This window comes from Paraburkholderia madseniana (assembly GCF_009690905.1).
Classification (GTDB): Bacteria; Pseudomonadota; Gammaproteobacteria; order Burkholderiales; family Burkholderiaceae; genus Paraburkholderia; species Paraburkholderia madseniana.
This window is the reverse complement of the sequence record NZ_VOSW01000032.1, coordinates 1-56,813: the sequence shown is the minus strand read 5'-3', so window position 1 is coordinate 56,813 and position 56,813 is coordinate 1. Positions and strand designations below refer to the sequence as shown.

At 60.9% G+C, this 56,813-nt stretch carries 52 protein-coding genes and 1 pseudogene; 20 read left to right on the top strand and 33 right to left on the bottom strand.

All coding sequences use genetic code 11. The annotated features are described in order from the left end of the window. Positions 1-36: 36 nt before the first annotated feature. Both FSO04_RS18380 and FSO04_RS18375 read right to left on the bottom strand, forming a co-directional pair. Positions 37-777 (bottom strand): response regulator, encoded by a 741-nt coding sequence (locus FSO04_RS18380; protein WP_154561142.1) that lies wholly within the window; start codon positions 775-777, stop codon positions 37-39. Positions 778-1,002: 225 nt separating this feature from the next. Beyond that, positions 1,003-1,785, bottom strand: coding sequence for a glucose 1-dehydrogenase (locus FSO04_RS18375; RefSeq protein WP_154561140.1), 783 nt, complete (start codon positions 1,783-1,785; stop codon positions 1,003-1,005). A gap of 55 nt (positions 1,786-1,840) precedes the next feature. Here FSO04_RS18375 and FSO04_RS18370 point away from each other — a divergent pair, with 55 nt between their 5' ends. After that, positions 1,841-2,806: a LysR family transcriptional regulator gene (locus FSO04_RS18370; RefSeq protein WP_233464893.1), complete on the top strand. Its 966-nt coding sequence runs from the start codon at positions 1,841-1,843 to the stop codon at positions 2,804-2,806. A 1-nt stretch (position 2,807) separates the two neighbouring features. Here FSO04_RS18370 and FSO04_RS18365 read toward each other — a convergent pair whose 3' ends face one another. Beyond that, the gene (locus FSO04_RS18365) at positions 2,808-3,767 is read right to left on the bottom strand and encodes a LysR family transcriptional regulator (protein WP_168435734.1); all 960 of its coding nucleotides are present in this window, start codon (positions 3,765-3,767) and stop codon (positions 2,808-2,810) included. Positions 3,768-3,897: 130 nt separating this feature from the next. Between FSO04_RS18365 and FSO04_RS18360 the strand changes: the two genes are divergently transcribed. Further along, on the top strand, positions 3,898-5,064 hold the full coding sequence (locus FSO04_RS18360; RefSeq protein WP_054033760.1) for a mandelate racemase/muconate lactonizing enzyme family protein: 1,167 nt from the start codon (positions 3,898-3,900) through the stop codon (positions 5,062-5,064). 4 nt (positions 5,065-5,068) lie between these two features. Here FSO04_RS18360 and FSO04_RS18355 read toward each other — a convergent pair whose 3' ends face one another. Then, positions 5,069-5,230 carry a hypothetical protein gene (locus tag FSO04_RS18355; RefSeq protein WP_154561138.1) on the bottom strand — a complete coding sequence of 54 codons (162 nt, stop codon included), beginning with the start codon at positions 5,228-5,230 and terminating at the stop codon, positions 5,069-5,071. Between FSO04_RS18355 and dctA the strand changes: the two genes are divergently transcribed. After that, positions 5,229-6,584 (top strand): C4-dicarboxylate transporter DctA, encoded by a 1,356-nt coding sequence (gene dctA, locus FSO04_RS18350; protein ID WP_154561136.1) that lies wholly within the window; start codon positions 5,229-5,231, stop codon positions 6,582-6,584. The two genes, FSO04_RS18355 and dctA, sit on opposite strands and share 2 nt — an antisense overlap. Before the next feature lie 472 nt (positions 6,585-7,056). Beyond that, positions 7,057-7,428, top strand: a complete 372-nt coding sequence (locus FSO04_RS18345) for a DUF6697 family protein (RefSeq protein WP_154561134.1) — start codon at positions 7,057-7,059, stop codon at positions 7,426-7,428. Between the two features lie 94 nt (positions 7,429-7,522). Here the strand turns inward: FSO04_RS18345 and FSO04_RS18340 are convergent, their stop codons facing one another. Together FSO04_RS18340 and FSO04_RS18335 are read right to left on the bottom strand one after the other, a co-directional pair. After that, positions 7,523-7,924 (bottom strand): hypothetical protein, encoded by a 402-nt coding sequence (locus tag FSO04_RS18340; protein WP_154561132.1) that lies wholly within the window; start codon positions 7,922-7,924, stop codon positions 7,523-7,525. A gap of 93 nt (positions 7,925-8,017) precedes the next feature. Then, complete coding sequence (locus FSO04_RS18335; protein ID WP_154561130.1) at positions 8,018-8,788, bottom strand: CerR family C-terminal domain-containing protein; 771 nt, start codon at positions 8,786-8,788, stop codon at positions 8,018-8,020. A 109-nt stretch (positions 8,789-8,897) separates the two neighbouring features. Here FSO04_RS18335 and FSO04_RS18330 point away from each other — a divergent pair, with 109 nt between their 5' ends. The 3 genes from FSO04_RS18330 to FSO04_RS18320 are packed head-to-tail and all read left to right on the top strand — an operon-like array spanning position 8,898 to position 13,130. Further along, positions 8,898-10,040 (top strand): HlyD family secretion protein, encoded by a 1,143-nt coding sequence (locus tag FSO04_RS18330; protein WP_233464892.1) that lies wholly within the window; start codon positions 8,898-8,900, stop codon positions 10,038-10,040. Continuing rightward, positions 9,976-11,643 carry an MDR family MFS transporter gene (locus FSO04_RS18325; RefSeq protein ID WP_154561128.1) on the top strand — a complete coding sequence of 556 codons (1,668 nt, stop codon included), beginning with the start codon at positions 9,976-9,978 and terminating at the stop codon, positions 11,641-11,643. Before FSO04_RS18330 ends, FSO04_RS18325 begins: the two co-directional genes overlap by 65 nt. A 17-nt stretch (positions 11,644-11,660) precedes the next feature. After that, complete coding sequence (locus tag FSO04_RS18320; protein ID WP_154561197.1) at positions 11,661-13,130, top strand: efflux transporter outer membrane subunit; 1,470 nt, start codon at positions 11,661-11,663, stop codon at positions 13,128-13,130. A gap of 36 nt (positions 13,131-13,166) precedes the next feature. Here the strand turns inward: FSO04_RS18320 and pdxR are convergent, their stop codons facing one another. After that, positions 13,167-14,690, bottom strand: coding sequence for a MocR-like pyridoxine biosynthesis transcription factor PdxR (gene pdxR, locus FSO04_RS18315; RefSeq protein WP_154561126.1), 1,524 nt, complete (start codon positions 14,688-14,690; stop codon positions 13,167-13,169). A 140-nt stretch (positions 14,691-14,830) separates the two neighbouring features. Here pdxR and FSO04_RS18310 point away from each other — a divergent pair, with 140 nt between their 5' ends. Beyond that, a complete protein-coding gene (locus FSO04_RS18310; RefSeq protein ID WP_154561124.1) occupies positions 14,831-15,493 on the top strand; it encodes an FMN-binding negative transcriptional regulator in 663 nt (220 codons plus the stop codon). An 82-nt stretch (positions 15,494-15,575) separates the two neighbouring features. On the opposite strand, the gene FSO04_RS18305 is transcribed toward FSO04_RS18310, so the two are convergent. Continuing rightward, entirely contained in the window at positions 15,576-16,214 is a 639-nt protein-coding gene (locus tag FSO04_RS18305; RefSeq protein WP_168435733.1) for a TetR/AcrR family transcriptional regulator, read from the bottom strand. A 228-nt stretch (positions 16,215-16,442) separates the two neighbouring features. Between FSO04_RS18305 and FSO04_RS18300 the strand changes: the two genes are divergently transcribed. Both FSO04_RS18300 and FSO04_RS18295 read left to right on the top strand, forming a co-directional pair. Beyond that, positions 16,443-16,844 carry a nuclear transport factor 2 family protein gene (locus tag FSO04_RS18300; protein ID WP_154561120.1) on the top strand — a complete coding sequence of 134 codons (402 nt, stop codon included), beginning with the start codon at positions 16,443-16,445 and terminating at the stop codon, positions 16,842-16,844. Between the two features lie 48 nt (positions 16,845-16,892). After that, positions 16,893-17,648 carry an SDR family oxidoreductase gene (locus FSO04_RS18295; RefSeq protein ID WP_154561118.1) on the top strand — a complete coding sequence of 252 codons (756 nt, stop codon included), beginning with the start codon at positions 16,893-16,895 and terminating at the stop codon, positions 17,646-17,648. Between the two features lie 118 nt (positions 17,649-17,766). On the opposite strand, the gene FSO04_RS18290 is transcribed toward FSO04_RS18295, so the two are convergent. Beyond that, positions 17,767-18,684 carry a LysR family transcriptional regulator gene (locus tag FSO04_RS18290; protein ID WP_154561116.1) on the bottom strand — a complete coding sequence of 306 codons (918 nt, stop codon included), beginning with the start codon at positions 18,682-18,684 and terminating at the stop codon, positions 17,767-17,769. A 139-nt stretch (positions 18,685-18,823) separates the two neighbouring features. Between FSO04_RS18290 and FSO04_RS18285 the strand changes: the two genes are divergently transcribed. Further along, a complete protein-coding gene (locus tag FSO04_RS18285; RefSeq protein ID WP_154561114.1) occupies positions 18,824-19,588 on the top strand; it encodes an SDR family oxidoreductase in 765 nt (254 codons plus the stop codon). A gap of 70 nt (positions 19,589-19,658) precedes the next feature. Here FSO04_RS18285 and FSO04_RS48510 read toward each other — a convergent pair whose 3' ends face one another. Next, positions 19,659-20,696: a methyl-accepting chemotaxis protein gene (locus FSO04_RS48510; protein ID WP_154561112.1), complete on the bottom strand. Its 1,038-nt coding sequence runs from the start codon at positions 20,694-20,696 to the stop codon at positions 19,659-19,661. A 218-nt stretch (positions 20,697-20,914) separates the two neighbouring features. Then, a complete protein-coding gene (locus tag FSO04_RS18275) occupies positions 20,915-21,832 on the bottom strand; it encodes an AraC family transcriptional regulator (protein WP_154561110.1) in 918 nt (305 codons plus the stop codon). Positions 21,833-21,932: 100 nt separating this feature from the next. Between FSO04_RS18275 and FSO04_RS18270 the strand changes: the two genes are divergently transcribed. From FSO04_RS18270 to FSO04_RS18260, 3 genes are all read left to right on the top strand, one after another. Next, positions 21,933-22,676 (top strand): SDR family oxidoreductase, encoded by a 744-nt coding sequence (locus tag FSO04_RS18270; RefSeq protein WP_154561108.1) that lies wholly within the window; start codon positions 21,933-21,935, stop codon positions 22,674-22,676. A 118-nt stretch (positions 22,677-22,794) separates the two neighbouring features. Next, positions 22,795-23,127: a hypothetical protein gene (locus FSO04_RS18265; protein ID WP_233464891.1), complete on the top strand. Its 333-nt coding sequence runs from the start codon at positions 22,795-22,797 to the stop codon at positions 23,125-23,127. Between the two features lie 64 nt (positions 23,128-23,191). Continuing rightward, positions 23,192-23,395, top strand: coding sequence for a hypothetical protein (locus FSO04_RS18260; RefSeq protein ID WP_154561106.1), 204 nt, complete (start codon positions 23,192-23,194; stop codon positions 23,393-23,395). Positions 23,396-23,474: 79 nt separating this feature from the next. On the opposite strand, the gene FSO04_RS18255 is transcribed toward FSO04_RS18260, so the two are convergent. Next, on the bottom strand, positions 23,475-25,142 hold the full coding sequence (locus FSO04_RS18255) for an alkaline phosphatase family protein (RefSeq protein ID WP_154561104.1): 1,668 nt from the start codon (positions 25,140-25,142) through the stop codon (positions 23,475-23,477). Between the two features lie 292 nt (positions 25,143-25,434). Here FSO04_RS18255 and FSO04_RS18250 point away from each other — a divergent pair, with 292 nt between their 5' ends. Further along, a complete protein-coding gene (locus FSO04_RS18250; RefSeq protein ID WP_154561102.1) occupies positions 25,435-25,857 on the top strand; it encodes a hypothetical protein in 423 nt (140 codons plus the stop codon). A gap of 28 nt (positions 25,858-25,885) precedes the next feature. On the opposite strand, the gene FSO04_RS18245 is transcribed toward FSO04_RS18250, so the two are convergent. Then, complete coding sequence (locus FSO04_RS18245; RefSeq protein WP_154561100.1) at positions 25,886-26,323, bottom strand: MerR family transcriptional regulator; 438 nt, start codon at positions 26,321-26,323, stop codon at positions 25,886-25,888. A 70-nt stretch (positions 26,324-26,393) separates the two neighbouring features. On the opposite strand from FSO04_RS18245, the gene FSO04_RS18240 reads away from it, so the two are divergent. Further along, entirely contained in the window at positions 26,394-27,629 is a 1,236-nt protein-coding gene (locus FSO04_RS18240) for an NADH:flavin oxidoreductase/NADH oxidase family protein (protein WP_174825296.1), read from the top strand. A gap of 61 nt (positions 27,630-27,690) precedes the next feature. Here the strand turns inward: FSO04_RS18240 and FSO04_RS18235 are convergent, their stop codons facing one another. From FSO04_RS18235 to FSO04_RS18220, 4 genes are all read right to left on the bottom strand, one after another. Next, the gene (locus FSO04_RS18235) at positions 27,691-28,761 is read right to left on the bottom strand and encodes a rhodanese-like domain-containing protein (RefSeq protein WP_154561191.1); all 1,071 of its coding nucleotides are present in this window, start codon (positions 28,759-28,761) and stop codon (positions 27,691-27,693) included. Between the two features lie 193 nt (positions 28,762-28,954). Further along, entirely contained in the window at positions 28,955-29,611 is a 657-nt protein-coding gene (locus tag FSO04_RS18230; protein WP_154561098.1) for a peroxiredoxin, read from the bottom strand. A gap of 369 nt (positions 29,612-29,980) precedes the next feature. Beyond that, complete coding sequence (locus tag FSO04_RS18225) at positions 29,981-31,474, bottom strand: sensor histidine kinase (RefSeq protein WP_168435732.1); 1,494 nt, start codon at positions 31,472-31,474, stop codon at positions 29,981-29,983. Continuing rightward, positions 31,471-32,226, bottom strand: a complete 756-nt coding sequence (locus FSO04_RS18220; protein WP_154561096.1) for a response regulator transcription factor — start codon at positions 32,224-32,226, stop codon at positions 31,471-31,473. Before FSO04_RS18220 ends, FSO04_RS18225 begins: the two co-directional genes overlap by 4 nt. A 265-nt stretch (positions 32,227-32,491) precedes the next feature. Between FSO04_RS18220 and FSO04_RS18215 the strand changes: the two genes are divergently transcribed. Further along, positions 32,492-34,354 (top strand): cytochrome c biogenesis protein DipZ, encoded by a 1,863-nt coding sequence (locus FSO04_RS18215; protein WP_154561094.1) that lies wholly within the window; start codon positions 32,492-32,494, stop codon positions 34,352-34,354. A 48-nt stretch (positions 34,355-34,402) separates the two neighbouring features. Next, positions 34,403-35,143: a peptide-methionine (S)-S-oxide reductase MsrA gene (msrA, locus tag FSO04_RS18210; RefSeq protein ID WP_154561092.1), complete on the top strand. Its 741-nt coding sequence runs from the start codon at positions 34,403-34,405 to the stop codon at positions 35,141-35,143. Between the two features lie 29 nt (positions 35,144-35,172). Here msrA and FSO04_RS18205 read toward each other — a convergent pair whose 3' ends face one another. The 16 genes and pseudogenes from FSO04_RS18205 to FSO04_RS47565 form a co-directional block, all read right to left on the bottom strand. Beyond that, positions 35,173-36,006 (bottom strand): AraC family transcriptional regulator, encoded by an 834-nt coding sequence (locus FSO04_RS18205; protein WP_154561090.1) that lies wholly within the window; start codon positions 36,004-36,006, stop codon positions 35,173-35,175. Positions 36,007-36,129: 123 nt separating this feature from the next. After that, positions 36,130-37,632 (bottom strand): DHA2 family efflux MFS transporter permease subunit, encoded by a 1,503-nt coding sequence (locus FSO04_RS18200; RefSeq protein ID WP_154561088.1) that lies wholly within the window; start codon positions 37,630-37,632, stop codon positions 36,130-36,132. Positions 37,633-37,841: 209 nt separating this feature from the next. Next, entirely contained in the window at positions 37,842-38,519 is a 678-nt protein-coding gene (locus tag FSO04_RS18195) for a glutathione S-transferase (protein WP_154561086.1), read from the bottom strand. Positions 38,520-38,684: 165 nt separating this feature from the next. After that, positions 38,685-40,325, bottom strand: coding sequence for an AMP-binding protein (locus FSO04_RS18190; protein ID WP_154561084.1), 1,641 nt, complete (start codon positions 40,323-40,325; stop codon positions 38,685-38,687). Positions 40,326-40,401: 76 nt separating this feature from the next. After that, positions 40,402-40,797 (bottom strand): RidA family protein, encoded by a 396-nt coding sequence (locus tag FSO04_RS18185; protein WP_054033712.1) that lies wholly within the window; start codon positions 40,795-40,797, stop codon positions 40,402-40,404. Then, complete coding sequence (locus FSO04_RS18180; RefSeq protein WP_154561082.1) at positions 40,794-41,237, bottom strand: acyl-CoA thioesterase; 444 nt, start codon at positions 41,235-41,237, stop codon at positions 40,794-40,796. The genes FSO04_RS18185 and FSO04_RS18180 overlap by 4 nt, the downstream gene beginning before the upstream one ends. After that, positions 41,234-42,442: an acyl-CoA dehydrogenase family protein gene (locus FSO04_RS18175; protein ID WP_154561080.1), complete on the bottom strand. Its 1,209-nt coding sequence runs from the start codon at positions 42,440-42,442 to the stop codon at positions 41,234-41,236. Before FSO04_RS18175 ends, FSO04_RS18180 begins: the two co-directional genes overlap by 4 nt. A gap of 1 nt (position 42,443) precedes the next feature. After that, positions 42,444-43,295: an enoyl-CoA hydratase family protein gene (locus FSO04_RS18170; RefSeq protein WP_154561078.1), complete on the bottom strand. Its 852-nt coding sequence runs from the start codon at positions 43,293-43,295 to the stop codon at positions 42,444-42,446. Between the two features lie 23 nt (positions 43,296-43,318). After that, positions 43,319-43,876, bottom strand: a complete 558-nt coding sequence (locus FSO04_RS18165; protein WP_168435731.1) for a MarR family winged helix-turn-helix transcriptional regulator — start codon at positions 43,874-43,876, stop codon at positions 43,319-43,321. Next, complete coding sequence (locus FSO04_RS18160) at positions 43,873-44,646, bottom strand: SDR family NAD(P)-dependent oxidoreductase (RefSeq protein ID WP_168435730.1); 774 nt, start codon at positions 44,644-44,646, stop codon at positions 43,873-43,875. The genes FSO04_RS18165 and FSO04_RS18160 overlap by 4 nt, the downstream gene beginning before the upstream one ends. Beyond that, positions 44,643-47,015: a bifunctional salicylyl-CoA 5-hydroxylase/oxidoreductase gene (locus tag FSO04_RS18155; RefSeq protein ID WP_154561076.1), complete on the bottom strand. Its 2,373-nt coding sequence runs from the start codon at positions 47,013-47,015 to the stop codon at positions 44,643-44,645. The genes FSO04_RS18160 and FSO04_RS18155 overlap by 4 nt, the downstream gene beginning before the upstream one ends. Before the next feature lie 174 nt (positions 47,016-47,189). Continuing rightward, positions 47,190-50,546 (bottom strand): EAL domain-containing protein, encoded by a 3,357-nt coding sequence (locus FSO04_RS18150; protein ID WP_166618202.1) that lies wholly within the window; start codon positions 50,544-50,546, stop codon positions 47,190-47,192. Between the two features lie 410 nt (positions 50,547-50,956). After that, positions 50,957-51,700, bottom strand: a complete 744-nt coding sequence (phbB, locus tag FSO04_RS18145) for an acetoacetyl-CoA reductase (protein WP_154561072.1) — start codon at positions 51,698-51,700, stop codon at positions 50,957-50,959. Between the two features lie 140 nt (positions 51,701-51,840). Next, the gene (gene phaP / locus FSO04_RS18140) at positions 51,841-52,407 is read right to left on the bottom strand and encodes a TIGR01841 family phasin (protein WP_154561070.1); all 567 of its coding nucleotides are present in this window, start codon (positions 52,405-52,407) and stop codon (positions 51,841-51,843) included. Between the two features lie 284 nt (positions 52,408-52,691). Then, positions 52,692-52,895: pseudogene (locus FSO04_RS47075) on the bottom strand (hypothetical protein); the annotation flags it as partial. Positions 52,896-53,695: 800 nt separating this feature from the next. Then, positions 53,696-53,845 carry a hypothetical protein gene (locus tag FSO04_RS47565; RefSeq protein ID WP_233464890.1) on the bottom strand — a complete coding sequence of 50 codons (150 nt, stop codon included), beginning with the start codon at positions 53,843-53,845 and terminating at the stop codon, positions 53,696-53,698. Between FSO04_RS47565 and FSO04_RS18135 the strand changes: the two genes are divergently transcribed. Together FSO04_RS18135 and FSO04_RS46395 are read left to right on the top strand one after the other, a co-directional pair. Further along, positions 53,846-55,777 (top strand): S53 family peptidase, encoded by a 1,932-nt coding sequence (locus tag FSO04_RS18135; protein WP_233464888.1) that lies wholly within the window; start codon positions 53,846-53,848, stop codon positions 55,775-55,777. Between the two features lie 234 nt (positions 55,778-56,011). Continuing rightward, positions 56,012-56,170 (top strand): hypothetical protein, encoded by a 159-nt coding sequence (locus tag FSO04_RS46395; RefSeq protein WP_166618200.1) that lies wholly within the window; start codon positions 56,012-56,014, stop codon positions 56,168-56,170. Positions 56,171-56,813 lie beyond the last annotated feature (643 nt).

Genomic DNA, 56,813 nt, shown 5'->3' with positions numbered 1-56,813 from the left:
GCGCAAAGCCCAGCAGTTGTGGCGGCAGGACGGCGCTTATGAGGCCGCTGCGCTCAGTTTGTCGACGCTCGCTGCGAAGATGTAGCCGGCGCCGCGTTCGGTCTTGATGTAGGCAGGATGCGATGGATCCTCTTCAATCTTGCGGCGCAGCCGGAGAATCTGGACATCGATCGACCGGTCGTACACGTCGTCGTAAAGCCGGCTCGCTTCGAGTAGCTGCTCGCGCGTGAGAATCCGGCCCGGAGAAGCGAGAAACGCGTTGAGCAGGCAGAACTCGCCATTGGTCAGCTCGACGCGCTTGCCGTCCGGCGATGTCAGCCGGCGCGTGCCGATATTCAGTTCCCATCCGGCGAAGCGGTACGCGCGCGCGTCGACCTGACGTCCTGTCAGCGACTGCGTGGCCGCTGTGCGCCGCAACACCGTGCGGATGCGAGCCAGCAGTTCGCGCGGGCTAAATGGTTTGGTCAGGTAGTCGTCGGCGCCGAGTTCGAGTGCCATGACGCGGTCGGCCTCGTCGAGGCGGCCTGATACAACGATGATGGGCAGCGATGACTGCTCGCGTAGCCGACGCGCGATTTTCATCCCATCCTCGCCCGGCATCCGCAGATCGAGTACGACCAGGTCGATCGCGTATTCCGCCAACGCGGCGGTCATTTCCTGGCCGTCGGCTGCGACGGTCACCTTTAAGTCGTTGTCCGTCAGATACTCGCAAATGAGATTGCGAATGGCTGGATCGTCGTCCACTGCAAGCACATGTGGAAGATTAGACTCGCTCATCACCGGAAGCCTCGTTGCAAAGCGGGAACGCGGCGCTGTCGTGCTGCCACGTGCGGTGGACTAGCGATCGCCCGCCGGATGGCACATTATAGCGACGGATTGACGCGAGCACAGAACCCGTCGCGGACCGGGCCGAGCGATGGTCCGCCGGCATCACGAACCCGTGCGTTAAAAATGGGTGCTACCTGCTAATGTCGAGCGGCCATCGATCCGGCGCTGAAAAAATCAGACTTGCACGCGTCCACCATCAACGAACAGTTCTATCCCGGTGATATAGCTGGCATCGTCGGAGGCGAGAAAGGAAACCGCCTTGGCGATTTCATCGGTGCTGCCGACACGGCCGAGCGGTGTCGTCTCGGCAACCTCCTTGCAATAGGCTTCGATCTGTTCGTCGCTCAGCTTGAGTTCGGTCTTGTAGGCAGGCGTGACGACGACACCAGGCGCGACCACATTGACGCGGATGTCTCGGCCTTTGAGATCCGATGCCCAGGTGCGTGCGAAGGAGCGCAATGCAGCCTTGGTGGCGGCGTAGACACCGAACGCCGGTACACCTTGTACCGATGTGATCGATCCTGTAATCACGATGGCGCTGCCGGCCCGCATGAGCGGCAATGCGCTCTGCACGGTTAGCAAGGTGCCTTTCACGTTGATGTCGAAGTACTTGTCGAATTGTGCTTCGGTGATCTGTCCAAGCGGGGAGAACTCGCCGCCGCCCGCATTGGCGAAGAGAATGTCTATCCGTTGATGTTCCGCAGACACCGCGTCGACGACTCTCTTAAGGTCTGCGGCCGACGAAATGTCGCCACGAATCGCGCGTGCCCCGTGCCCGATTTCAGATACCGCCGTGTCCAATTCCGCCTGGCGTCTACCGGTGATAAACACCGTTGCACCTTCGCGAGCGAGGCGCTTGGCGGTAGCGAGGCCGATTCCGGTGCTGCCGCCGGTTACGAGCGCCACCTTTCCCGCATGCTTGGTCGAATGGATGTTGTCGTAGAGGGACGTTGTCATTTCAGGACTCCTGGTTCATCTGTGGATTAATGAGCCCAGCTTAGTTTAAACACCCATGCAGATAAATATGTATATTGTGGTTTATCTATTCACTGGGATGGATAATCGACGAGGTAGATCCATGGACCATCTGCAGGCCATCCGTATTTTTGTTCGCGTTGTCGAGACAGGAGGCTTCGGGCGGGCAGCCCTTTCTCTGAATATGCCCAATGCCACGGCGAGCAAATGGGTCCAGTCACTGGAAGCGCATCTTGGCGTAAAACTGCTGGAGCGAAATACGCGGCGCGTCAGCGTGACGACCTATGGCGCTGCTTACTATGAGCGCACTCGGCAACTCCTCAGCGAACTCGACGACATCGAGGCGACGCTGGGCCGGCAGGAGGCGAGCCCGCGTGGTGCGCTGAGAGTCGACGCTGGCGGATCGACTGCAAGCGGCATTCTCATTCCCGCATTGCCGACCTTTCTCGAGCGTTATCCGGACATACAGGTTCAACTAAGCGTCACTGACCGTACCGCGGATCTTGTCGCGGAAAACATAGACTGTGCAATTCGAAGTACAGCCGACGATCCGGATCTCGTGACGCATCCGATCGGGAAGCTTGCGTGGACCACATGTGCGAGTCCCGCGTATCTCGCGAAGTACGGCACACCGAAACATCCTCAGGAAATCGTGGATAACAACCTGCCTGTTGCGGGATATTTTTCCGCCAGTACGGGCGTGACACAGCCCCTTATGTTTTGCAGGGACGAGGAGACGATCACGCTGGGCCGCGTACGCAATGACGTTCTTGTCAGCGAGAGCAATTCACACATTGCAACTGCACTGGCCGGTTTGGGGATCGTCCACACGTTGGACTTCATGGCTCGCCCGTTCATCAAGCAGAAGAAACTTGTACCCATTCTCACACGATGGCGGCCGGATCCGCTTGAGGTCTATATCGCGTATCCGCCTAGCCGACGATATAGCACCAAGGTGAGGGTGTTTGCGGATTGGGCCGCTGCATTGTTCGCGTCTGCGTGACTTATGACTTGCGGCCCGTTTTCTTTTTTTGATCATAGATCGAAGCACCGGTTTCGACAGGTATAAACGGTGCTTGAAAGCGATCGATCAGAAAGTCGATGAATGCGCGGGCGCGGGCCGTCTGGTTTCGCTGGCTCGGATAGTAGACGAAGAGGTCGGCTGAGGGCAGCACCGTTTCCGGCAAGACCAGTTTGAGCCGCCCACTTTGGACGTATTTCGCCAGATCCCATTCGGAACGAATCAATATCCCATGCCCGTCGAGTGCCCACCGCAGCACGATATCGCCATCGTTGCTCGATAGCGCGCCTTTGACTTTCAACGCTTCGGTGTGGTCCCCCTGCATATACCGCCACACGCCGTAGGCATCATCGTTTTGCCGATGAATGATGCAACGGTGCCGAACGAGATCCTCTACGCACTCCGGTGTCCCGAAACGCTCGAGGTATTTCGGGGAGGCGCAAAGAAAGCGACGATTGCTCATGATGCGCCGGGCGCTAAGCCGGCTGTCAGGGAGTTCGCCAAAACGAATCGCCATATCGAAGGCCTCCTCCACCAGATCGATGGGCCGGTCGGTCACCTCAAACTGGATCTCCACGTTGGGAAAACGCTTCGCGAATTCGGACACAAGCGGCGCGATGGTCGTGCGCCCGAAGCCGAGCGTCGCATTGACGCGTAGCAGTCCGTGGGGATCGGATCGAGCCCCCGATATCTCGTCCTCCATCTGCCGGACTTGCCCGACGATCTGTGTCGCGTAGCGCAGGTAGGTCTCGCCCTCGGGCGTCAGGCTGACACTCCGCGTTGTCCGGTTGACTAACCGCGCCCCCAGTCTTTGTTCCATCAGCCCCAGGCGTTTGGTCGCGGCCGGCGGGGTGAGATCGAGCGCCCGCGCCGCTCCCGACAGGCTTTTGAGTCTGGCGAGGAGGATGAAAAACTCGAAGTCGGATGCTGAGTCAGTCGTCACTTCAGTTGTTCACCAAAAGTAAAAAATGAAATGAATCCAAGTTAATTCTAATCCCTCCTTTCGCGGATAAGCTAGTTTCCATTGCAGCCGGACGCATGCAAAACGTGCCCAAAACTCAGGAGACCCCGTCATGAGAATCGTTGAAATCCGCGAAAAAACTGTTCCGATCAGCTCCCCGATCCGGAATGCCTACATTGACTTCAGCAAGATGACGCTGAGTCTCGTCGCCGTGGTGACGGATGTCATCCGGGACGGAAAACCGGTCGTGGGTTATGGCTTCAATTCCAACGGCCGCTACGGCCAGGGCAAGCTGATGCGCGAGCGCTTCATTCCGCGCATTCTTGAAGCCGATCCCGCCACGCTCGTCAACGATGCCGGCGACAACCTCGATCCGCACAAGATCTGGGCGACCATGTTCACGAACGAAAAGCCGGGCGGTCACGGCGAGCGCTCGGTCGCCATCGGCACGATCGACATGGCGATCTGGGATGCGGTGGCGAAGATCGAAGGCAAGCCGCTGTTCCAGTTACTGGCCGACCGTTACGGCAATGGCCAACCCGATCGCAAGATCTTCGTGTACGCGGCGGGTGGTTACTACTACCCGGGCCAGGATCACGAGAAGCTGAAAGACGAAATGCGCAGCTACATCGACCGAGGCTATACGGTTGTGAAGAAGAAGATCGGCGGCGCTTCGCTCGATGAAGATCTGCGCCGCATCGACTCGATCCTGAGCGTACTCGGCGACGGTCAGAAACTCGCCGTCGATGCCAATGGCCGCTTCGACCTTGACACCGCGATCCAGTACGCGAAGGCACTCTCGCAATACGACCTGTTCTGGTACGAAGAACCGGGCGACCCGCTCGACTACGAATTGCAGGCGACGCTGCGCAACTACTACGACAAGCCGATGGCAACTGGCGAAGACCTGTTCTCGATGCAAGACGCACGCAACCTGATCCGTTACGGCGGCATGCGTCCGGATCGCGACTGGTTGCAGTTCGACTGCGCGCTGAGCTATGGCCTGGTGGAGTATCTGCGCACGCTCGACATGCTGCGTCAACACGGCTGGTCGCCGAGCCGCTGTATTCCGCACGGCGGGCACCAGATGTCGTTGAACATTGCGGCCGGACTCGGTCTGGGTGGCAATGAATCTTATCCGGACCTGTTCCAGCCTTATGGCGGCTTTCCCGACGGCGTGAAGGTGGAGAACGGCTTCATCACCATGCCGGATCTGCCTGGCATCGGCTTCGAAGGAAAAGCGGATCTTTTCGCCGAAATGCAAAAGCTGTCCGCATAAGCCTTCAAACGGCAAAACGCGCCGACAAAAGCGTCGGCGTAGCGTTCATAAGAATAGACAAAAGGAACGCACGCGAAATCAGTCCGTGCTCGCCGCAGCGGTAGATCCCGCTGCGGCGGCTGGTGCTGAATTTCATTAAAAGATGCCACGCATAGGAGACAGTCATGCGGGTTTCAAAGATCGGAAAATCTCTTTCCAAGCTCTACGTACAGGTTCTGATTGGCATTGTTGCCGGCGTCCTCGTCGGCCATTTCTATCCTGACATCGGTTCTCAGCTCAAACCTCTCGGAGATCTGTTCATCAAGCTGATCCGGATGCTGCTTGCGCCGATCATTTTCGCGTCTGTTGTCGTCGGCATTGCCCGCATGAAGGACCTTCATGCGGCCGGTCGCGTTGGCGTCAAGGCGGTTGTTTACTTTGAAATTGCATCGACGATTGCGCTTGCTGTTGGCCTGGTAATCGTGAACGTCATCAAGCCGGGCAGTGGTATGAACATTGACCCCGCGCATATCGACAGTTCGGCCATTTCCAGCTACACCCATGCGGCACAGCAGCACGGCATGCTTGAGTTCTTCATGAGCATTGTTCCGAACAGCATTGTCGGAGCGTTCGCAAATGGAGATATCCTGCCCATCATCTTCTTTTCGCTTCTGCTCGCCATCTCTCTCGCCAGGCTTGGTCCCCGCACTGCGCCGTTCGTCGACATGCTCGACATGTTCCTTCAGGGCGTGTTCGGCGTCGTGCGAATCGTGATGTATGTCGCGCCCATCGGTGCCTTTGGCGGCATGGCATTTACCATCGCGAAGTACGGAATTGGCACGCTCGCATCGTTCGGCCAACTGATGCTGTGCCTCTACCTGACCTCGATCTTCTTCGTGGTCGTTGTGCTTGGTTTTGTCATGCGGATGAGCGGACTGTCGCTGTGGAAGTTTCTCCGCTACATCAAGGACGAGATCTTCATTACTCTCGGTACCGCTTCGACTGAAGCGGTGCTCCCGCAGATGCTCATCAAAATGGAGAAGCTGGGGTGTTCACGCCCCGTGGTCGGGATGGTGCTGCCTACGGGCTATACCTTTAACGCCGATGGCACGGCGATCTACCTGACCATGGCCTCAATGTTCGTTGCGCAAGCGATGAATATCCACTTGACGATCGGCGATCAGTTGCTGCTCCTCGGTGTGTTGCTGCTGACATCCAAAGGGTCTGCGGGTGTGGCCGGAGCCGGATTCGTCGCGCTGGCTGCCACGCTGGCCTCGATGCACAAAATCCCGGTGTCTGGACTGGTGCTGCTGCTAGGCGTCGATCGCTTCCTCAACGAAGCTCGTGCCGTCACAAACCTGATCGGCAACGGGGTAGCGACGATTGTCGTCGCTCGATGGGAGGGGGCGCTCGATATGAACAAGGCCCGCGCGATGCTCACCCGTACCGACATGAGCATCGATCCGTTGGAGTCCGCCGACGAGACGCCGGCGGATCGGACGCCTCCGAAAGACGCTGTTATTCGGCCCCACACGCATTGAATCGTCGAGGCAACTTGATGCTGAGCAGATTCCTTCGCCGCGAGTAGCGCAACGCTGTCGCAAGCACTCGTAGAAACACATCCTTGGCGTATGGCCGATCCATGCACGTCGTGCGGTTTTCGCCCCCAAAACACCTCGGCATGTTCCTACAAGCGCTTGCGGCAACCGTCTACGAAAAAACGCGAACGGTAAGACTGCGGAGACAGAGAGGGTGATCCCGGCCGAAGCATGTAGACCCGCGCTCTGTGACCTCGAGATTCTGTCATCAACCGTATAACGAATTTATAAAACCGAGGGGTGTGTACCGTAAATTCAGCATATCTAAGCGCATGTCTCGCCATTCCACTCGACCCACATACCTTCTTTATCAAGAAGCCCGCGCTTTATACAACGGCTTTAGATACAGCTCGATATCATCGCTCCGCTTGACGCCGCTGCTTCACAGCCAGGCGTCATTCTTCGGAGAAAAATCATGTTTGAAATTGGAAAAGAGTATTCCCGGGAAGACATTCACAGGGTGACGGGAGGATGCAAGCAGGCATTCTTGCCTACGAAGGGCGGCAAGGTCGTCGCTGCGCGATTGCGTCAGGACCTCAACCCCTATGCCCCAGATGTGATCGTCTGCGATAGCAGCGCCGCTGCACGTGCGGCCGGCCGGACGCTCGCGCGACAGACCGACCCGCTTCCTGTTTTTGTCCGAACAGCAACTGACCGATTCCGTTACATGGGCGAGTACGTCACCGATGAATCGTTCACTGCTCCGCTCGACTACGCCAAATACGTGCAGAACACCGGATTTACGCTTGGTCAGATTTCACGCGTGATCAAGATGAAACGCCGTTGATCACAACGGCGTCTTCGAGTCGTAATCGTCCCTTCGCCGGCGGGGTTGTTGCTCGCACCCAACCGGCGATCATCAATGACGCGCTAGACAGCACTCACTCCTCGCACTTCACATCCTGCCGTCGCACAACGATGATCACGGGGTAGGTCCCGTGCTCGAGTTCCACGCGCGCAACCACGGCTATCGTCGCGTTGTCGACGTCGTCATACACGCTGACTTTTTCATTCCGAAGGTATGTCACGCCGGTACAGGCCGACGCGCGACCTTCGTCGGAGACCTTGCATTGAATCGGGTTGTCAGCAACGTAGCGATATTTGTCCCGGTCGGGGGTCGCAAGGTATTCACGAAAGCTCTGCGCCGATCCACCGACGCCGGTGAGATACCCGATGGCACACTGCAGTTTGGGCGCGTCGCTGCCACCGGATGTCTGGGCGGTCGCGATCGTGCTTGCGGTTGCAATGACCGCGGCGAGTGTCAATGCAAGGGGATATCTCATGGCGCAAATTACCGTTGTCGGTTCGAAGTGCTGGATTGTAATGGCATCTTGCCCAACAGGTCCGAAAGCGTTGATGCGTGCGCCGGCGTGAGATCACTGCTGCTTGCGCGGCTTTCCTTTACCCGTGGTTTGCGTGGTTTGCGCGGGGGGTGTGAGCCCCTCGTCACGTTCCCGGCTCCAATGCTCGAGCAGCGTGCGAGTCTGATCGCGGACGGTCGACGTGAGCAGTGCCGCCTTCTCTGCGTCGATGCTCTTCCAGCCGAGCATCGACAGCTTGGACGGATGCGCGAGGTGAAAAATCACCAGTTGCCCATGCAGGCTGAAGGTGCGGATCAACGTGACCGGATCGTCGGCTGCACGCCCGGAAATTCGCGCCACTAGCGCCACGCTGACATCGTTGAGCGGCTGGCGAATCCGGCAGCCGAAAATCTGCATGGCACTCTGAGGTTCGTGTCCCGCCTGTTCGCGCGCAAAGAACATCCGCCGGCCGGGCTTGCTTGCCTTGACGAAAGCGCCGTGCGCGATCGCTGTCTGAATGCCTATGAAGGCGTCGATCAACGCCGGCGTGTCGGCGTTTTCACGCAGCGCTTCCTGCGCGTGTTCGATGGCCGGGCCGAATGTCTCCCATGCGTCGTCGGCGAGCATCTCGACACATGCGCGATACACCCCTTCCTTATTCTCGAAGTAGTACTGCAGCGCGGGCGCGTTGACGCCGGCGCGGGCCGCGATGTCGCGTGTCGATGCGCCCTCGAAACCATGTTCGCCGAACTGTTCGATCGCCGCCTCGATGATCCGGTGCCGCGTTTCGTCGCCGCGTGCATAGCCGCCCTCCGGCGAGCGGCGCAGCTTCTTTGCGGTGCTCATGCCTCTTTCTCCATTACGCGTATTGCGGGAATTCGTAAGAAATATATCACTTGACACAATTTGATCAACTGGAATAATTGTGCCACGTGGAAACAATTGGACCGATACGATGTCAGCGACCGCAGGCTCTCCCTCCCGCCCGATACCCGCCAATGATTCGCCCGCAGCAGGCGCGAGGCGTCCCAGCCGGCGCACGGTGCTGATCGCGCTCGGCGTCGTCGCGCTGATCGTCGGCGCCGTCTGGCTCGCCCGCTGGTGGACCGTGGGCCGCTTCATCGAAAGCACCGACGACGCCTATCTGCAGGCCGACAGCGTCACCGTGGCGCCCAAGATCGCCGGTTACGTTACGGAAGTTTACGTCGCGGACAACCAGGTCGTGAAGCCTGGCGATCCGCTTGTTCATCTCGACGCCCGCCAGTATCAGGTCGCGCTCGACCAGGCGCGGGCCACGATCGACGCGCGTAAGGCCGACATCGAACGCGCGCAGGCCGACATCAAACAGCAGCAGTCCAACATTGCGCAGGCCCAGGCGCAGCAGCAGGTGGCGCGCGTTAGCGCGCAACATGCGAGCGACGAAGTGCGGCGCTACGCGCCGCTCGTTGCTACCGGTGCTGAAAGCAGCGAACGGTTGGCGGAATTGACCAGTAGCCGCGATCAGGCGAATGCCACGCTCGCCGCGAATGCGGCGGCGGTCGAGGCCGCACGCTCGCAGATCGGTTCGGCCACCGCGCAGCTCGCGCAGGCGCGTGCGCAACTCGAAGCGGCCCAGGCCAGCGCACAGCAATCGCAACTCGATCTCGACAACACCGTGGTGCGCAGTGTCCTCGGCGGCAAGGTCGGCGATCGCACAGTGCGTGTGGGTCAGTACGTGCAACCCGGCACGCGGATGCTCACGGTCGTGCCGGTCCAAAGTACCTATTTGCTGGCGAACTTCAAGGAAACGCAGGTGGGCGGGATGCGCATCGGTCAGCCGGTGGAAATGCACGTCGACGCGTTGCCCGGTCATACGCTGCACGGCGTGATCGACAGTTTCTCACCCGGCACGGGCTCGCAATTCGCGCTGCTGCCGCCGGAAAATGCCACCGGCAACTTCACCAAGATCGTGCAGCGGGTGCCCGTGCGGATTCGGATCGACACGGGCACGGAGACGCGCAGCGTGCTCTTGCCGGGGCTGTCGGTGACCGTGGATGTCGACACGTGTTCAGCGCGTGATCGTGACGCACGCATCGATAGCGAGAATCATCGTGGCTGAATCGGGAACCGCAACTCCCGCCTCCGCGGCGCCAGCCGCACCGCGTGGGGAAGAGCGTGCCAGCGTCGGCGACTGGATCGCCGTCGCCGCAGGCGCGCTCGGTGCCCTGATGGCGACGCTCGACATCTCGATCACGAACTCCGCGCTGCCGCAGATCCAGGGCGAAATCGGCGCCACCGGTACGGAAGGCACCTGGATTTCGACCGGCTATCTGATGTCGGAAATCGTGATGATTCCGCTGGCGGCATGGCTTACGCGCGTGTTCGGCCTGCGCAATTTCCTGCTGACGAATTCGGCACTTTTCATTGCGTTCTCGATGATGTGCGGCTGGTCACACACCTTACCCATGATGATCGCCGGCCGCATCGGCCAGGGCTTCACGGGTGGCGCGCTGATTCCGACGGCGCAGACCATCATCCGCACGCGCCTGCCGCTATCGCAGATGCCAGTCGGCATGACCATGTTCGGCTTGATCGTATTGCTCGGGCCGCTGCTTGGACCGGTTGTCGGTGGCTGGCTCGCGGAGAACATTAGCTGGAGCTGGTGCTTCTTCATGAATCTGCCGATCTGCCTTGCGCTGATGACCCTGTTGATCGTCGGTCTGCCGTCAGACCGGCCGCACTGGGAAGCGTTTTTCAAGGCGGACTGGCTCGGCATCGTGGGTCTCGCGATCGGCCTCAGTTCGCTCACGGTGGTGCTCGAAGAAGGCCAGCGCGAGCGCTGGTTCGAATCGTCGATGATCGTGATGCTCACCTGCGTGTCGGTCTTCGGCATGATCCTGATCGCCGCCTCGCAAATGACCGCGAAGAAGCCGATCGTGCGCCTGAGTCTGATGCGCAACCCGAATTACGCCAGCGTGATCGTGATCGTGTCCGCGGTCGGCGCAGCGCTCTATGGCGTGTCGTATCTGCTGCCGCAGTTTCTCGGGGTGGTCGCGGGCTACAACGCCGAACAGTCCGGCGCGATCATGCTGCTTTCCGGGCTGCCCGCCTTCATGATCATGCCGATCCTGCCGCGGCTGCTTGGCAAAGTCGACTTCCGCGTGCTGGTGATCACCGGGTTGGTGTTGTACGCGATCAGTTGCATGATCGACATTGAGTTGACGGCACAGAGCGTCGGGCACGATTTCATCTGGTCGCAACTGATACGCGGCACCGCACAGATGCTCGCGATGATGCCGCTCAATCAGGCGTCGATGGCGGCCGTATCGCGCGAAGATTCCGGTGACGCCGCCGGTCTCTACAACATGGCGCGCAACCTCGGCGGGTCGATCGGCCTTGCGATCATCGGTACCGTAATCGACCGGCGCACGACCTTTCATACCGCGATGATCCGCGAGTCTGTCAGTGCAAATTCGCTGATCGGCCAGGAGAGCCTGGCGGCGAACGCGGCGAACTGGTTCGCCCACACGGGCGACATGGCGTACTCGCAGATGCGCGCGCTTGGGCAACTCGGGGCGCAGATCCAGCAGCAGGCCGTCGTGATGACCTATTCGGAAACCTTCTATCTGCTCGGCATCGCGCTGATCGCCTGCATTCCGCTTGCGCTGCTTCTGAAAACACCCAGTCGGAACGCACCGCCGCCTTCTTCCGCGGGACACTAATGCATTTTCATCACACCATGATGTTCAACCGTCCCTCGTCTATTGCACTGGCCGCCGCCGTGCTTCTGTCCGCCTTGGCAGGTTGCACGGTCGGCCCGGATTATCACGGCGCACCGTCGGTTGCGCAGGACGCCCGCAGCAGCGCGACCTTCGTGCGTGCGCCGGCTTCCGGTACGACTGCGACGCCGGCGCCGAACCAGTGGTGGCTCGCATTCAACGATCAGCAGCTGAACGACCTCATCGCCGCCGCCTTTGCACATAGTCCCGACGTGCATATTGCGCAGGCCCGGTTACGGGAATCGCGTTCGCAACTGCAGAAGCAACGTGCGAACGAATTGCCGAAAATCTCTGGCGATGCTGCCGCGCTGCGCTTGCGCTCGCCTGATCTGAGTTCGCTCAGCTCCGGAAGCTCGTCAGGCAGCAGTACAGCGTCGTCGGGGCGCGGCCCGTTGCAGCTCTATACGGCAGGCTTCGATGCCACGTGGGAAATCGATCTGTTTGGCGGCACGCGGCGCGCTATCGAAGCGGCGTCCGCGGATGCGGAAGCCGTCGATGCCGATCTCGCGGACACCCAGGTGTCGCTCGCGGCAGAAGTTGCGCAGGCCTACATCGAACTGCGCGACCAGCAGACGCGGCTTGAACTCGCGCAGCGTCAGGCTCAGACCGAACAGAAGATGTTGACGCTCACACAGCAGCGCCGGGAGCGCGGCACGGCAGCAGACATCGATGTGGAACGCCTGACCACGCAGGTTGAAAACACGCGCGCGACGCTGATTCCGCTCGACGCGCAACTGACCGATTCACTCGACCGCCTCGCCGTGCTGACCGGCCGTGAGCCCGGTGCGCTGGACCAACAACTCGCGGGCACGCGGCCGCTGCCGGCGTTGCCCGCGACGGTGGCGATCGGCGATCCGTCGGTGATGTTGCAGCAGCGTCCCGACATTCGCGCGGCGGAGCGGCGGCTTGCGTCGAGCAATGCGCAGATCGGCGAACACATCGCGGATTTTTTCCCGAAGGTGACGTTGCTCGGTGATATCGGCTTCAGCGCGGGCGATCCGGGTCACCTCGTGCGCAAGAACAATTTCAGTTGGATCGGCGCGCCGTATCTGCAATGGAACGCGTTCGATTTTGGTCGCACACTGGGCAGCGTGCACGCTGCCGAGGCATCGCGTGACGAAGCCGAGGCGCGTTATACGAAGGCCGTGCTCGGCGCGCTGCAGGACGCGAACTCGTCGCTCTCGCGCTATGGGCATCAGCGCGAGCATGTCGTCACGTTACAAAAGGTGGAAGCATCCGCAAGCCACTCGGCCACGCTGATGCGGCAGCGCTATTCCGCCGGCGTTGCCACGCTGATCGATCTGCTTGACACGCAGCGCGAAGAATTCACCTCGCAGCAGAGTGTCGTCGCGGGACAGGCCGAGTTGCTCAAGGACTTTGTGTCGCTGCAGAAAAGTCTCGGTATCGGCTGGCAAGCGCAGCAAGGCTAGCGGGCGGACGCGACCATTCCCTGGTAGATCATTCAGTTACGCTTTAGCGGCAGCGGCGCCCTGCGGATTCGCACGGCGTGCCGCTTTGGCCGCAGCTTCAATACTCGTGGCGAGACGTTGAGTGGCAATTTCAATTTCGGCGTCGCTGAAACCGCCGAGACCCAGTATCAAACCCATCGGGCCTTTTTCATCGGAATACATGGGTGATACCGCTCGTACTGCAACGCCACTTTCAGCCGCTAACGACGCCACTAACCTGTCGTCGACGCCCCCTCCAAGCCAGAGCACGAGGTGCATGCCCTGATCGCTCGGCTGCAACCAGGCGACCTCTTTCGGCAGCAGTCGCTCGAGCGTCTCGATGATGCACGCGCGGCGGTCCGCATAGACGCCACGAATACGCCGGATGTGACGATCCAGATGGCCTTCCGCGATGAAGGCCGCCAGTACATGCTGATCTGCGTTTGGGGGATTGCGGTCCATTAGCACGCGCGCGCCGCAGAAGGCCTCTACGAGGTTCTCCGGGACAACGGCGTAGCCGAGCCGCAATGACGGAAACAGGATCTTGCTAAAGGTGCCGAGATAGACCACCCGGTTAGGGTCCAGCCCCTGGAGCGACGGAAACGGATGTCCCGCATACCGCAGTTCGCTGTCGTAGTCGTCTTCGACCACCCAGGCGTTGTTCGCGCGGGCCCACGCCAACAGCGCGTTGCGTCTCGCCATGCTCAATGGCATTCCCAGCGGATACTGGTGCGACGATGTGACGAACGCCACCCGCGCGTGCGGGCCCAGCTTGATACCCTCATCGACGTTGAGGCCCTCCGCGTCGACAGGCACCCGGATCATGCGCTCCGGACGCCCGGTGCTTTCCAGAATCGCCGTAATGCCCCGATACGCTGGGTCCTCTACCCACGCCGACGCGTCGCCGTCGAGCAGCACCTGGCATGACAGGTAAAGACCTTGCTGTGTGCCGCTCGTGACGATCACCTGGTCCGCCTCGCAACGAACCGAGCGCGATTTCCTGACGTAGTCGGCCACCGCTTCGCGCAGCGCCAGCGCCCCTTGTGGGTCGCCATACCCAGCCGGAGCGCCGGGTCCGCGGGCGCGTAGCCGGTTGCCGAGCCGGCGCCAGACATCGTCGGGAGCGGCAGGGCCAATGGGTACCGAAACTGCGAAAGGTGCCTGCGGTACGGCAGAAAATTGACGTGCAACCTGTGCGAACAGACGGGCGCGTTCTGGAAGCGGGGCAGTTTCAACGGATGAGGACCGCGCTCGGGGATCGGCAGGGACCGTCAACGATTGCGCCACGCGCGTGTCGGAGCCAGGCTGCGATTGCAGAAAGCCTTCGGCGATCAGTTGCTCGAATGCCTCGACGACGGTTCCCCGCGCAACATGCAACGACGCAGCTAACGTGCGCGTGGAGGGGAGCACCTCGCCGGGTTTGAGGTCACCACGGCGAACGGCGTCGCGCAGTGCCTGCGCGAGCTGACGACCCAAATGGCCCGAGGCGCGATCCAGCATGCCGATCGACGGAACTTCCACCGCTTTCGGTTTGCGAGCCATGGCTTTCTGGTCCAAAGAAAATGATCCAAACTGGTTCTACAATATAAACCAGTTTGCCGCCACAATTCTTTGCAGGCCTGCCGCACCGGCGTTGCCTGCAATGAGGGTTAGCGCATCGCTGCACTCATCACGGAGCCCCTATGTACGTACCCACTCATTTTGATGAACCGCGCACTGAGGTGCTGCACACGCTGATCGCAGAGAATCCGCTTGGCATTCTGTTCACGCATGGCAAAAGCGGTCTCGACGCCAACCACATTCCGTTTGATCTGAAAGCCGGCGAAGGCGCATGTGGTGTCCTTCATGCTCACGTGGCTCGCGCAAATCCGGTCTGGCAGGACGTGGCCAACGGGGACGAGGTACTGGTCGTGTTTCGCGCGGGCGACGCCTACATCTCGCCCACCTGGTATCCGAGCAAGCACGAGTTTCACAAGCAGGTGCCGACATGGAACTACAGGGTGGTCCACGCTCATGGCCGGGTGACCATCCGCGATGACGAACGCTATGTTCGAGGGCTGGTCGCCCGTCTCACGCGGACCCATGAAGCCTCCCAGCCACAGCCGTGGAAGATGACGGACAGCGCCGCCGACTACATCGATACGATGCTCAAGGCGATCGTCGGAGTCGAGATCGAAATCACCCGCTTGGTCGGGAAGATCAAGCTCAGCCAGAACAAGGAGGTGCGGGATATACAAGGGGCCGGCGCTGCCCTAAACGAACGGGGAGAAAACGTGATCGGCGGAGCCATGCTTGAGTACGCCGCCATAAAGGCCGCCGCAAAAGCGGGCGATTCCCCCGCCTGACGCTCATGAAAAATCGCGACGAGCATGGAACAGCGGTGAGTCTCGGTAAAGCTCCCTACACACCGCCGAACGACACATTGGGCTACCGTCGGCGCGAACGTCCCCGCGATTGAATCTCAGACTGCGTGTCCACCGCAGCGAGCAGATGCTGGCGCCCCTCGTCAAGAATTTCATCCGCGAGCGCCGGATCAACGTCTGCAACAGCACGCGAAAGCAGCAGCGCACCGACCATCTGGCTGAACAAAGTGATCGCCTTGCTGCGGCCGCCTTCGCTGATCCCCTCGGTCTCTTCGATGACCTTGGCGAATCGGTCGAGGTTCACCGCGAGCCCCTCTGCGTAAGAGCCGCGCGCGACGTCGTCGAATCGGCGGGCGTCGCCTACAAAACCCGACCAGGGGCAACCCGCCTCGATATTCGCGCGATGTTCGGGAGACAGGTACCACTCAATGTTGTACTTGACCGGATCAGCGCCAGATGACTTCGCGCCGTCGATCAGGGCGGCATAAGCCTCTCCCCCTTCTTCCATCGCCTTTTCCATCACCGCGGCGACGAGCGCGTCTTTTGATTTGAAGTGGTTGTAGAAACCGCCCTGCGTAAAGCCCGCCGCCTTCATCAGCTCGGCGAGCCCGACCGCATCGACGCCGCGCTCGCGAAACAGCTTCTCAGCCGCTGCCACGATCGCGTGCCGGTTTTCCGCCGCCTGCTGCCTGGAAACACCCACTTTCCCTCCCTTTGGCCGATAGCGACCCAATAAGACCCATCAAAAAATACAATGTCGATCACCATTGACATGGGCAGGGCAACTGCCCACAATCCATTTCAATGACAATGTCATTCACCATTGTCTTAAGTATAGCCTTCTTTACCTGAGTGTCCAGGCAACAGGAGGCACAACGGTTATCCGACGCCTGAGTGCGTCGTCACCTCACTCTTGAAAGAGGACCTCAACATGACGAAGACAACCCCTGAACAGAACAAGGCGCTCGTGCTGGAAGCATTCGAGACCCTGTTCAACAAGCGCGACTACGCGGCGGCTGAGCGCTTGTGGTCGGACCGCTACATTCAGCATAGCGCCCATATCGCGCCGGGACGCGAGGGCCTGTTCAACCTGGTTCGCACGCTGCCCGACACCGCGCGCTATGAGAACCAGCTGATCGTGGCCGAGGGCGATTACGTCATCGCGCATGGCCGCTTCACTGGGATCGGCCGGCCCGCTGCGTGGATCGCAGCCGACGCCGTCCGCTTTGAAAACGGCAAGCTCGCCGAGCACTGGGACGTGCTTCAGGACGAAGCGACCCGGGCCGAATCCGTGAGCGGCTTGCCGATGTTCGGCGACCGCTTCCCTGCCTGACCACGCCAACCTCATCTACAGCAAATCAACTTCATCAGGAATACGATCATGAAACTCACCGGAAACACGATCTTCATCACGGGCGGCGGTTCGGGCATTGGCCGCGGGCTTGCCGAGGCACTCCATAAGCGCGGCAACAAGGTCATCATCAGCGGCCGCCGGCGCGGGCATCTCGACGAGGTGGTGGCAGCGAATCCCGGCATGGCTGCAATCGAGCTCGACATTGCCGACCCGGCCAGCATCGAGAAGGTATCGGCGCAATTGATCGCGGACTATCCCGACCTCAACGTGCTGATCAATAACGCCGGGATCATGGAGCCCGACCAGGCGGGTGGCCACATCGACGACGCGCTGCTGGTGTCCACCATCACGACCAACCTCATCGGGCCGATCCGCATGACATCGGCGCTGCTCGATCATCTCAAGACCCGGAACGACGCTGTCGTCGCCTATACGAGCTCGGTTCTCGCTTTCGTTCCGTTGGCGGTGACGTCAGTGTATTCGTCGACCAAGGCGGCGCTGCATTCGTACGTCCTCTCGCAACGCTTCATGCTGCGGGACACAAACGTTCGCGTACTCGAAATCGCACCACCCTGGGTGCGCACGGATCTCATGAACAGCCGTGAGGCCGAACAGGCGATGCCGCTTGACGCCTTCATCGACGAAACGATCGCTGTCCTCGGAACGGACGCGGAAGAAGTTCTGGTCGAAGGGGCGAAGGCGTTCCGCGCGAACCCGGGACCCGGTGAGCATGCCTTCGTCAATAGCTTTAATGCGCAGATGATGGAAGTGTTCGGTGGGTGATTGACTGCTTGCCGGATACGCATCGCAGGCACGTGGACGCGTATCCGGTGGCGGTAGCATCGAGGTTCAGGCGCGCCGGGCAGTGGCAAATCGTGAGCGGAGGCGGCGTGACACCCGCTTAGCCTCCGCTATCCCGATCCCACGGCGGCACGCCGCCGAACGCATCGACGAGGAAATCGACCACCGCGCGTATCTTGGCACTCAGATGCCGACGACTTGGGTACAAGGCGAGTACGTCGATGTCAGGCAAGCGATAGTCAGGCAATACCTGAACGAGCTTGCCGGCGCGCAGGTCGTTACCGATAAGAAAGGTGGGTTGCCAGATCACGCCTTGCCCGGCGAGCGCGGCCGCACGTGCCGTATCGCCATTGTTGGTATGCATGTGACAGTTGACCTTCACGGTGTGAGCCTTGTGCTCACTGTCCATCAGTTGCCACTCGTCGCCGGTGGCGGCGTACGAGTAGCCGATGCATTGATGCTCGATCAAGTCGGCGGGCGCTGCAGGGTATCCGCAACGCGCCAGGTAGTCTGGCGACGCACACAGGATATTTCTCGATGTCGCCAGCTTACGGGCTGCGTGGCTGGTCGAACCGGCGTGTGAGATGCGGATGGCGAGGTCGTAGCCTTCCTCGACGATATCGACGACGCGATCAATCAGCGCGACATCGAGTTCCACGCCGGGATATTTCCGCATGAACTCGGGCCATAGCGGCGCCAGATGCAGAATGCCAAAGCTCACGGGCGCATTGATGCGCAGTCGGCCACGCGGTTCGACTGAGGCCGATGACACAAGCCCCTCCGTTTCGGCGACGTCGTCGAGGATAGATTTGCAGCGGGCGTAAAGGGTTTCGCCGCCCTCGGTCAGCGAAAGCCTGCGTGAGGTGCGATTCAGCAGACGTGTGCCGAGGTGCGCTTCCAGCTCATTCACGTAGCGGGTCACGTTGGCGGGCGATGTCTCGAGCGCATCGGCGGCGCGCGTGAAGCTGCCGCGGCTCACCACGGTCACGAAGACTTCATAAGCACGCAGCCGGTCCATGTCTTTTCCCGATCATTCATAAATACTGAATGATATACCCATGTTTTGAGCCTTCCTGCAATAGTGACTGAAGCCTATATTGCTTCTCACGGACCAAGGCACTGGGCACTGGTCAACACACTGCAGCAGGAGATTGAACATGCAACGCTTATCAGGAAAAGTCGCCATCGTGACCGGTGCAAGCGCGGGAATTGGCCGTGCCACCGCAAAACTGTTCGCCGCGGAAGGCGCAAAAGTCGTGATCGCGGCGCGCCGCGAAGCTGAACTTGAAACGCTCGCGGCCGAGATTGCCAGCGAAGGAGGTGAGGCCGCGTTTCTGGCGGGCGACGTGCAGTCAGAGGACTTCGCGAAAGCGCTGGTCGCGCTCGCCGTCAGTCGCTTCGGCCGGCTCGACATCGCCTATAACAACGCCGGCACGCTGGGCGAAATGGGCCCGACCTCGGGTGTGTCGGAAGCAGGCTGGTCGGCTGCTTTGGCGACGAATCTGACGAGCGCCTTTTTGGGTGCGAAGCACCAGATCCCCGAGATGGTGAAGCACGGTGGCGGTTCGGTTATCTTCACGTCGACGTTCGTTGGCTACTCATTCGCTTTCCCGGGCACCGCGGCATACGCTGCGAGCAAGGCCGGCTTGATTGGGCTGACGCAAGCGCTGGCTGCCGAGTATGGCCCGCAAGGTGTGCGCGTCAACGCCATTCTGCCTGGTGCCGTGGACACGCCGATGTATCGCGACATGAACGACACCGCCGAGTCGCAAGCCTTCGTGACCGGGTTGCATGCGCTCAAGCGCGTCGCACGGCCGGAAGAACTCGCCCGTTCGGTGCTTTATCTCGCGTCCGATGACTCGTCCTTCGTGACCGGTACTGCTTCGCTGGTCGATGGCGGCGCATCGATTACGCGTACGTAAATCTCTTGACGGCGTCCGATGTTCGGGACGCCTTGTTTGAAGAGATCACGAGGCGGTCAAGGCAACTGACTTAAGCCGGAGGCGACTGCACGATCACGCCGTACCACCCCAGGCCGCGATAACTTTCATAGCCTGGGGTGGCGGCGAACGACACGGTGCGGCCGTCAGTCAGTTGATAAAAACCTGCTGGACGGCCGTCGGTATTCAGACGGAACTGTTCGTCGAGCACGCCTTTGTCGTCCGAGCTCGCAATCACGCGGTGCGACGCGCTGACGATCATGCAGCGCGTGCGCCGCCATTCTTCCGCCGTGAGCCGCACGCCTTTAACGACTGCCGACGCTTGCGGCGCCCAATCGAAAAAGATCACCAGCGCACCAAGCGGCTTGCCGTCGACCGCGCCGTTTTCGCGGATCGCTGTCGCATAGGTTGCGACGTGCGCGTGTTTCAGAAGCGGCAGCGCCTCGATATCGCCCGCAACAAAGTGCGCGCCGGAAGGCGTCTTCATTGCATCGCGAAACCAGCTGGCGTCGGCGACATTGCGATCGTGCACCGCATACGTATCGGGCCGGCCGTTCGCGACCACATTGCCCGCGGCGTCGATGATCCATAAATCGCGGTACACGGTATAGCTATCGAGAATCACCGACAGACGGCGCGACGCATACGCCCGCGCTTCGGCACTCTGATGGGCGAGGCAGTCGACCACCGCGGAGTCGGTGGCCCACCAGCGCACGTCACATGAGCGTTCGTACAGATTGCGGTCGATCACGTCGATCATGTTCAGCGCGAGATCGGCGCAACGCTGGCCTTCGTGCGAGCGCAGCCGTTCGATCATGCTGTCGCCGAGATCGGTCAGCTTGGTCAGCGAGCCGGCGAGTTCGCGATTGAGCACCGTGGTGATTTCGCCGATCCGCGCGGACACGTGCTTGACCTGGTTTGCCACGACCGCGAAGCCACGGCCCGCATTGCCCGCACGTGCCGCTTCGATCAATGCGTTGAGTGCGAGGAAGGTGGTCTCGCGATTGATGTCGTTGATATCGGAAATTTTCCCCGTCGCGAGGTTCTTGACGTGATGCGTCAGTTCGACGATTTCGAGCGGATTCGACATGGCCTGGTCCCGGTGGCGTGGAAATGTTGTGGCTACATAAAAGCAAGCATTGGGCCGGGTTGATTCCATGGGCTTCGTGTGCGCTGTCGTACACACCGCAAACGTTTGGTGATGATGTCATGGTGCAGGCATGATTTGCGATGACCGGCGGCGCACCCGCTACGTGCATTACCGTGAGAGACGGCATAGGCAGGCGGCACTCGTTTGTCGACGGACTATCAAGTGGTTTGTGCGGGTGTCTGAAACTCCCGCGCATACCGCGTTGGAGGCAATCCGACAAAGCGGGTGAACGCCACGCTGAACGCGCTTGCGGAGCTGTAGCCGACGCGTTCCGCAACTTCGGCGACGCCACCCTCTTTCTGCCGCAGCAGCTTCTTGGCCAAGGCCATACGCCAGCCGAGCAGATACTCCATCGGCGCCACCCCCACTGCGCGGTTGAATCGTTCGAAGAACGCCGAGCGGGAGAGGGAGGCCTCTTTCGCCAACTGCGCAACCGCCCACGGACGGGTCGGATTTTCGTGCATTCGTCGTATCGCGACTGCGAGGCGTTCGTCGGCAAGCCCGCGCAGGAGGCCCGGCGACGCGGCGGTCCCCGCCGTGGATCGGAGGGCTTCGATGAGGAGAACTTCCAGCAGGCGTGCCAGGACGACATCGCGCGCGGGCCGCTGCTCGCGCGATTCTTCGCCCACGAGCTGCACGAGGGTGGCCAACCTCTTCTCGCCGCGAACGTGCACGAGTTGCGGGAGAAGCGAAACCAGCAAGGCCGCATCAGGCGAACCAAAGACGCAATAGCCAATCAGCGATCGAACATCAGGCGGCCCGCTTTGAACGCCGAGTCTGAACCCGCCTTGAGGCAGCGCGACGGGCGCGGTGTCGAAGTCTTCCGATGTCGCCGGGTCGAGGCTCGACATCGAGAAGCCATACGCTGAGGGGATCAGCACAAAGTCACCCTCCTGGAGGGTGATTGGCTCGTGCCCGTCGACCGCGAGACGGCACGACCCTTCAAGGATCACACAGTAGAAGGGCCGCCCGGCCTCCGAGCGGCGAACACCCCAGGGGCCTGCGCCGCTGACGAATTTCGAGAACGGGGCGCCCGGTTGGAGCAACGTGACCACCTCGGCAAGCGGATCGACCATGCCGGACTCCTGCAAACGAAACGTGGACTCCTGATTGTAGCAAGTCCGGCTGCGGCGACGTATCGTTCCTGTACCGCAAACCACCTTCAGGAGTCTCCCCATGAAAACCGTCCTGATCACCGGAAGCTCGTCCGGGTTCGGCCTCGAAATTGCCCGGTACTTCCTCGATCGTGACTGGAAGGTCATCGCCACGATGCGCACGCCGCGCGAGGACGTTCTGCCGCGCTCCGAGCGTCTACGCGTGCTCGCGCTCGACGTCACCGATCCGGACAGCGTGCGTCATGCAGTGGAGGCCTCCGGGCCGATCGATGTCCTGGTCAACAACGCAGGGATTGGCGTGCTGGGTGCCCTCGAAGGCACTTCGATGGAAACTGCCCGCGAGATCTTCGAGACGAACACCCTCGGTACGATCGCGATGACGCAGGCGGTGCTGCCTCAGTTCAGGCAACGGAAGGCCGGTGTCATCGTGAACGTCACGTCGAGCGCGACGTTGAGGCCGCTCTCCCTGCTTGCCGTCTACACCGCGAGCAAGGCGGCGGTGAACGCGTTCACGGAGTCTCTTCAGCTCGAACTCCAGCCATTCAATGTGCGAGTGAGCCTGGTACTGCCGGGGCGGGCACCGGAGACGCGCTTCGGTGAAAACGCGCAGCCGCGGATGCAGGGTGCTATCCCCGATGCCTACGCCGGCCTCGCGCAAAGTGTTTTCGCGGAATGGGCGAAGTCGACTGCGGTCACCCGGGCGCTGGATGTGGCGGAAGCGGTGTGGCGTGCGGCGAACGACCCGTCGTGCCCGGTTCGCCTTGCTGCCGGCGCTGACGCCGTGGCGTTGGCGGGATCACGCTGAATCGGAGCGCGGCCTTTAACCGGGTCGCTGCGGACCATAACGCCCTGCGAGACTCAAGCTTCGACGTCTGCGCGCCGTTATACGGGTTACAACCGTAAAAACTCGGGGGAGAACGGCGATGAACAACGATGAGCGTCTTCGGCGTGAATTCTATGTGAACCCGGCTTCCTATTGCCGGGTGATGGCCGTTGTCTCGGCCGTCACTTTCGGTCTCTACCGGGTGGAAGGCGGCGGAACGGTCGGCATGCTTTCCGTGCGCTGGGAAAAACTGGGCAATGAGGTCGTGCCGCAACTGCATGCTTACTATGACAGTTGGCGCGTTCTCGCTTCGTTCTCTGATGTTCTCGCACGGATGAGCGAAGTGGCGGGTTCATCCTGCTCGCCAGAAGCCTTGTGTCAGATCTTGCTGGATTGCGGATTCGTCAATCGAATCGAATCGAACCGGGACTGACTGAAAGCGTTCAACCGTCGATCACTCGTGAGAGATCAGTCTTAACAGGAAGGAAATCGTAATCATGTCAGTAACGGTTCGCGTGGAGTATCAGTATTGCCAACACGGCAAGAAAGCGGTTCAGACAGGAAGCGACCTGCTAACCGTGTCAGAGGATACCAAGAGCGCGATTCTCGCTATGTTGCGGCTCCTGCATCCGCGTTGGGAGTCGATCAAGGTGCTGTCTACGTCCCCGGCGACGCCGTCAGAAACGACCTCGAGCAATTGAAAAAACAGCGTTGTAGGCGAAGTGCGTCGCGTCGGTCAGGCGCGTGCGCGGCACTAGCCGCGCACGCGCACCCATTCGCTTAAAAGTGCTCGCGATCGAAGCCCGGCAGCGCACGCGTTCCTTCAATAGCGACCGAGTGCAGCAGTTCAGGTTTCAGGTCGAGCAACCGCAGGATCGTCGGCGCGACCTGCGTGGTCGACACACGCTCGTCGTTGGTCCGACCAGCGTGATGGGCGTGAGGCACGTAGATCACGAGACCAAGATGGCTGTCGTCGGGAGCGTTGCCGCCGTGCTCTTCGTCTTTCGCCTTACTCGAGGTATAGATGACCCCCGGGTTCGGCTGGACGATGATGTCAGGCGTGCGTCCGCGTGCCGGATCGCCAAACCGGTCGGCCAGTTGCGAGCCGGACAGAATGTACGCCTGCGGGCCGTCCGCACAAATGCCGGGTGCGTTGCAGCTCAGGTTGGCTTTCAACGTCTTCACGACCGCCGGCAGTTGGCTTTGATCGCGCAACCAGATCAGGCCGACGTCATCGGTCTGGACGAAACCCGTATTGACCAGTCCCGATCCGTCATTCAGGTTGCCGCTCGTCGTATTGTTCTGCCCGAAGTTGCCGGTCGGATCCAGATAGTTGTTTGCTTCAAGCAGTTTCGAGAGCGTGTCGCCGTTCTTGACCAGCTTCGAATGATCGGTCGGGGACTGCCCATGCTTCGCAGTGACGATGATCGCCGTCGACGAATAAAGGTTGTGCTGCTTGAGTTCGGACACGATGCGACCCAAGGCGTTGTCCAGATAAGCAATCGCGCCGGTTACCTGCGGACCTGGCGTAAAGCTCGCATCCAGATAGCCGCCTCCCGTCGCCACCGTTGCCTTCTGGGCGACGCTCAAGGTCTGGAAGTTGGCTCCAAACAACGTGGGCACGTCGGCGGTGGATTTGCCCGTCGAATCCATGCCGTCAATTTGATTGATCAGCGACTGCACATGGAAATTGTCGAACTGTTCCGTGTGCATGTAGAGGTCGGTGTAGTTCGTGTGGGTCACCGGATCAATCGAATTGATCTCGGTGCGCGACAGATCGTCGACGCCTGCGCCGGACGGTCCATTGAGCCAGTCGTAGCCCCACGCATGTTTGTCTGCCCAGGCGGTGCGAGCGTGTTTCACGTTGCCTTTCACCACTTCGAAGATCGTGTTGGTCTTCACATAGTTGTGCGGGTAGACGGGCGTGCAGACGCCGTTGACCAACGCATTCGGGATGGCCTGAGGATTGAACGCGCCACCACCGTTGAGATTTGTCAGTGGGCCGCCGTTCTCGCCATCGATGCCCGTGGTCTCGTCGAATACGACATTCCAGCCTTGCTTGCCGGTGCAAGTGCTATCCGACGGTGCGTAGAGCGTGCGGTCATACGATACGTCGTAGAACAGACCCGCGGATTTGGGCGAGCCACCGGTGACGAGCGCTGCGAGGCCCGGGAACGAATCCGAAAGACCTGGCGTGTGCGCGTTGGTGTAGGTGGTCCCCGACTTGGCCAGCAACGCAAGATTGGGACACGCATTCGAACCGATACAGCGTGCGACGTCCTGCTCATGCAAACCGTCGAAGCTAATCAGCAGCACATGTTTCACCGACTCGTGCTCGTGATCGTGTTCATCGTCCGCCGCAGCGCCCAGCGAGTACAGTCCAGCAAGCAACGCAACGCTTACGCCAATGGCGCTTTGTGTACGCTTCCATCTCCTGATCGTCGTCATCTCTCGTCCTTTTTGGTTGCTACGAAACATTTGGTAATCGGAGACTGAATGTGCAGTGGAATTGAGTCGCCTGGATGAATCGACGCTTTCGATTCCATAACGCACTAACGATTTGTGCAACGATGAGAAAATCACGTAATAGTTTGTATTGCCTAAGGTTTCCTTAAGCATTGCATGGTCCGGCGAATGCCGACTTGCCCTAAAATCACGCTTACGCTACGTACTATAAATTCCAAGACCAACCATGCCACGCTACGCCATATCGAGTCTCCGACGCGCTTCCGCCGGCGTCATGTTGGCTGCGATTTCCACCTTGGTAACCGGCTGTAGTGACGGGATATCCGAGGCCGACGCCGCATTCGTTACCACCGGGACGCCGCCCCAATTCGAATCGTTGCGGATGTACGGCGCGGCGCCGGATAACCCCGCGCCGGGCAGCGGCAACACGCATGCTCTGGGCCGGCTCCATCAGGGATGCATGGCGATCATCCGCGCCGGGGGCCGCGATGTGCGCGAGACGGTGATTCTGGAGGACGAGCCGGGTCCTTCCTTCGATCTTGATGTCACCCGTACGTCCGACGGATGGAGCGTGACTTCGGACGGACTCACACCGCCGAGCACCGATCCCGTCGGTTTCCGCACGCGCTTCACCCACTGCGTGAACGCGATCCGGGACAAGTACGCAGCCGAACCGGAAAAGGCTCCGTTCAAATAAGCTTCGATCGCGCTGCGCGCGGTCTTCTTTATTCGCGTCGGGTTTTTGACCGGCGCGACGGTTCCTGCTGCTGTGCCAGGAGCTGATTGGCCAACTCCACGCCGTCGACACAATTTCCTGCAGCCCACGCTTCGCTGAGCGTGGTGCGAAGCGTGCGTAGCGTCTTGCGCTGCGTACGCAGGGCAGTCATGAGTTGCTCGATCTCGTCGAGCCGCGTATCGAGTTTGTGCAGCAAATCCTCTTTCGGGTAAACCTCGTCACCAGCGAAGGCCTCACGCAATCTGTCGAGCGGAAAGCCCAGAGTCTGCGCCAACTGCACCATGCGCAGACGCCCAATGGCCTGGTCAGAGTAGACGCGATAACCGTTGGCGCTGCGCTCCGGCTCGGGCAGCAAGCCGCTCTGCTCGTAAAAGCGGATGGCAGATGGTGCGAGGCCGGTTTTTTCCGCGAGTTCGCCGATTCTCATAACGCTTGACCTTCAAGTTGACTTGAATCTTAGTATAGCGGCATCGCTCATTTTGGATGCTCTTTTCGCCATGACTACATCGCTGTTCACACCCGTGCAGTTGCCCAACGGCAGTTGGCTGCCCAACCGTCTAGCCAAAGCGGCGATGGAAGAGAATCTTGCCGACGCGGGGCAACTGCCCGGCGAGACGATCCATCGGCTATACCGTTCGTGGGCCGAAGGTGGCGCAGGTCTTATCGTCACGGGCAACGTGATGATCGACGGCCGGGCGCTGACCGGGCCAGGCGGAATCGTGCTCGAGGCCAAGACGCCTCTCGGACCCTTCACGCAGTGGTCACAAGCGGCCCGCAGCCGTGGTGCCCAGGTGTGGATGCAGATCAATCATCCGGGCCGGCAAGTGCTGGCGGCAATGGGCGGCACGGCGTGGGCGCCTTCGGCTGTCCCGATGGCGCTCGGCAAACACAGCAAGCTGTTCGCGCAGCCGAGCGCCATGAGCGAGGACGAGATCAGCGAGACCATCGGCCGCTTTGCCGCGACGGCGCACGCTGCCGAGCAGGCGGGGTTCACAGGCGTGGAAATTCACGCCGCACATGGCTATTTGATCTCGCAGTTCCTTTCGCCGTTGACCAATCGCCGCGCCGACCGTTGGGGCGGCGATCTTGCCAACCGTGCCCGTCTGTTGCTGGACGTGGCGCGTGCGGTACGCGCAAGGGTTTCACCGGGTTTTTGCGTGGCCGTCAAACTGAACTCCGCTGACTTTCAGCGCGGTGGCTTTTCGGAAGAGGACGCCCGGCAAGTCGTGCTGTGGCTGAATGACCTGTCGGTAGACCTGGTCGAGCTATCCGGGGGCAGCTACGAAAGCCCCGCGATGCAGGGCGACACTGCCGACGGGCGCACCCTCGCGCGCGAAGCCTATTTCCTCGAATTCGCCAAGAATCTGGCCAGTGTCGCCACGATGCCTGTCATGACCACCGGCGGCATCCGGCGCCGCGCGGCGGCCGAGCAGGTGCTGAACAGTGGCGTCGCCGTCGTCGGCATGGCCACGGCGCTCGCCGTGATGCCCGATCTGCCCGCACGCTGGCAAGCGGGCGCCGATCTTGGGGCGCACATTCAGCCGGTCGAGTGGCGCGACCGGGCGCTCGCGGCACTCGCGCGCATGGCACTCGTCAAACGCCGCCTGCGTTCGCTCGGCACGGGACGCACGGCGCCTGCCCGGTATTCCGCGGTCTTGACGTTGATCATCGATCAACTGCGCACGCGCCGGCTGACGCGGCGTTATCGGCAATGGAAGCAGGAGCACGCATGAAGCGTCAAATCGGACGCGGCGTGGCCGATGGTTAGCCATCAGCCGACGATTGACGATTCCGTCACATGCTGTCGTTTTCGACGACGCGGCCTTCCGCACGCCAGCGGAGCATGCCGCCGGGAAGGTTGGCAACCTGCTCGAATCCGGCCTGTCGCAGCATGATCGTGGCTTGTGCCGACCGTCCGCCGGCCCGGCAGACAGTCACGATCGGGCGTTCCTTCGTGAGTTCAGCGGCGCGCCCGGCGAGCTCACCCAATGGAATGAGCGTGGCAACGGGGATGCGCCCCAACGGTCCGTTGAACTCGTCGGGCTCGCGCACGTCGACGATCTCGACCGCATTCAGATTTTCCTCGAGCCACTGGGCATTGATTTCCCAGATGCCCGCAAAGCTGCATGTTAGTGGCGCCCAATCGGGCTCCGCCATCTGCGCGGGGTAGCTCGCGGCCAGGCCGCATTTCAGGTTCGCGGGCACGGCCACATCGATCTGCTTCGGATGCGCCAGGCGCAGGTTCGTCATGTATCCGGCGAAATCGTCTTCACACAGTTCACCGCCAAGACGTGGATTGAAGCGCCGCTCTTCGTCCACACTGGTGACCGTCAAACCGCGATAGTCGTGGGCCGGGTAAAGCAGGCACGCGGCGGGTAGCGTAAAGATGTGGTTGTGGATCGCGCGAAACATGGCGTGCGCGTCACCGCGCTGGAAATCTGTGCGGCCCGTGCCTCTGATCAACAGGCAGTCGCCGGTAAACGCCATGGTCTCGTTGTCGAGTACGAGTGTGATGCATCCATCGGTATGGCCCGGTGTCGCGCGTATGCCCAGGTACCTCGCGCCGAACTCGACCTTGTCGCCGTGGCTCAGATAGCGGTCCGCGCCTTCGGCGCCGCTCGCAGCCGAGATCGCAATCCGGCTACCTGTGCGGCGATTCAGCATCCATGCACCGGTTACGTGATCGGCGTGGACGTGGGTATCGATTGTGTAAAGCAGATGCAATCCAAGTTCTTCGATCAGGGCGGTATCCCGGCGCACCTGTTCGAATACCGGATCGACCAGCACGGCCTCTCGCGTCGCACTATCGGCAAGAAGATACGTGTAGGTCGACGATTGCTGATCGAATAGCTGCCGGAAGATCAACACGATTTCACTCCGCGGCCCGCTTTTGCGAGCGGTTAAGGATCGCGGCCCATGGAACGTCGCCAAACCGTCCTGCAGGCAGTCGAATTGGGCGCACCCCGTTCAGCGGGCCGGGTACGTGGATGCACCCGGACTCGCATTGGCCGCCGGACTTCACATTATCCGGCGCCCGTCGCTCCAATCAATGAGCGCTTTACTTCGGTTGCTCAACGTATCGCAGGTAAGGCTTCACGGTTTTGAAACCCTGCGGATATTTTTGCATCGCGGCATCGTTGGAAACGGACGTTGGAATGATCACGTCTTCGCCCGGTTTCCAGTTCACCGGCGTCGCCACCGTGTGTTTCGCGTTGAGTTGCAGGGCATCGAGGAGCCGCAACACTTCGTCGAAATTGCGGCCTGCACTCATCGGATAGACGAGCGTGGCTTTGACCTTCTTGTCTGGCCCGATGAGAAACACCGAGCGTACGGTCGCGTTGTCCACCGCGGTGCGTGGGCCGGCGCCGCTCGCCTCGGGATGAATCATGTCGTAGAGCTTCGCGACCGTCAGGTCCGGGTCGCCGATCAGCGGGTAATTGACCGCGTGGCCCTGCGTCTCCGCGATATCCTTGACCCACTCCTTGTGGTCGCCGACGGGATCGATGCTGAGCCCGATAATTTTCGTGTTGCGCTTATCGAATTCTGGCTTGAGACCCGCCAGGTAGCCGAGTTCCGTGGTGCAAACCGGGGTGAAATCCTTCGGATGCGAAAACAGGATCGCCCAATGGTCTCCGATCCATTCGTGAAAACGGATCGTTCCTTCGGTGGTTTCCGCAGTGAAATCGGGAGCGTTTTCTCCAAGTCGAATCGACATCATCAGTCTCCATAGGTTGGGTGCACCAAGGTACCCGTGCCGCGGCCGGCGTGACGTCCCCCGGGCTGCCTGGGTGTTGAGTGGCAATTGGTCTGACTAGAGACTACCCTTCGGCCGGTTGCACCGTATCGTGCCGGAGGACCGTCTGCGGGCGCAGCAGATACAGAGACGCTCTCGAATAGCCGGGATGTGGGACAGACATCGGGACGCGCTGCGGGTCGCACCTATAGCGTAGAACAAAAAAGACTGTCCCTGTAGGCAGGTTGTAGGGCGAATCCGCAGTTGCGGTGGGAAGTTCACGTGCACGCCGAAGAAGGAGAACTCGCACGTTGATTCGGGCCGTATTCAGATCAAACGGCAAACGATCGGTCAGAGTGGGATGCCGGCGACAGCCGGCTTTTCGGTGGTCGGCAGCTCGAAACAGAATGCCGTGCCCGTTCCCTCACGTTCGAGCAGGCGTATCTGGCTGTGATGCAACTGCAGCATGCGCTGCACGATCAGCAGACCGAGTCCGCCGCCGCGATGCGCGCCACCTGAACTGAACGGACGTTCGAACAGACCTTCGCGCTGCTCCGCTGGAATGCCGGGACCGGTGTCGCTGACCGTGACCGATACCTTGCCGTCCTTGTGCGCGAGATCGACGTCGATCGACCCGCCGGCGGGCGTGTGGCGAATCGCGTTGTCGAGCAGGTTCGTCAGCACGCGCTCGATCATCCCCAGGTCGGCGTAAACCGCCGGCAGACGAGGAGGGAAGTCGGCGCGCAACTGGATCTGCCGCGCCTCGGCCGGCAACTCGAATTTCTGGAAGACGTCCTGGACCAGATCGACCAGCGAGAACGGCTCGAGTGCGGGTTGCACGTTGCCGTGTTCGAGCCGGGCCAGTTCGAATAGTGCCTGCGCGAGCCGCCCGACCTTGACGCTCTGTGCGAGCGCAATCGCCAGATAGCGTTTGCGCTCCGTTTCACCGAGCGTCTCGGCTTTGAGCGACAGCGTCTCGAGGTAGCCGTGCAGCGAGGTCAGCGGCGTGCGCAGGTCGTGAGAAATATTGGCGATCAGCTCGCGCCGCTGCTGATCCTGGCGCGTCAGCGCGCGCCACTGGTCGCCGATGCGGTTGGCCATCTGCGCGAACGTCGCTTCGAGTACGCCGATTTCGTCGCGCCTTCCAGCTGGCGACGAGCGTGGCACTGCGGGCTGGGTGTCCGGCTCGCCGTCGGCATCGAAACGGCGCATGGCGTCGGTGAGGCGGCGTAGCGGCCGCGTGATCAGGCCGAATGCCGTCAAACCCGCAAGCAATCCCAGCAGCGCGACCAGCGCCATCGACCAGAGCGTGGTACGCAGCACCGAGCTGGCGGCCACGCGTGCGGCGAGCGCGTCGTGTTCCTCGCCGAGCAGGACCACGTAGATATAGCCGGACGGCGGCTGCCCGTTCAATTGCAGCGGCGCGGCGCTAAACACTTTTCTCCCGTCGACGCTGCGCGGGTCGTCGCCGAGGATCGGCAACGCCTCCCCGGCGATAAATTGCCGGACGGGCGCGAGATCCACCTGAGCGCGCTTGACGTGGCCCGCGGGGGCGTCGTCGCCCTCGATGCGCCCCTGGTTGTCGAGCAGGTACACCTCGACGCTCGGATTCACCATCATCAACTGGCCGAACAGTTGGCGCACCGCGTCGGGCCGCAGGCCGTTCGCGTCCATCAGCGTAGTGCGATGCGCGATATGGTTGGCGAGATCCTTCGACAGGCGCTGCACGACTTCCTTTTCGTGCAGGTCGCTCGAGCGGATCTGCAGCCACGCCGATGCGCCGCAGCACGCCAGCAGTAGTGCGGAGAAGACGAGCGAGAGCCGCTGGGTCAGTGTCAGGTTCACGGCGCGTCCTGAGGTGCGCCGGCGGGCGTGGGCCCGTCGCCTGGATTGCCGGGCATGGCCAGCTTGTAGCCGCGCCCCCAGACGGTCAGGATGCGCTCGGGCTGGGCGGGGTCGGTCTCGATCTTCGCGCGCAGGCGGTTGATGTGGGTGTTGACGGTGTGTTCGTAACCCTCGTGCTGATAGCCCCACACGGCATTGAGCAGGTCCATCCGCGAGAACACTTTGCCGGGATGCTGCGCGAAGAAATACAGCAGGTCGAATTCACGCGGCGTTAGTTCGATAGGCTTGCCGTCGACTGTCGCCTCGCGCGTTAGCGGATCGATCGTGAGTCCGGCGAGTTGCAGACTGCCCGCGTCGATGCGCGAGTCTTTCGCCATGGCTTCGACGCGCCGCAGCAAGGCTTTGACGCGCGCAACCAGTTCGAGCACCGAGAACGGCTTGGCCAGGTAGTCGTCGGCGCCGAGTTCGAGGCCGAGGATTCGGTGCACTTCGCTCGACCGCGCGCTGGTGATGATGATCGGCGTATAGCGCGTCATCGCGCGGGCGCGCCGGCAGATTTCCAGGCCGTCGACGCCGGGCAGCATCAGGTCGAGGATCAGCGCGTCCCAGCCGCCTTGCTCCAGCAGACGCAGCCCTTCGCTGCCGTCGGCGCTGTGCACGACTTCGTAACGCTCGTCGCGCAGATGAAGGCTCAGCACGTTGGCGATGTCGACGTCGTCTTCAACGATCAGGATGCGCTTCAGTGGGTCCATGGAGGGCTTTAGCCGCGGGTAAGGGCGTGGTTCAAAGCGGTGGAAAGACAGGGCGCCCGCAAAAACGGGCCGTTGCGCCATTGTGCAAAATTTCCGGGCGGCGAGTTATCACATTTAATTTAACTTTTCGTGAGGACTTTGACACCCCCCGCGCCCTAGGATGTGGGCACTTTCCGCTCGCTCTCCGCTGCGCTTTCCGTTGATTAACAGCGTACCCAAGCGGCGTAACCATCCTAACCGACTTACAACAACGCCCGGAACCGACATGCTACTCATCGCTCTTGCCTATCTTGGCGGCGCTCTGACGATTCTCAGTCCGTGCATTCTGCCGGTGCTGCCCTTTGTCTTCGCGCGCGCCGATCAGCCTTTCGTGCGCAGCGGGCTGCCATTGCTGGCCGGCATGGCGCTGACCTTCGCCATCGTCGCGACCCTCGCCGCCGTGGGTGGCGGCTGGGTCACGCAGGCTAACCAGTATGGCCGCTGGCTTGCCATCGTCTTGCTCGCCGTCTTCGGACTGACGCTGCTGTTGCCGCGTTTCGCGGACCATCTGATGCGCCCGCTGGTGAGCGCCGGCAATCGCCTGTCGAATTTCGCGCAGGGCGACGGTCAGCAGGTTCGCGCGGGATCGTCCTTTCTGCTGGGCATCGCGACTGGCCTGCTGTGGGCGCCGTGCGCCGGTCCGATTCTCGGCCTTGTGCTGACCGGCGCGGCATTGCGGGGCGCGAGCGTCGGCACCACGCTGTTGCTGGTTGCCTATGCGGCCGGTGCGGCGACGTCGCTCGCGGTGGCGCTGCTGATCGGCGGCCGGGTGTTCACGGCGATGAAGCGCTCGCTGGGCGCGGGCGAATGGATCCGCCGCGGGATTGGCGCGGCGATGCTAGGCGGCGTGGTGGCGATTGCATTCGGGCTCGACACCGGCGTGCTGGCGCGTGTATCGACCATCGCGACCGGTGGCCTTGAACAGAAACTGGTCGACAAGCTGTCGCCCGGCGCGACGCCGACCAATCCGGTGGCGGCGGGTAACAAGACCAATGCGCCGGCCAATGCATCGGGCAGCGATGCCGTGATGACGGCCAACCCTGCTGCCGATGCAAGCGACGCCGGCGCGATGATGCGTGCTTCGCAAGGCGCGTCAGGCGGCGCGGTGGCGTTGCCCGTCGAAGGCGTGCTGCCGACCTTGAATGGCGCCGTCCAGTGGCTGAATTCACCGCCGCTGACGGTTCAGGACCTGCGCGGCAAAGTCGTGTTGGTCGATTTCTGGACGTACTCGTGCATCAACTGCCTGCGTTCGCTGCCGTACGTGAAAGCGTGGGCGCAGAAGTACAAGGACCAGGGGCTCGTCGTCATCGGCGTGCATGCACCGGAATTCGCGTTCGAACGCAATATCGACAATGTGAAGAAGGCTGTCCACGATCTCGGCGTGGACTATCCCGTCGCGATCGACAACAACTACGCGATCTGGCGCGCACTGAACAATCAGTACTGGCCGGCCCATTATTTCGTCGATGGCAAAGGTCAGATTCGCTATCACCATTTCGGCGAAGGCGACTATGCGGAATCGGAAAAGGTGATTCAGGAATTGCTGACCGAGTCAGGGCATGCGAACGCGTCGAAGGTCGCACTCGGCATTACCAGCACGAGCGCGCAAGGCGTGCAGGCAGCGGCCGACAGCGCCGACATGCAGTCGCCGGAAACCTATATCGGATACGAGCGTGCCGAGAATTTCACGTCGCCCGGTGGCGCAGCGGAGGACAAGGTTCACAGCTATACGGCGCCGTCGCAGCCCGCCGTCAACGATTGGGGGCTGGCCGGCGCGTGGAATGTGGGCGCCGAACACGCGACGCTCGCGGCGAGCTCCGGACGCATCGTCTATCGCTTCCATGCGCGTGATCTGCATCTGGTGCTCGGTCCGGGCAAGGACGGCAAGCCAGTTCGCTTCCGCGTAAGCGTGGATGGCGCCGCACCGGGCGCTGCGCACGGAACAGACGTCGCCGCCGACGGTGCCGGCACCGTCACCGAGCAGCGTCTTTACCAACTCGTGCGGCAGACCGGCGATGTTGCGGATCACACGTTCTCGATCGAGTTTCTGGATCCAGGCGTGCAAGCGTTTGCCTTTACGTTTGGCTAAGCTGAGCCTGACGGCGTGACTCAACCACTCCTTGAAAGACTGAAAATCATGCAAACAACCTCTACTAGCAGCAAGGTTTCCCAGCGCAGGCGTTCATCGTTTTTCCGGCTCGCGGGTTGCGTCGCCATTGCGGCAGGCGTCTTCGCCGCGCAGCGCATCGCGAACTCAGCCGAAGCAATGACGAAGATTCCACCGCCTGCCCACGACGAGAGCGTCGGCACGGTGCATAGCGAAACCGCTGTGTTCGCGGGCGGCTGCTTCTGGGGCGTTCAAGGGGTGTTCGAACACGTGCGCGGCGTGAAGCAGGTCGCCTCTGGATACACAGGCGGCGCGGCTGGGACTGCGCAATATGAAACCGTTAGCGAGGGCGATACGGGGCACGCTGAGTCGGTGCAGGTCACCTATGACCCGACGCAGATAACGTACGGACGTTTGCTGCAGATTTTCTTCTCGGTTGCACACGACCCCACCGAGCTGAACTACCAGGGCCCCGACCACGGCACGCAATACCGCTCGGCGATCTTTCCGGCCAATCCTGAGCAGCGTAGCGTCGCGCAATCGTATATTGCGCAGCTCGACAAGGCGCACGTATTTTCAGGGCCAATCGTCACGCGCGTGGAAGATTTCAAGGGTTTCTATCCGGCAGAAAGCTATCACCAGAATTTCCTCGCGCTCCATCCTGACTACCCGTACATCGTGATTAACGATCTGCCGAAGGTGAGTGGACTGAAGCGCATGTTTCCCGATCTGTATCGCAACGATCCGGTGCTGCTCAAAGTGAGCGGCTAGTTTCTCGAGCGAGCCGCTCAACCCTCGAATCAAGCCTTCAACGGTAGCCAGATTTCGAGCCCACCCATGCCGCTGACCGGATCGAACTTCTCGTCATAGCGCTCGAAGTTGGGCGCATCGGCGGGAATATGTCCCGATGCCGGCAGCCACTGATTCCAGATCGTGTTCCAGGTGCGCCGTATGGTCGAGATATGCTCGCGGTGGTTGAACACAGCGTAGCGCTGCGGGGAAATGCGCAAGCGGCTCAGTTCGGCAGGCAATGCCGAAAAGTCGCTGACTTCGACGCCGCATAGATAGTCGACGTTGCCGGCGTCGTCGGCGTTGTAGCAGACGCCATACGCCACGTTGCCGACCTGGCCCGGCACTCTGCCGAAGTATTCGCCAAAGCGCTGCCACTGCGAAGGAATCGCGGCGCAGGTTTCGCTTGTATAGCGCTCGCTCAGGCCCGCGACGAGAAACGGTTTGCCGTCTTCGAAACGCGGCGGTTCGAGATGCGTGAGAAGGGTTTCGTCCATTTTGATCGGCTCCACGATAGCAATGTTGTCGAGATGACCACGCGCGCGCAGCGCTTCGGGCGTCAGTCCGAATTGCTCGCGAAACGCACGCGTGAATGCTTCGTGAGAACCGTAACCGGCGTCGATGGCGACCGTCAGAATATCGGGTGCACCGTCGGCGAGACGCCGTGCCGCTTCGCTCAAGCGGCGCGCGCGAACATAGCGCATGACCGAAAGCCCTGTGGCCGCTTCGAAAGCGCGCGCCAGGTGAAAGCGCGACACGCATCCACAGTTGGCGATGTCGTCGAGCGTCAACTCGCGAGCAAAGTGGCTTTCGATAAACCAGAGCGCTTTTCCAACGGGGTTCATTTCGGCTCTCACGTCAGCATGAAGCCAGCATAGCCAGGCGCGATGCGGCGCATTTGATCGCGCTTGCGGTTTTTCGGTGGGCGTCTGATTGACCGCGATCGACCCTGTCTCAGGTCGGGCAGGTCAGTAGTTTTCGGTCGCTGCCGCGTTACCGGCGCCACGCGACTGCGCCGCAGTGGACCCGCCGTCGCCGTGTGCATCTGCATGTGCGTTTGCGCTACCAGGTTGCCCCGGGCGCAGCAGCAAACCACCCAATACACCCGCCGCTGCCGCGAAGATCGCACCGAACAGGAACGCCACGTGGTAGCCGCTGTTGAGCGCCGTCACCGCGTTTTCAGAAGCCTGCATCGCGTCGCTACGCGCGGCAGCGAGGCTAGCGAGCACGGCGAGGCCGAGTGCGCCACCCATCATGAACGACGTATTGACGATCCCGGACGCGAGACCCGAGTCGCTCGGATCGACGTCGCTCATGGCGGCCAGCAGCAAGGGATTGAATGCAATGCCCGCGCCGAAGCCGAGCAGGATCATGCCGGGCAACACGTCGAGCACGAAGCTGCCATTGACAGGCGCGCGTGCAAACAGCGCGAGGCCAATCGCCGCGACCAGCAGCCCGACGGCAAGTGGAAGGCGCAGGCCGAAGCGCATCACCACGCGCGCCGACAGGCCCAACGAAAAGAACGCCATGATCAGATTGGCCGGCAAAAACGCGAGCCCGACCTGCAAAGGCCGGTAGCCGAGCACGCGTTGCAGATACAACGCGGAGATGAAGAACCACGCGAACATTGCCGCCGCCCACAGCACACCGACCACATTGGCGGTTGCGACATTGCGCAGGCGGAACAGACCGAGTGGCATCAACGGATGCTGCACGCGCGCTTCGATCACGAGAAATACGGCCAGCAGCGCGAGCGCGGCGAACAGCAGTCCGAGCGTCTGCGCCGAGGTCCAGCCCGCTTCATTGCCATTCACGACGGCGTACACGGCCAGCATCAGCGAAGCGGTGACTGTCACCGCGCCGGCCACGTCGAGCCGCTCGCCATGAGCATGGCCGCGCGCCGATGGCAGGAGCGCGACGCACAGCGCGTAGACGGCGATGCCAATCGGCAAGTTGACGAGAAAGATCCAGTGCCAGCTCAGCAGGTTGGTCAGCAGACCGCCGAGCAACACGCCGATGCTGCCGCCGCCCGCGCAGACGAAACCGTATATGCCCATCGCTTTCGCGCGTTCGCCCGCTTCGGTGAACAGATTCATGATTAGCGACAGCGAAACAGCGGAGACGACTGCGCCGCCCAAACCCTGCACGGCACGCGCGCACACCAGCAGAATTTGCGAATCCGCCAGGCCGCACGCGAGCGACGCCAGCGTGAACAGCGTGATGCCGCCGAGGAACAGCTTGCGATGACCGTAGAGATCGCCCAGCCGTCCGCCAAGCAGCAGGCAGCCGCCGAAGGTGAGCATGTACGCATTGACCACCCACACCAGCGAGGTTTCGGTAAAGCCGAGGTCCGCGGCGATCGACGGCAAGGCAACGTTCACGATCGTCGTATCGAGCACGATCATGAGCACGCCGAGGCACAGAACGATCAGCGCCAACCAGCGTTTGTTGCCGTGGATGGAATGGGTCATGCAGGGGCTCCTTTGCCGTGGTCTATCGAGCGGAAGCGGGCTCAAGCAGGCTCAAGCGGGCACCAGCGGATGCAATCGAATGCCGGACGTTCCGCCGCTCGGCGCGAAGTCGAAACCCGGTCGGCAACCCGTTGATGGCAATGGGGATTTTTAGTCTAGCACCCGCGAGTTTTAAGCCACAACTACGAATTCCTGGGCGGCGTTGGCCGTCAATCGCCGCCCAGTAGTTCGTACTTGCCACCGCGCTCCAGCGCTCGCTGATAGGCGGGCCGTGCGTGAATGCGTTTCAGGAAATCGACGACGGCGGGAATCTGCCCTTCCATGCCGCCGCGCGCGGTGGCGGCTTCGAGCGGAAAGCTCATCTGAACGTCAGCCGCCGTGAAATCATTGCCGACGAACCAGCCGCTCGCGCCCAATTCCTTATTGATGTAGCCGAGGTGCAGCTTCAACTGCGGATCGATGAAGCTCGATTGCAGCGTCCACGCGATCTTGCGGGCGATCGGCGTCGCGAAGAACGGCATCGGCGCGCTGGCGATGCGCAGGGCGATCAGCTTCAGCAGCAGCGGCGGCATCGCCGAGCCTTCCGCATAGTGCATCCAGTAGGTGTAGCGCAGCCGCTCGGGCGTGCCCGCTGCGGGGGCGAAGCGGCCTTGACCGTACTTGTCGACCAGATACTCGATGATTGCGCCGGATTCGGCGAGGGTCTGGCCGTCGTCCGTAATGACGGGCGACTTGCCGAGCGGATGCACCGCGCGCAACTCGGGCGTCGCCAGCATCGTTTTCGGATCGCGCTCGTAGCGCTTGATCTCGTACGGCACGCCGAGTTCTTCGAGCAGCCACAACACGCGTTGCGAGCGGGAGTTGTTCAGATGATGGGCGATCAGCATGGGTCGAAGGAGGTTGGCCGGTGAAGCGTCACATCATAGGGGCGTTGTGCCGAGGCGGGGCTCTATTTGCTCGCCCCTTTGACGAAAGGGGCGAGCCATGCGGTGCGTCTCTTACTCCGATCCCATGCAACATAGTTGCCGAGGAAAGAGGGACTACATGAGGGGCTACCCGAGCGTACGCAATTCAAAGCGTTTGATCTTGCCGGTTTCGGTGCGCGGCAGCGAGCCGATGAAAGCGATGACGCGTGGGTATTTATACGGCGCCACGCTATTTTTAACGAAATCCTGCAGTTGCGCGACCATTTGGTCGTCAGGCGTATAACCTGGGTTCAGCACCACGAAGGCCTTGACGATCTGTCCGCGCGTCTCGTCGGGTACGCCGATCACGCCGCATTCGGCCACCGCGTCGTGTTGCATCAACACGCTTTCCACTTCCGGGCCGGAGATGTTGTAGCCGGCGGAGACGATCATATCGTCGGCGCGGGCCTGATAGAACACGTAACCGTCTTCGTCGAGATAGACCGAGTCACCGGGAAGATTCCAGCCATCGCGAACGAACTTCGCTTGCCGTTCGTCGGCGAGATAGCGGCAGCCCGTCGGCCCGCGCACCGCGAGTTTGCCGATTGTGCCAGCCGGGACCGGTTGCATGGCGTCGTCCACGGCCTGCACGACGTAACCCGGCACCGCGCGACCGATGGCATGCGGGCGGATCGCGTCGCCTTGCGCCGAGATGAAAATATGGATCAGCTCCGTGCCACCGATCCCGTCGATCATCTCGATGCCGCTTGCGTCGTGCCATAGCCTGCGTGTCGAATCCGGCAACGCTTCTCCCGCCGAGACCGTTTTCTTCAAGCTTGAAACGTCGTGATGCGCGACGAGCGGAGCCATCTGCCGATAGAACGTCGGCGCGGTGAACATGATCGTCGCGTGAAAGCGCTCGACGGTTTGCAGCAAGGTCTCAGGCGTGAGCTTCTCGATCAGCACCGTCGACGCGCCCACTCGCAGCGGAAAGCACAGCAAACCACCGAGGCCGAATGTGAAGGCGAGCGGCGGCGTGCCGCAAAACACATCGCTCGATGAGGGTTTCAGAACATGCCGCGGAAACAGATCGCACATCGCCAGGACGTCGCGATGAAAGTGCATGCAACCCTTCGGTGCGCCCGTCGTGCCGCTGGTGAAGGCGATCAGGCAGACGTCGTCAGCGGCGGTATCGCAGGCGGTGAAGTGGCCCGGCTTGTTGATCGCGAGGGTGTCGAGCGAATCGGCGGAATCATCGTGAAACAGGCGCGTTTGTTTCAAACCCGCACAGTAGAACTCGTCCTTGGGATCGTTGCAGCGTGCGAGTTCGGCGGTCAGGCGTGCGTCGCATAGCGCGGCGTTGACTTGCGCCTTGTCGATGATCTGCTTGAGTTCTTTCGCACGCAGCAGCGGCATGGTGGGCACCACGACGAGGCCGGCTTTCAGCGCCGCGAGCGCCGTCACTGCCATGTGCAAGGTGTTCGGTCCGCGTAACAGCACGCGGTTGCCAGGCTGCAAACCCATTTCATCGACCAGCACGTGCGCGCTGCGATTCACCAAGGCGAGCAACTCGCCGTAAGTGGTCGCCTGCGGTTTTCCATCCACGTCCGACCAGATCGCCGGACGGTCGCGATGTCCCGCTTCGATCGTTCTGTCGAGCAATTCCGTCGCGCAATTGAAGCGCGCCGGGTAAGCAACGTCCGGGTTGTCGAGCAGAAAGACAGGCCATTGATCCTGCGGCGGAAGATTGTCGCGCGCGAAGGTATCGACGTGTGCTGACGGTTCCATCATGGTCTCCCGGGCGTTGAGCCGGCTGAATGCGCTTCGGTTGGCTTGGTGGCTGGCTATTGCGTGTTTCGTGTGCTTACTGCGGAATCACTGCCGTGGCTTCGATCTCGACCTTGGCTTCGTCTTCGATCAATGCAACGACCTGTACCGCGCTCATCGCGATGTCGTAGTCGCCGATCAACTCGCGAAACGCACGGCCGATATCTTTCAGCGAGGCGAGGTATTCGCGCTTGTCCGTGACGTACCACGTCAGCCGGACCAGATGCTCGGGCTTGCCGCCCGCTTCGTGCAGGACGGCGAGGATGTTCTTGAGCGCCTGAATCGCCTGCTGCGCGAAGTCGGTGGTCTGAAAACGCGCCTGTTCGTCCCAGCCGATCTGGCCGGCGATGAACACCTGCGTGCCGGTTGCGGCAACGCCGTTCGCGTAGCCGCGCGGCTTGATCCAACCGGCGGGAAGGAGAGCTTTTTTCATGAGCGATGCGCCTCGATGGATTCAGGCTGTGGGACAAACGCCGCGAGCGCGCTCGCGATGTCTGTGGGAATGTCGATGGATGTGCCGCTTTCGAGCGATGTCGTTACCAGCACCTGTTTCGCGCGAAACCGGATTTCGTCGCCGTGCTGGCCGACGATCTCGATACTGATCGAGCGGCGCCCGACCTTCGTGACGCTGAGTGACAGCGTGATCGTTTCGCCCATCTGGCTCGGCCGCGAAAACTCGCAATCGAGTCTGACGATCGGCAAACCGACCCGGCGTTGCGCGATCATTTGCGCATAGTCGATCTGCATGCCTTCGTTGAACCAGTCTTCGACCAACGCGTTGGTCATCACCAGATATTGCGGAAAGAACACGATGCCGGCCGGATCGCAGTGCTGGAAGCGGATACGGACAGGTCGTTCGAAGGTCGCGTTCATTTCGCTGCGTCCTTGATGGCTTCCGCGGCGTGCGCCTTCAGAAGGTCGCGGCCGACAATCAACTGCTGCACCTCAGTCGCGCCTTCATAGATCCGCAACGCACGAATTTCACGGTAGAGCATCTCGACGGCTGTGCCGCTTTGCACGCCCATGCCGCCATAGAGTTGCACGGCGGCGTCGATCACCTGTTGCGCGCCTTCGCTTGCGTGCCACTTGGCCATTGCGGCTTCACGCGTGACCTGTTCGCCCTGATCGCGCAGCCAGGCTGCGCGATAGACCAGCAATGCGCTGCTGTCGATCGTCAATGCCATTTGCGCGAGCTTGGCTTGCGTCAACTGAAAATCGCCGAGCGTCTGTCCGAACATCTTGCGCGACGCCGCACGCGAGAGACCTTCAGCCATCGCATGACGCGCGAAGCCCAACGACGCTGCCGCCACCGAGGTGCGGAAAATATCCAGCGTACGCATCGCGAGTTTGAAACCTTCGCCGGGTGCGCCGAGCATCTGGCTGCGCGGCACGCGTGCGCCGGCAAAGTGCAAACGCGCTAGCGGATGCGGCGCGATCACGTCGATGCGTTCGGCGATTTCCAGACCCGGGGTGTCGGCATCGACGATGAAGGCGGTGATGCCGCGTGCGCCCGGCGCTTCGCCGGTTCTGGCGAACACTACGTAGAAGTTGGCGATGCCGCCGTTGGAGATCCACGTTTTGTCGCCGTCGAGTACGTAGAAGTCGCCGTCTTCGCGCGCTGAGAGGGACATCGCAGCGACGTCCGATCCCGCTTCCGGTTCCGACAAAGCGAAGGCGGCGATAGCCGTGCCATTTGCGACCCGTGGCAAATAACGTGTCTTTTGCTCATGAGTGCCGCCGAGCGAGATCGCGCCAGAGCCGAGTCCCTGCATCGCCAAGGCGAAATCCGCGAGACCGGAATGCTTGGCGAGCGTCTCACGCAGCAGGCACACCGCGCGCGTGTCGATCGTGTCGCCATTCCCGCCGTAGGCAACGCCGCCGACACCGTATTTCAGCCAGCCCGCTGCACCGAGTTCACGGACCAGGCGGCGGCAGGTTGCATCGACGTCGTCATGTTCTACGTGCGAGAGATTCGCGCGGCACCATGCTTCGATACCCGCAGCCAGTTCGCGATGGCGTGGTTCGAAAAACGGCCAGGCCAGTGCGCTGTGCAGATCCAGATCGCTGTTGGTGCTCAATTCAATCTCCCTCGAAGACAGGGCGGGACTTCGCGGCAAACGCGCTATACGCACGTTCGAAATCGCGCGTGCTCATACAGATTGCCTGTGCTTGCGCTTCCGATTCGATCGCTTCGTCGATGCTCATGCTCCATTCCTGGTGCAGCATCTTCTTCGTGATGCCGTGCGCGAAGGTCGGACCGGCGACGAGATCGGCGGCGAGCTTCTGTGCGTCTGCGATGAGCGCTGCCGGTTCGCACAGGCGGTTATAGAAGCCCCATGCGTGGCCCTCGTCACCACTCGCCGAGCGGCCGGTGAACAGCAATTCGGCGGCGCGTCCCTGACCGATGATGCGCGGCAGGATCGCGCAAGCGCCCATATCGCAACCCGCGAGGCCGACGCGAGAGAACAGAAACGCGAGCTTGCTGCGCGCGGTGCCGAGCCGCATATCGGACGACATTGCCAGGATCGCACCGGCGCCGGCACAGACGCCGTCGACTGCGGCGATGATGGGTTGCGGGCAGTGACGCATCGCTTTGACCAGATCGCCGGTCATGCGCGTGAACAGCAACAGTTCCGGCATCGGCAGATCGATCAGCGGCGCGATGATGTCGTGCACGTCGCCGCCGGAGCAGAAGTTCTCGCCTGCGCCGTGAATCACGACTGCCTTCACGTCGGTCGCGTACGCGAGTTGCCGGAACAAATCGCGCAACTCCGCATACGATTCGAACGTCAGCGGGTTTTTGCGTTCGGGGCGGTTCAGCGTGATCGTCGCGACCTTGTCGGCGACCGACCAGCCGAAGTGCCGCGCCTCGTAACCGGCGAGTGTCAGGCGGTTGCCGGCTAGCAGCGCGTCGGCGTTGGATCGTGTCATGAGTGTCTCCAGTTCGGTGCGGATCAGTCTTTCAGACTGTCGAGCAGATGTTGTTTGAGTTTGCCGAGGCGCTGATGGGTGCGCGATTTTTCGTCGAGGCTCAAGCCGCCGAACAGTTCGACAACCCATTGCTCATGCGCGATGGCCATCTTGTCGAACGCCTTGCGACCCGCGGGTGTGAGGCACACGCTGATCGAGCGGCGATCGTTGGGATCGGTGCCACGCGAAACCAGACCTTCTTTTTCGAGCTGATCCGTAATGCCGGTCACGTTGCCGCCCGTCACCATCAAACGGCGCGACAGTTCGGTCATCTTCAGGCCTCCCGGATGACGTTCTAGTTGTGCCATCAAATCGAAACGCGGCAACGTGGTGTCGAATTCGTTGCGCAGGCGCTTGCGCAGTTCGGCTTGCACGAGATTGGTTGTGGTCAACATGCGCAACCATAGACGCAGGCCCATGTGACTATCGGCGCCGGTACTCATTTCCAGATCCACGACGTTCTCCGCTGGTTTGGCGACGCCTTTGCGCGGCGGCTTTGTTTCAGCCGTCGTAGTCTTTTTGAAGTTCGATAACTTGGTCACATTACTTCTCCACCGGAGATGGAAATGGATTGACCCGTGATCGCGTCCGAGCCGGGTTGGCAGAGCCAAAGCACTGAGTTCGCGACTTGCTCCGGGCTCACGAAACGACGCTGCGGATTCGTGCGCAGCAAGGTTTCACGCGCTTGTTGTTCGGTGCGTGAGGTCTTGCTGGTGATCTGTTCGAGCGATGCATGCAGCAGTTCGGTTTCTGTATAACCGGGGCAGACGGCGTTGACCGTGATGCCCTTGGTTGCGACTTCCAGCGCGAGTGAACGCGTCAGGCCGATCACGCCATGTTTCGCGGCGCAGTAAGCGGCGACGTAGGCGTAGCCGATTTGCCCCGCTGTGCTCGCGACATTGACGATGCGGCCGTGGCCACGATCGAGCATGCCGGGTAACACGGCGCGCGTGCCGAGGAAGACGCCGGTGAGGTTCACGTCGAGCATGCGCTGCCAGAGCGCCATGTCGGTGTGAGTGAAGGGTGCGGCTTGCGCCTGGCCGGCGTTGTTGACGAGGATATCGATTGCGCCGGCTTGTGCGAATGCCTTCTCGACCGATTCTTCGCTGGTGACGTCGACGCTGATGCAGGCGACCTCGCCGAGCCCGTTGAAAATCTCCCGCTGCGCATCGAGACGTTGTGCGTTGCGGCCCATCAAGGTGACGCGGGCGCCAGCGCGCAGCAGCGCTTCGGCTACGGCGGCGCCGATGCCGCTGCCGCCGCCTGTGACGACAGCGTGCTGTCCTGCGAGGGTCGTGTTGGGCGTATTCACGTGGTTCCTTCAGCGCGTTGCGCGCGTTCTTGCGGCGACAAGCCTGCGTTCGCGGCGGCCTGTGCACGCTCGCGTTCGAGATTGCGCTCGAGTTGCGACTTGGCTGCCGTGTAAGGCTTCGGCCACGTCACGTCCAGATAGCCGATTTTTGCGGCTTCATTCAACGTCCACGACGGGTTAGCCAGATGCGGCCGCGCGATCGCACAGAGATCGGCACGGCCTGCCGCGATGATGCTGTTCACGTGGTCCGCTTCCGAGATCGCACCAACGGCGATGGTTGCGATGCCGGCTTCGTTGCGCACGCGGTCGGCAAAAGGCGTCTGGAACATGCGGCCAAACACGGGCTTTTCCTGCTTGCTGACCTGGCCCGACGAGACGTCGATCATGTCCGCGCCTGCGGCTTTGAACGCGCGGGCGATCTGAACGGCGTCGTCGGGCGTGGTGCCGCCTTCGACCCAATCGTTAGCGGAAATACGCACGGAAATCGGCTTGTCTTGCGGCCAGACGGCGCGGATCGCCTTGAAGACCTGCAACGGGTAACGCAGACGGTTTTCAAGTGAGCCGCCATATTCGTCGGTGCGCTGATTCGTCAACGGCGACAGGAAGCTCGAGAGGAAATAGCCGTGTGCGCAGTGCAGTTCGAGCCAATCGAAGCCGGCTTCCGTGGACATTTGTGTGGCGCGTACGAATTGCGCTTCGATTTCTTTAAGTTCGTCTCGTGTGGCTTCATGCGAGGTCTGACTGACGCCGCTTAAATATTGCTGCGGCGAAGCGGACACGAGCGGCCAGTTGCCTTCGTCAAGCGGCTGGTCGATGCCTTCCCACGCTACACGTGTCGAGCCTTTTGCGCCGGAGTGCCCTAGCTGAATGCCGATCTTCGCGTCCGATTGACTATGCACGAGATCGACAATTCGCTTCCATGCCGTGACATGTTCCGGCGCGTACATGCCGGGACAAGCGGGCGTGATGCGCGCTTCGGGCGACACGCAGGTCATTTCCGTCATGACCAGCCCGGCGCCGCCCATGGCGCGGGCACCGAGATGCATCAGGTGATAGTCACCGGCGATGCCGTCGACGGCGGAGTATTGCGCCATCGGCGAGACGACGACGCGGTTTTTCAGGGTGACGCCACGCAACGTGAAGGGCGTGAACATCGGCGGAACGGAGTGCTTTTCAGGCGCGCGTTCAATGCCGGAGCGGTGTGCGAGCCAGTCTTCGAACGTCGAGAGATAGGTCGCGTCACGTTCCCGCAAATTCTCGTGCGAAATGCGCTGCGAGCGCGTAAGCAGCGAATACGCGAACTGTTCCGGTTCGAACGACGTATAGCGGTCGACATGCTCGAACCACTCCGTCGAATTGCGCGCGGCGTTCTGGATGCGCAATACGTCGATACTGCGGACATCCGTGTAGTGCTGCAACGCAGCGGGCAAATCACCCGGATGCGCGCCGATGCTGTTGGCGAGTTCGATCGAATCTTCGAGCGCGAGCTTGGTGCCCGAGCCGATCGAAAAGTGCGCGGTGTGCGCGGCGTCGCCCATCAGTACGATCGGCGTTTGCGTGCCATCGGCGTTACCGCGCCAATGAACCCATTCCTCGTTGACGACGCGCGGGAAGCGAATCCACTGCGACGACCCGCGCAAATGTGCGGCGTTCGACAGCAACGGGTTGCCGTCCAGATACTTGGCGAACAGCTTCTCGCAGAACGCGATGCTATCTTCCTTGCTCATTTCGTCGAGACCGGCGGCGCGCCACACGCGCTCCGGTGTTTCCACAATAAACGTCGAGGTCTGATCGTCGAAGCGGTAGGCATGGGCCTGGAACCAGCCGAACTCAGTTTCTTCGAAAGCAAACGTGAAGGCGTCGAAGAGCTTTTTGGTGCCGAGCCAGACGAAGCGGCAATCGCGCATGTCGATCGCGGGCTTGTAAGTGGCGGTGTACTTCTGACGGATGGCGCTGTTGGCGCCGTCACAGGCGATGATCAGGTCGGCGTCGTAGGTGGTGTCGTCCGTGACCTGGGTTTCGAAAACCAGCTTGACGCCCAGTTCTTCGCAGCGGGCCTGGAGGATATTCAGCAGACGTTTGCGGCCGATGCCGCAGAAGCCATGGCCCGACGAGCGAACCTGCCTGCCGCGGAAATTGATCTCGATGTCGTCCCAGTGGTTGAAGGCGTCGAGGATCGCGTCTGCGCTCGGGGCGTCGGCGGCGCGCAGATTGCCGAGCGTCTGGTCGGAGAATACGACGCCCCAGCCGAAGGTGTCATAGGGGCGGTTGCGCTCGACCACCGTGACGTCATATGCCGGGTTCCGGCCCTTCATTAACAGGCCGAAGTACAAGCCGGCCGGGCCGCCGCCGATACATACGATGCGCATGTTGACTCTCCATGTGGACCTTTCTCTGGAGGGTAATTTAGGCGTCGATAGTTTAGATGTCAAGTAAATTGTGGGGCAGCGCGTGTGCGCGTTGCGGCGGATGATCAGTCAACAAATGAAGCGGGCGAGACGCGCATCGTATACCCGTTCACCGGACGGGTGTCCTGTCGTTGGTCAACTACGTGTATCAACCCCGCGGAGAAGAACTTCCTCCATAGGGGCGGGGACATGGACGAAGTACCCCTGTATGTAGTCGGCTCCCATGTCTCGCAGCAATGCCGCGACGGCGGCTGTTTCGACGAATTCCGCAATGGTCTGCTTGCCGACTGCCTTTGCTACATCGCAGATACACCGCACCATCGCCTGATCAATGGGGTCATGTTCGAGATTGGTGATGAACTGTCCGTCGATCTTGAGGTAGTCCACAGGCAACGCTTTAAGGTAGCCGAACGACGATGCGCCACTTCCGAAATCGTCCAGGGCGAAGTGCATGCCGCGCAATCGCAGCGACTGGACGAACTCCGTTGCAACTGACAGATTCGTGATCGCCGCTGTCTCTGTTACTTCAAAGCAAAGCTTATGCGTGTCGAATTGAAATGAGTCAGCCAGATCCCTCACGTACCGATGGAAGGCGTGGTCACCAATGGACTGGCCGGAGAGGTTCACCGCGATACTGTCAACGTGGTCCAACTGGTCGCGATGGTGTGTCATCCATGCGAATACGTATTTGACCACCCAGCGGTCAATGCGGGAGGCCATGTGGAAACGTTCAGCCGCTGACAGAAAAACGTCGGGCAGTACCAGAGTCCCATCAGACTCGCGCAGGCGCAACAGAAGTTCGCACCGAAGATGGTTCTCCTGCTGACCAAGCGCCCGTATGCGCTGGGCATATAGCTCGAAACGGTCTTCATCGAGGGCCTGCTCCAGACGCGTGACCCACTGCATCTCGCCGTGCCGCGCGATTACGGCCTGATCGGCGTCGAACCACGAGTGCACACGGTTACGCCCGGCGTCCTTGGCGGCGTAGCACGCATTGTCAGCGGCCTGAAGCACGGCCGCAGTCGTTGGCCAGCGATCGTCAATGGGTACCAGACCGATGCTCGCACCAATATGGAAGCGACGTTCGTTGTAGGCAAATCGAAATTCGTCGAGGCGCTCGCAGATCTGGGAGGCGACCCGACGGGCCTGCTCCGTGTCGCATTGCTCCAGGATGACGCCAAACTCGTCGCCTCCTAGCCGGGCTAGTGTGTCGGTTGCCCGGATACACTGTCCCACCTGTTCCGTCACTTGTCGCAGCAACTGGTCGCCGGCGATATGCCCGAAGGTATCGTTCACGACCTTGAATTGATCAAGGTCGATGTACAGCATGGCGTGTTTGCTGCCTGCCTCGCGTGCATGGATTAGCACGCGGTTAAGTTGCGTTTCGAATTCCGCGCGATTTAGCAACCCCGTGAGGGCATCATGTGTGGCGCGATAGCTCATTTCTTTGGTGAGCCGACGTTCTTCGGTCACGTCGTGAAACACCAGAACGACACCCAGAACTTCGCCAATCGCACTGACGATCGGGGCAGCGGAATCCTTGATCGCATGTTCTGCACCAGACCGTGATATCAGGACGGTATTGTCAGTGTTACCTACGACGCGGTTCTCACTCAGACACTGCGTGACGGGATTCGGAGCGTGTATGCGCGTTGATTCGTTGCGGGCATCAAATACATCGTCCAGCGGAAGGCCGCGCGCCTGGGCAATGAGCCAGCCCGTTAGTCGCTCTGCCACTGGATTCAGGTATGTGACGCGACCGTGCGGATCGGTTGTGACGACGCCGTCGCCGATTGAATGCAACGTTATCTGGAGGAATTCATGCTGTTCGGCAAGGGTCGCCTGCATCCGCTTGCGCTCGGTGGTCTCGAGGACCAGAACAGCACACTGATTGGGGCCGGGGCGATATGCCACCATGTCAAACCAGCCGTCCCCTGCTGTCGGTATATCCTGTCGCGCAACCGGCTCGCCGGTGAGTACAACCCCAGTTAGCGTGCCGAGCCAGTCCCATTCCAGGTCTGCCAGCCCGGCAAACACCTCGGAGACCTTCCTGCCGATCATGAGATCGGACGGAATATGACTTGTCCTTGCAATTGCCGGATTTGCCGCGACGAACCGGAAATCGACAACCTTCGCAGTTGCGTCGCTGACAATATCCAGCAATACGAATCCGACCTGCATGTGCTCAAAAAGCGCGCGATACCGGCGCTCACTTTCGAGCAGGGTGGCCTCGACCTTCCTGCGCTCAGTGATATCCTCGATCACGGCCATGGACCGCCATGGCACGCCGTCGCTCTGCCTTTCGAGAAAGGCGGACAACAATACGTCGATCACTTCGCCGTCCTTGCGCACCATTTCGTATTCGACGTTGCGGCAATGACCGGTGCGGAAGAACTCGGGAAGCACGACCTGACGGGCGTACTCGCGCGACGCGGGTGTCAGGAAATCGGATGACGGCCGCCCCAGCACCTCGACCCGGTCATACCCAAGCGTGCGAAGCCATAAGTCGCTCACGCTTATGAGCCTGCCTTGCACATCAATCGAGTGAAGCATCGCCGGGGTGCGTTCGTAGAGTTCGCGATACCTCCGCTCGCTCTCGATCAACGCCTGTTCGGCGCGCCTGCGTTCACTAACATCGCGTCCCACTGCATGGATCGCCACAATCCGTCCGTCGATGTCTGTCACCGGTCGGTAGTTCCAGCGCACCCATCGTTCGACATTATTTATCGTGGACATACGGGCGACCAGCGTCGCGCCCGATCGACGCGTCACCACGTCACGTAGAGCCGCGGCCACCGATGCGCGGTCCTCGTCGGCAACCGTATCAAGCAGGTTGGCACCTGCAAGCCTCGACGAGGAGCCGTCCATATAGCGAGCGGAGGCGTCGCTAACGTAGCCGATCTCTCCACTGGAACTGGCCAGCACGACGAGGTCTGTTTTCGGCTCAGGAGCGGTGTTCAGATTGAATCCCTTCCCGAACGGGGCGTCGGCGAGGGCACCCGCAGTGGGATTGAGCAGGCAGGTGCTGACAATATGCGCCAGGCTGTCCAGAGCAGCACGTTGCATACGAGTCAGTCGTTGCGGCTCGCATGCCGCCACCGACAGCACACCTATGCACTGCCCCATCGGGAGAAGGATCGGCGTATTTGCATAGAACCGGATCTCAAGCGTACCGAAGATGAACGGATTCTGGGCAACGCGAGGATCGTCAGCCGCATCGACCACCTCAACCGCTTGATGGTCGCCCGCAACGAGCAGGCAGAACGCCGCCTCAGCGGCCGTCCACTCTTCCGCAGATAACCCGACATCTGAATGAAGCCAGCTCGAGTCAGGATCCGGCAAGGTTACTGCGGCGATCGGCACCTCGCAAATCGTCGCAGCGAGGCGTGCGACCTCTTCAAAAACTGAGGTGATTGTGCCACTGACAATAGCCGAATTGTTAGCGTCGCCACGATGCGCGGGCCGGTACTCAGGCAGACGGTGAGATGTCATGTCGGGGTTCCCCGGAAGATTGCACGACTGAATGCGAAAGGTATCAACAGCGTACGCTGTTCTTTTGTTTTTGCCGTTTCCGGAACATATCTTGACTGACGGTCCCGACAAGGACCACAAGTCTGCACGGCAGGGTGAATCTGTCATGGATGCGATAACGGCTGGTTGCCGTCGGCGCGCAGGCGAGCGGAGACGGCGCGATTCCGAAGGTAGGCGAGCAATGCGCATACCCGGTCCGGCGTGACCGCACAGAGGACCGAAGAGCGGGTCATGTACTTTTGCCTTGCGCATACCATGTACGGATTGACGGTCACGCAGACAAGCGTCCTCCCGGCACGGATGGCTTCGCTAGCCCACGTTTAACCGCCTGAACCTCAGAGTTGCATTGATCCGGACGTCGGCACTTCGACTCACTGGAGGTGCTGGCCGCCGTTGATGGCGATATTCGCCCCGGTCAGAAAACCTGCCTCGCGCGAACACAGGTACAGGACTAGCGCGGCGACTTCGGCGGGCTGTCCGAGCCGTCCGACAGGTATCTGGGGAATGATCCTGGTTTCGAGGACGTCCTGCGGCACCGCCATCACCATCCGCGTCGCAATGAATCCTGGCGAGATCGTGTTAACGGTTACACCTCTTTTCGCGACCTCGAGCGCCAGCGATTTCGTGAAGCCGTGGATGCCTGCTTTCGCGGCCGCATAGTTGGTCTGGCCGAAGCCGCCTTTGGAACCGATGATCGAGGATATATTGATAATGCGTCCCCAGCCACGCTCGACCATGCCGTCGCAGACGGGCTTCGTCATGTTGAAGACCGAATCGAGGTTGGTGCGGATGACTGCATCCCAGTCGACCTTGTCCATCTTCCTGAAAACGGCATCGCGGGTGATACCGGCATTGTTGACCAGGATGTCAACCGGGCCCACTTCGTCGAGGATTCTTCCGGCACACGTTGCACACGATTCGTGGTCCGCCACATCGACGGCATAGGCGTGGAACAGGCGGTCCTGGGTTTCCATGCGTGCAAGCCACGCGTCGACGCCTGTGTTTTTAGGCGAGTAAGTGACAATGGTCGTGTAGCCGGCATCGCGCAGTCTGATGCTGATGGCTTCGCCAATCCCGCCGGTCCCACCTGTGACAAGGGCGATCTGATTCGTCATTTCCGTTACCTGATCGTCGATTCAAAGAAAAAAGCGACGCACGGGCCTCCGAAAAGATCGGAGCGTTCCCACACCATGAATTTCGCAGTTTGACGACCTGCAGATGCGGACATAACAGCCGTACGTCGCGGAAGGAACGACTACTTCGATGTAGCACGAGCAGCCCGTTCGGCCGCCTGCCTGGTGGTTTTTGACACGACTTCACTCACTGCTGCGGCATTGCTTTCTGCAGCGAGGATCGCCTGTTGAGTGGCCTTGTACGTCGTCTCGTACCAGGTGCCTGCGGCGGCAATCGCAGACTTCAAGGATGTAATGGCGGTTTCTGCAGCGGCCGGCGCATGCCGCGCGGCCCCGCCAATCGCCTCCTGCAATTTGCGCTGCTGCCCAGTGACATACTCATTGATGACGTTTGCAAATTCCAGTTGGGAATTTGATGCAATGGCGAATAATTGCCGGTAGTACGACTGGATTTGCGGCGCGATCCGTTCCGCCGCGCCACTGTGCAGTGCGCCCCATTCTTGAAGACTGTTTCCCGATAGCGCTTCGAACACTACCTCTCTGGTTTCGGTGATACTCGACCTGGCGGTTTTCAGATTCAGTTCGATCATCTTCTGAAAAATCTCGACGGTTCTGTTTGCCAAAGCAAACGATGCTTCCATGCTAGCCTGTTGCCCCACAGAGTTTTGCTCAGGATTCCACAGATTCATCGCTTGCTCCAAAAAGGTGACAGGAAAGGGGTACGTTGAGAGAGAAAAAAACCTTCATCCAATGAAGCCGGGTTGTGTCAAAAGATCTTCGCCCCTGCGCCCTTGACGACATGGGCATCTGGAGCGCCGATATCGGCTTCTGCCACAGGTTCGAGAGGCAACGCTGAGGCGAGGGGATGCTCCGATCTGCCTGTACAGCATCTGCAGTCCCGTCGCCGGGACAGCACTGCCTTCGGCTTGCTGCCGGGTGCGGTGCGTCGTGGACGGCGCGGCTCATCATGCTGCTCCACGTCGAACCGGTCCAACTGCAGAAGCAGGCTATCGATCGAGCATAACTGGACCTTCGTGAGATGGCACGAGTCGAGTAACCGGTAGAGCCGTCTGCGCCAATATTCGGCTGGCAGAATCGGGCCGTCTTCAAACCCGCATAACGACGGACGCATCACGCACTCGATGTGCGCGATGTCCTCATCGATCAATATACCCATGCCCGCCCCCGGTGCATTTTCGAATACTGCTCAATGACGTGTTTTACATTCGTGTGTGACCGGTACTATAGGTCTATCTATCTTCGAAATCCAATCTTAAATCGTGCATATGGCGATGCCGATGCCTGTCCGTAAATAGTTCGATAGAAAATCGTTAAAAAAGAACGCGCAATTCAAACACCTTTTCGCTTTGGCGTAACGCTATATGTCGAAGCAGGGGCTCCTTGTGCGAGCGTAACTCTGGCAAATATCCAATGTGCATGACGTTCGCTGGGTGGAGAAGGAATCAAACGGCGTCGTTGCCGCGTGGTGCAACAGCGAAGAGTCAATTTATTGGCGAATTCAGCACCTGTTACGTGCCGCACGATGGTGCACACGTGGTGAATTCGAGCCCGCCGAATCGTGCAAACGGGCATAGGGCGTCGGAGCCTTGACAGCGGCTCAATGGTTCCTACTATCGATTGACTGACCGGTGCCAGGACGAGAGCGAAGACTGCCTTTCTCTCCGTGGCATGGGAAGTCGCGGTCGAAGGTGAGCGGCCGTCGCCGCGACCTGAGGTTGTCTGCGAGCAATGTACGTCCCTACGCTCAATGCTCTCAGGAAGGCCGTTGAAATTTGCCCCGGCTGGATGATTGGGGTGCTGTCTCGACAAGCTCCGAATACGACTTGCTGCTGATTTTCGGATGCATAAGGTGGGTGGCCGATGTTGCGAGGGCGTGTACGGAGAAACGACATGTTCACTCGATTCCAATCAAGATTCCGGGTCATTGTTCTGATTCTTTTCACTGTGGTTTGTACGTCATCCGAAGCAATAGCGCAAACGACACGGCAGCTCGTCACTCAGGTTGTCGACGAGCGGCAGACCATTGAGCTGGCCGGCAATATCCGACCCGAGGCAAGCGCGCAGAACGATCTCGGGCGGGTCGACGACACGCTTGCGCTTGACCACATGCAGCTTCTGCTCAAGCGCCCAACCGAGACCGAAGCGGCTCTCGTGCGCTTCATCGATCTACTCCATGATCCGAAGTCGCCTTATTTCCATCAGTGGCTCACGGCCGAGCAATTCCGCGCGAATTTCGGTCCGGCAGACGCCGATGTGAGCATGGTCAGCAATTGGCTTTCGAGGCACGGACTCACGGTGAACGGCGTGCAGGCAGGTGGCATGGTGATTGACTTCTCGGGCACCGCCGGGCAGATCCGCGACGCGTTCAGGACAGAAATTCATCGGCTCGACGTGGGCGGCGTCGGGCATGTCGCGAACATGCGCAATCCCCGAATTCCGGCAGCACTTTCGGATGTGGTGAATGGGATCGTGTCACTGAATGATTTCCGGCCGCACACAAATTTCAAGTCCAGACCCGAATACACGTACACCAGTGGCAGTTCAACCTATCATGCAGTCGCTCCCGCGGATCTCGCTACGATCTACAATCTGAACCCGATGTTTCGTTCCGGCATCTCCGGCCAAGGCCAGACGATCGTCGTGATCGAGAACACCAACGTTTACAGCCCAGCCGACTGGACGACCTTCCGCTCGACCTTCGGATTGTCCAGCTACACGTCGGGCTCCTTTACTCAAATCCATCCGGTGCCGGCAAGCGGTGCGAACAACTGCACGAATCCCGGAGTCGTCGCGGGCAACGAGAGAGAAGCTGAACTGGACGCAGAATGGGCCAGTGCCGCGGCTCCAGGCGCCGCCGTCGTACTCGCGTCCTGCGGGGACACCAGTACCACGTTTGGCGGCCTGATCGCGCTCCAGAACCTCGTGAACAGCAGCAACCCGCCGGCGATAATCAGTATCAGCTACGGCGAATGCGAGGCGATGAACGGGGCCACCGCCAATGCCGCTTACAGTTCGGTCTACCAGCAGGCGGTCGCCCGCGGCATCTCTGTTTTTGTCTCGGCCGGTGACGAAGGGGCCGCGAGCTGCGACGCAAATTTGGGAAATGCCACCCATGGAATCGGAGTCAGCGGCTTTGCCTCGACACCCTACAACGTTGCGGTTGGGGGCACTGATTTCGGCGACACCTATGCCCGGACCACGGCTTCTTACTGGACCGCGGCAAATGCCGCGACCTATGGCTCGGCGATATCTTACGTCCCGGAAATTCCGTGGAACGATTCCTGCGCCAGCGTGCTGATTGCTGCTGCGAACGGCTACCGCACGACCTATGGCACGACCGGTTTTTGCAACAGCCCAACCGGCAACGCCAATTACCTGACGACGGCGAGCGGCAGCGGCGGCCCAAGCGGCTGTGCGGCGGGTGCGCCGTCGGTGAGCGGTGTCGTGAGCGGAACGTGCCGCGGCTATGCCAAGCCGGTCTGGCAAACGCTGCTTCTGCTGTTGGGCAACCCCGCCGACGGCGTGCGTGATCTTCCTGATGTCTCACTCTTCGCGGCCAACGGCGTTTGGGGCCACTACTACATTGTCTGCGATTCTGACGTGCCGGATGGCGGTGCGGCTTGCACAGGAGCCCCGAGCGGGTGGGCCGGCGGCGGGGGAACGTCATTCGCCGCGCCGATATGGGCCGGGTTCCAGGCCCTGGTGAACCAGGCGACCGGGTCCCGGCAGGGTAATCCGAACCCGGTCTACTATTCCCTCGCGGCCACGGAATATCTGTCGGGCGGGACCAGCACCTGCAATTCGAGTCGCGGCAATGGCGTCGCCAGCAACTGCGTCTTCTATGACATTACGCTCGGCGACATTGACGTGAACTGCTCAGGCACGAATGATTGCTATCGCCCGAGCGGCAATTACGGCGTCCTCTCAACGAGAAACAGCAGCTATTCGAAAGCGTACGGCACCGGTGCTGGTTGGAACTTTGCCACCGGCATCGGCACGGTCAACGTCACCAATCTGGTGAACGCCTGGCCGCGTTGACCGGTTCGATAAGTGGGTGTGTGGAGGCTACGCGCGCCGCGCAGGAGACCCCTTGGGGGGAAGCGGCGCTTGCGTTCGCGCGTCGGTCGATGATTGTTTTCGCCCATGTTGTTCAGCCGGGCGCCGGCTTTGGCGAAGAGTGCAGCGCAAGCCAGTTAGAACACGCCATGGACCAACCGGTAGCGCACGCGGCTCATGTGCCCGCGATAAGTCATGTCGTGAATGGAGGTTCGGATGAGTGAAGCAGTCGGAATCGTGATGAGTTCGTTCGTGCTGGCGATGGCACCCGTGTTCGTCGCCGCTCATTATTACCGGGAGCAGATGCGCCGAAAGCGGCTCAGGCAACTGGCTCACCGTCACTACTGGCCGCACTGGAGCAACGCCTGGCATTGAGCTTTTGCGCTCGCTGCGCTGTTGTTGCGGTACCAGGGGGGCGCGTCGTTGCCGGCACGTATGCGCGCACGGGTTTCGTCAGGAAACGCACACGGGCAATACCTACGCAATGGCTGCCGTCGCGCCGTACGCCACGCGGTAAACATCAATTCGGGCGACGCCGAAACAGCGATATCTTGTGACTCGGCTGCCGCGTTCTCAGGCGCGGTGGCCGCCTTCGGATGCTGCTGGTCCTCTCAACCAGCAGCATCCCCTCGGTCAGGGCTTCACCGCCCTGGATTTTTTTTCGCCCGACATGGGCGCACTCTTGCGGGTGCAAGGCGATGTAAGAAACGGACGATTTCAGTTCTCCGGATGCTTCCACATGCCCGGGTTTCAACCATCGCTGCATTGGAAGGCAGACCTTAAAGCAAGCTTTCTGGCGACGGTTCTATTCTTCGCACGGGGGTGGGTCGCTTTCCTTTTTATTCTCACGCCAATACGTTTGGTTCGACGCGCATTGATCAGGAAAACGAAGACTATGTGTGACGTTCAATCGCTGGACGCTCGTGGAAAATACCGCCTCACCACGATCGGGACGTGAGACTCTCGCTTCAAGGCTGAACCTCATACGGTGGACATGTGGACAGGCGCTGATCGTCTA

What these genes read in the sequence shown, in the direction of transcription:
- FSO04_RS18380 (WP_154561142.1), bottom strand. Translation starts at nt 777, where the DNA reads ATGAGCGAGTCTAATCTTCCACATGTGCTTGCAGTGGACGACGATCCA.
- FSO04_RS18375 (WP_154561140.1), bottom strand. Translation starts at nt 1,785, where the DNA reads ATGACAACGTCCCTCTACGACAACATCCATTCGACCAAGCATGCGGGA.
- FSO04_RS18370 (WP_233464893.1), top strand. Translation starts at nt 1,841, where the DNA reads ATGCAGATAAATATGTATATTGTGGTTTATCTATTCACTGGGATGGAT.
- FSO04_RS18360 (WP_054033760.1), top strand. Translation starts at nt 3,898, where the DNA reads ATGAGAATCGTTGAAATCCGCGAAAAAACTGTTCCGATCAGCTCCCCG.
- dctA (WP_154561136.1), top strand. Translation starts at nt 5,229, where the DNA reads ATGCGGGTTTCAAAGATCGGAAAATCTCTTTCCAAGCTCTACGTACAG.
- FSO04_RS18355 (WP_154561138.1), bottom strand. Translation starts at nt 5,230, where the DNA reads ATGACTGTCTCCTATGCGTGGCATCTTTTAATGAAATTCAGCACCAGC.
- FSO04_RS18345 (WP_154561134.1), top strand. Translation starts at nt 7,057, where the DNA reads ATGTTTGAAATTGGAAAAGAGTATTCCCGGGAAGACATTCACAGGGTG.
- FSO04_RS18340 (WP_154561132.1), bottom strand. Translation starts at nt 7,924, where the DNA reads ATGAGATATCCCCTTGCATTGACACTCGCCGCGGTCATTGCAACCGCA.
- FSO04_RS18335 (WP_154561130.1), bottom strand. Translation starts at nt 8,788, where the DNA reads ATGAGCACCGCAAAGAAGCTGCGCCGCTCGCCGGAGGGCGGCTATGCA.
- FSO04_RS18330 (WP_233464892.1), top strand. Translation starts at nt 8,898, where the DNA reads ATGTCAGCGACCGCAGGCTCTCCCTCCCGCCCGATACCCGCCAATGAT.
- FSO04_RS18325 (WP_154561128.1), top strand. Translation starts at nt 9,976, where the DNA reads ATGTCGACACGTGTTCAGCGCGTGATCGTGACGCACGCATCGATAGCG.
- FSO04_RS18320 (WP_154561197.1), top strand. Translation starts at nt 11,661, where the DNA reads ATGATGTTCAACCGTCCCTCGTCTATTGCACTGGCCGCCGCCGTGCTT.
- pdxR (WP_154561126.1), bottom strand. Translation starts at nt 14,690, where the DNA reads ATGGCTCGCAAACCGAAAGCGGTGGAAGTTCCGTCGATCGGCATGCTG.
- FSO04_RS18310 (WP_154561124.1), top strand. Translation starts at nt 14,831, where the DNA reads ATGTACGTACCCACTCATTTTGATGAACCGCGCACTGAGGTGCTGCAC.
- FSO04_RS18300 (WP_154561120.1), top strand. Translation starts at nt 16,443, where the DNA reads ATGACGAAGACAACCCCTGAACAGAACAAGGCGCTCGTGCTGGAAGCA.
- FSO04_RS18295 (WP_154561118.1), top strand. Translation starts at nt 16,893, where the DNA reads ATGAAACTCACCGGAAACACGATCTTCATCACGGGCGGCGGTTCGGGC.
- FSO04_RS18290 (WP_154561116.1), bottom strand. Translation starts at nt 18,684, where the DNA reads ATGGACCGGCTGCGTGCTTATGAAGTCTTCGTGACCGTGGTGAGCCGC.
- FSO04_RS18285 (WP_154561114.1), top strand. Translation starts at nt 18,824, where the DNA reads ATGCAACGCTTATCAGGAAAAGTCGCCATCGTGACCGGTGCAAGCGCG.
- FSO04_RS48510 (WP_154561112.1), bottom strand. Translation starts at nt 20,696, where the DNA reads ATGTCGAATCCGCTCGAAATCGTCGAACTGACGCATCACGTCAAGAAC.
- FSO04_RS18275 (WP_154561110.1), bottom strand. Translation starts at nt 21,832, where the DNA reads ATGGTCGATCCGCTTGCCGAGGTGGTCACGTTGCTCCAACCGGGCGCC.
- FSO04_RS18270 (WP_154561108.1), top strand. Translation starts at nt 21,933, where the DNA reads ATGAAAACCGTCCTGATCACCGGAAGCTCGTCCGGGTTCGGCCTCGAA.
- FSO04_RS18265 (WP_233464891.1), top strand. Translation starts at nt 22,795, where the DNA reads ATGAACAACGATGAGCGTCTTCGGCGTGAATTCTATGTGAACCCGGCT.
- FSO04_RS18260 (WP_154561106.1), top strand. Translation starts at nt 23,192, where the DNA reads ATGTCAGTAACGGTTCGCGTGGAGTATCAGTATTGCCAACACGGCAAG.
- FSO04_RS18255 (WP_154561104.1), bottom strand. Translation starts at nt 25,142, where the DNA reads ATGACGACGATCAGGAGATGGAAGCGTACACAAAGCGCCATTGGCGTA.
- FSO04_RS18250 (WP_154561102.1), top strand. Translation starts at nt 25,435, where the DNA reads ATGTTGGCTGCGATTTCCACCTTGGTAACCGGCTGTAGTGACGGGATA.
- FSO04_RS18245 (WP_154561100.1), bottom strand. Translation starts at nt 26,323, where the DNA reads ATGAGAATCGGCGAACTCGCGGAAAAAACCGGCCTCGCACCATCTGCC.
- FSO04_RS18240 (WP_174825296.1), top strand. Translation starts at nt 26,394, where the DNA reads ATGACTACATCGCTGTTCACACCCGTGCAGTTGCCCAACGGCAGTTGG.
- FSO04_RS18230 (WP_154561098.1), bottom strand. Translation starts at nt 29,611, where the DNA reads ATGTCGATTCGACTTGGAGAAAACGCTCCCGATTTCACTGCGGAAACC.
- FSO04_RS18220 (WP_154561096.1), bottom strand. Translation starts at nt 32,226, where the DNA reads ATGGACCCACTGAAGCGCATCCTGATCGTTGAAGACGACGTCGACATC.
- FSO04_RS18215 (WP_154561094.1), top strand. Translation starts at nt 32,492, where the DNA reads ATGCTACTCATCGCTCTTGCCTATCTTGGCGGCGCTCTGACGATTCTC.
- msrA (WP_154561092.1), top strand. Translation starts at nt 34,403, where the DNA reads ATGCAAACAACCTCTACTAGCAGCAAGGTTTCCCAGCGCAGGCGTTCA.
- FSO04_RS18205 (WP_154561090.1), bottom strand. Translation starts at nt 36,006, where the DNA reads ATGAACCCCGTTGGAAAAGCGCTCTGGTTTATCGAAAGCCACTTTGCT.
- FSO04_RS18200 (WP_154561088.1), bottom strand. Translation starts at nt 37,632, where the DNA reads ATGACCCATTCCATCCACGGCAACAAACGCTGGTTGGCGCTGATCGTT.
- FSO04_RS18195 (WP_154561086.1), bottom strand. Translation starts at nt 38,519, where the DNA reads ATGCTGATCGCCCATCATCTGAACAACTCCCGCTCGCAACGCGTGTTG.
- FSO04_RS18190 (WP_154561084.1), bottom strand. Translation starts at nt 40,325, where the DNA reads ATGGAACCGTCAGCACACGTCGATACCTTCGCGCGCGACAATCTTCCG.
- FSO04_RS18185 (WP_054033712.1), bottom strand. Translation starts at nt 40,797, where the DNA reads ATGAAAAAAGCTCTCCTTCCCGCCGGTTGGATCAAGCCGCGCGGCTAC.
- FSO04_RS18180 (WP_154561082.1), bottom strand. Translation starts at nt 41,237, where the DNA reads ATGAACGCGACCTTCGAACGACCTGTCCGTATCCGCTTCCAGCACTGC.
- FSO04_RS18170 (WP_154561078.1), bottom strand. Translation starts at nt 43,295, where the DNA reads ATGACACGATCCAACGCCGACGCGCTGCTAGCCGGCAACCGCCTGACA.
- FSO04_RS18155 (WP_154561076.1), bottom strand. Translation starts at nt 47,015, where the DNA reads ATGCGCATCGTATGTATCGGCGGCGGCCCGGCCGGCTTGTACTTCGGC.
- FSO04_RS18150 (WP_166618202.1), bottom strand. Translation starts at nt 50,546, where the DNA reads ATGACATCTCACCGTCTGCCTGAGTACCGGCCCGCGCATCGTGGCGAC.
- phbB (WP_154561072.1), bottom strand. Translation starts at nt 51,700, where the DNA reads ATGACGAATCAGATCGCCCTTGTCACAGGTGGGACCGGCGGGATTGGC.
- phaP (WP_154561070.1), bottom strand. Translation starts at nt 52,407, where the DNA reads ATGAATCTGTGGAATCCTGAGCAAAACTCTGTGGGGCAACAGGCTAGC.
- FSO04_RS18135 (WP_233464888.1), top strand. Translation starts at nt 53,846, where the DNA reads ATGCAGCTTCTGCTCAAGCGCCCAACCGAGACCGAAGCGGCTCTCGTG.
- FSO04_RS46395 (WP_166618200.1), top strand. Translation starts at nt 56,012, where the DNA reads ATGAGTGAAGCAGTCGGAATCGTGATGAGTTCGTTCGTGCTGGCGATG.